The organism is Micromonospora sp. DT201 (assembly GCF_049841575.1).
Taxonomy (GTDB): domain Bacteria; phylum Actinomycetota; class Actinomycetes; order Mycobacteriales; family Micromonosporaceae; genus Micromonospora.
In genome coordinates, this window is sequence record NZ_JBNCKP010000021.1 from 175 (window position 1) to 57845 (window position 57671).

Genomic DNA, 57671 nt, shown 5'->3' on the forward strand with positions numbered 1-57671 from the left:
CGGACGTCCCACGGGGCGCGGACGTCCCACGGGGCGCGGACGTCCCACGGGGCGCGGACGTCCCACGGGGCGCGGACGTCCCACGGGGCGCGGACGCCCCACAGGGCGCGGACGCCCCACGGGCTGCGTACGCCCCATGGGCCGCGGACGTCCCGCAGGGCGCGGGGGCGCGGGTGCTCTACAGGGCGTGAGGATGCGCGGGCGGCCCCACGGAGGGTGAGGGCGTGTCCCGTGGGGCCGGTGGGAAGGGCGGCAGTTAGGGTGTCGAACACACGTACTGCTGGCGGTGGGGGAGGGGGCGGCGTGCGGGTGCTGGGGGTTGACCCGGGGTTGACTCGGTGTGGGGTGGGCGTGGTCGAGGGTGTGCCCGGCCGTCCCTGCACGCTGATCGCCTACTACGTGGTCTACACCGACCCGGCCGACGACCTGCCGCTGCGTCTGCTGCACCTGGATCGGTCGCTGACCGAGTTGGTCGCCGAGCACCAGCCGGAGAGCGTCGCCGTCGAGCGGGTGTTCAGCCAGCACAACGTTCGCACGGTGATGGGCACCGCGCAGGCCAGCGGCATCGCCGTGCTGGCCGGGGCGCGCGCCGGTCTGCCGGTGCAGACGTACACCCCGAGTGAGGTGAAGGCGGCCGTGACCGGGTCCGGTCAGGCCGACAAGGCGCAGGTGACCACCATGGTGACCAGGCTGTTGCGGCTGGCCGAGCCACCGAAGCCGGCTGACGCCGCCGATGCGCTCGCCCTGGCCATCTGCCATGTGTGGCGCGGCGGGACCCGCTCCAAGCTGGCCGCGGCAGCCGACCGGGCACGACGAGGAGGAGCACGATGATCGCCAGCGTGCGCGGCACGGTGACCGCGACGGGTCCGGATCAGGCCGTGATCGAGGTTGGCGGTGTCGGCCTGGCCGTGCACTGTGCCCCCGGGACCCTCGCGGAGCTGCGGGTCGGTCAGGTCGCCCGGCTCGCCACCAGCCTGATCGTGCGGGAAGATTCGCTGACTCTCTACGGCTTCCCCGACGACGACGCCAAGTCACTGTTCGAGCTGCTCCAGACCGCCAGTGGGGTGGGTCCGCGGCTGGCCCAGGCGGTGCTGGCCGTGCACACCCCGGACGCGGTGCGTAAGGCGATCGCCAACGCCGACACGGCTGCGCTGACCCGGGTGCCCGGGATCGGTAAGAAGGGCGCCGAACGCCTGGTGTTGGAGCTTCGCGACCGGATCGGCCCGGTGCCGATCGGCGCCGACGGCGCGGCCGGGGTGACCCGTGGCAGCTGGCCTGACCAGGTTCGGCAGGCACTGGTCGGGCTGGGCTGGACAACCGGTCAGGCCGATCAGGCGGTGGCCGCGGTGGCGGAGACGATCGAGGGCGAGACGCCGCCGGTGCCGGTCCTGCTCAAGCAGGCCATCCGCCTGCTTGGTCGGACCCGATGAGCGCCCGGCCGAGGCGGGAGGCGGCACGGTGAGCGAGACCGACGGGCTTGTCTCGGCGTACGTCAGCGACGCGGATCGGGACGCGGAGGCCACGGTACGGCCGAAGCGGCTGGCCGAGTTCATCGCCCAGGACCGGGTGCGCGACCAGCTCGACCTGTTGTTGCAGGGCGCGATGCGGCGGGGGTCGCCGCCGGATCACATCCTGCTCTCCGGCCCGCCCGGGTTGGGCAAGACGAGTCTGGCCAACATCGTCGCCGCCGAGTTGGGCGCGGGCATCCGGGTGACCAGTGGCCCGGCGATCGAGCGTTCCGGGGATCTGGCGGCGATCCTGACGAGCCTCGCCGAGGGCGATGTGCTCTTCATCGACGAGATCCACCGCATCGCGCGGCCGGCCGAGGAGCTGCTCTACAGCGCGATGGAGGACTTCCGGGTCGACGTGGTGGTCGGTAAGGGGCCGGGGGCGACGGCGATCCCGCTGGACGTCGAGCCGTTCACCCTGGTCGGCGCGACGACCCGTTCGGGCCTGTTGACCGGGCCGATGCGGGACCGGTTCGGCTTCGTCGCGCACCTCGACTTCTACGCCCCTGCGGATCTGGAGACGCTGCTGCACCGCTCGGCGCGGATTCTCGGCGTGCCGATCACCGGGGAGGGCGCGACCGAGATCGCCGGTCGGTCCCGGGGCACGCCGCGGATCGCCAACCGGCTGTTGCGCCGGGTCCGCGACTACGCGGAGGTCCGAGCCGACGGGGTGGTCGATCTCGACACCGCCCGTTCCGCGTTGATCGTGTACGACGTGGACGCGCTTGGTCTGGACCGGCTGGACCGGGCGGTGCTGACCGCGCTGGTCGACTCGTTCCGGGGTGGCCCGGTGGGTCTGTCCACCCTTGCCGTGGCGGTGGGGGAGCAGCCGGACACGGTCGAGGAGGTGTGCGAGCCGTTCCTGGTCCGCGCGGGCCTGTTGGCGCGTACGCCCCGTGGTCGGGTGGCTACCGAGGCGGCCTGGCGGCATCTGGGACGCACTCCGCCAAATGGTATCTTTGGTGCGGATAGTCCTGCTGCGCCCGATCTGTTCTCCTTGGACACCGATCAGCCGTGATGTGAACGTGATCTGTGCCGCATTCGGTGTTCTCAGGTGCAGGGTTTAGACTTCGCCGCGGTCTGTACAGGACGTGAGATTCCGCCTCCGCTCCGGCACCCCTCGTGCCGGGCAGGTGGCCAATGGGAAGGTCAGTAACCGTGCATAACCTAGCAGCGGGCAGCGGAGCCGGCAGTTTCACGCCGATTCTGATGATCGCCCTGCTCTTCGGTGTCATGTACTTCATGATGATCCGGCCCCAGCAGAAGCGCCGCCGCGAGGCGGAGTCGATGCAGTCCAACCTCGGCCCCGGCGACGAGGTCGTGACCATCGGCGGGCTCTACGGCACGGTCACCGGCATCGAGGACGACACCGTCCTGATCGAGGTCGCACCGGGCGTGCAGACCCGCTACGCCCGCCCGGCCATCGCGCGCGTGGTCACCCGCGCCGAGCTGCCGAGTGAGCCGGTCAGCGAGGACGCCGACACCGTCAAGGATTGACCCCTTCTCCCGGAGGTGGCGAGTCCGGCGTACGGCCGGTCGACCGGCTTCCGGGCCACCGCACCCGACGGGGCAGCGGACGAGACGTGAAAACTGGATAGTTGGGTCGACGCCGGACATCGGCACGATCCCGTGACCGTCGGCGTTCCGCGCCGGCGTGTCCGGTCCTCGTGTCGGCATTTCGTCGGCTCAGGTCAGACCCGTCGGCCGGGACCCCCGGCCCGACACCGCCGCCGCTGCGCACAGCGGCGCGACCGTACAGGGAGACAGGACAGCCGTGGCACCACCTCAGGGACAGATGCGCCCCGGGCGGCAGCTCGCCGTGCTCGGGTTCATCTTCGTGGTCCTCTATCTTTTGGTGTTCTTCTCTGGTGCCAGCGGCAGCTTGAAGGACCGGCTCGAGCCCAAGCTCGGCCTGGACCTCATCGGCGGCACCCGGATGACACTGGAGGCGACCAACAGCGTCGACGGCAAGCCTCCGACGGCGGAGAACCTCGAGGAGGCCCGCCAGATCATCGAGAGCCGGGTCAACGCGTTCGGCGTGGCCGAGGCCGAGGTGGTCACCGAGGGCAACCGGAACATCGTCATCTCCCTGCCCGGTGAGAACCGGGACCTCACCGATGTGGGCAGCGCCGCCGAGCTGCGCTTCCGCAAGGTGCTCAAGGGCGCCGACGGCAGCGGAACGGCCGCCGTGCCGCCGCCGGCCGCGACGCCGGCCCCGTCGGGCAGCCCGGCCCCGTCCGGCAGCGCCACCCCGGCCCCGTCCGGCAGCGCCACCCCGACCCCGTCGGGCAGCGCCGCGCCGAAGGTGACCTCGTCGCCGAGCGGCGGTCAGGGCGGGATGGCCCCGGCGTCGCCCAGCGCCACGCCGACTCCCTCCGTGTCCGCGTCCGCGAGTGCCGCCGCGCCCACCCCGAGCGCCAGCGCCGAGCCGGTGCCGGCCAGCATCGAGGAGCAGCGCAAGGCCGTCGAGCAGAAGGTCGGCGCCCCCGCCTGGCAGGCCGCGACCGGGCTCCAGGCCCCCGCCGACCTGACCGCCGACCCGTCGCTGGCCGACAAGCTCAAGCCGTTCGGCACGCTGTCGCCGCAAGAGGTCGCCGTGCTGCCGGCGCAGATGCAGTTCAACGTGCCGACGATCGGGTGTGGGCAGCTCGACAAGCGTCCGCCGGCGTCGATCTCCGACCCGAAGCAGCAGGTCGTCTCCTGCGAGGACGGCGTGTCGAAGTACCTGCTCGACCAGGCCAAGGTGTTGGGCACCGACGTGGACGACGCCGACGCGGTGCTCGACCAGACCAGCGCCTGGGTGGTCAGCCTGGACTTCTCCGGCGACGGCCAGGGCAAGTGGACCGACCTCACCCGCGAGGCGTTCACCAACGAGGGCCAGGCCTGCGACGCGACCGCACTCGGCCAGGACGGCAAGTGCCGCGTCGCCGTCGTGCTGGACAACAAGATCGTCTCCTCGCCGGAGATCCAGGGCGTGCTGACCGGCAACTCCCAGATCACCGGCAACTTCAACCAGAAGGACGCCAGCGCGCTCGCCAGCCAGCTGCGCTACGGCGCGCTGCCGGTGACCTTCGAGCCGCAGGAGTCGCAGAACGTCACGGCCACCCTGGGCGCCAGCCACCTGCGGGCTGGTCTGCTCGCGGCCGGCATCGGCATGCTGCTGGTCATCATCTACGCGTTCTTCTACTACCGGCTGCTCGGCTCAGTGATCTTCCTGAGCCTGATCCTCTCCGCGCTGCTGGTCTTCGGCGCGCTGGTGGTGCTCGGCCGGCAGATCGGCTTCACGCTCACCCTCGCCGGCATCGCCGGCATGATCGTCTCGCTAGGTGTGGCGGCGGACTCGTTCGTCATCTACTTCGAACGGTTGAAGGACGAGATCCGAGAGGGGCGCAGCCCGCGTAGCGCGGTGCCTCGCGCCTGGGTCCGTGCCCGCCGGACGATCATTTCGGCCAACGCGATCACCCTGCTCTCCGCGGTGGTGCTCTACGTGGTCTCGGTCGGCACGGTCAAGGGCTTCGCCTTCGCCCTGGGCCTGGCCACCGTGCTGGACCTGGTGGTGGTCTTCCTCTTCCGGCACCCGATCATGACCATGTTCGCCCGGACCCGGGCGTTCCTGTCCCCGCGGGTCAGCGGTCTGGGTCGGGCGCTTCCGGCCCGTAACCAGCAGCAGACTCAGCCCCGTAACCCGCGCGCCAAGGAGGCCTGAGATGGCTCAAAACGGTCTGGCGAGCCGCCTCTACAACGGCGAAGCCGGTCTCAACGTCGTCGGCCGCCGCAAGCTCTGGTTCAGCGTCGCCGGCGTCCTGATCCTGATCGCGCTCCTCAGCTTCGGGCTGCGCGGCTTCAGCCTCGGCATCGAGTTCGCCGGTGGCAACTCGTTCCAGGTGCCGGCCAGCGTCGGCACCCTGGAGGACGCCGAGCGGGAGGTCAACTCGGCCCTCGCCGCCCAGAACACCGGCATTGAGGTGGCCACCGCACAGAAGGTCGGCGGCACCGGCGGCGACACCTACGAGCTGCGCACTCCGCAGCTCAGCGTCGAGCAGACCACCGCGGTCAAGGGGCAGATCGCCGAGGACCTCGGCATCAACGCGGACCAGATCAGCGGCAACCAGGTCAGCGAGGCGTGGGGCAGCCAGGTCACCTCGCGGGCCGTGCTCGGTCTGGTCATCTTCATCGCGCTGGTGATGGTCTACCTGATCCTGCGCTTCGAGTGGCGGATGGCGGTCGCCGCGGTCGCGTCGCTGTTCACGAACCTGATCCTCACCGCCGGCATCTACTCGCTTGTCGGCTTCGAGGTCACCCCGTCGACGATCATCGGTTTCCTCACGATCCTGGGCTTCGCGCTCTACGACGTGGTGGTGGTCTTCGACAAGGTCCAGGAGAACACCCGGGGCATCACCGCCAACAACAACCAGACGTACGGCGAGGCGGCCAACCTGGCCGTCAACCAGAGCCTGATGCGATCGCTGAACACCTCGGTGGTCGCCCTGCTGCCGGTCGGCGGTCTGCTCTTCATCGGTGCCGGCCTGCTCGGGGCTGGCACGCTGAAGGACCTCGGCCTGGTGTTGTTCGTCGGTATGGCGGTCGCGTTCCTCACCTCCATCCTGGTGGCCACGCCGCTGCTGGCGCTGCTGAAGAACTACGACCCGCGGATCCAGGCGCACAACAAGCGCGTCCTGACCCGTCGGGGTGCGCTCGCCCGCGGCGAGGTCACCGGCAAGGGCTCCGTGAGCCCGGCCCCGGCCGACGCGACCGATGAGCCGCTCGACCCGGACGCCGCCGCGTTGGCCGGTGCCGCCCCCAAGGTGGGCGCTCGGCCGGCAGGCAAGCGGCCGACCGGTGCCCGGGGCGGTCGCCCGGGTGGCGGCGGCAACCGGCCGGGTGGCGCCAAGCGGCGCTGACCCGCCAGGAAACACCCGAACGGCGTCCGGCATGCTGTGCGTGCCGGACGCCGTCGTCGTTGAAGGGAAACGAAACAGCCGTGACGGAGACCCACAGCACCGCGGCGCGCGGGGACAGCGGCCCGGAGGCCGCCCGACTGGTCGCCAGCCGGGTGCTGGACGTGCCGGACTTCCCCAAGCCCGGCGTCATGTTCAAGGACCTGATGCCGTTGTTCGCCGACGGGAAGGCCTTCCGTGAGGTGACCGACGGGATCGTCGCGTACCACGGGCGGGACAGCTTCGACGTGGTGGTCGGCATCGAGGCGCGCGGGTTCGTCGTCGCTGCGGCCGTCGCGTACGCGGCCGGGGTGGGCGTGGTGCCGGTTCGCAAGGCCGGCAAGCTGCCCCGCCCGGCGCACTCGGTCTCCTACGCCCTGGAATACGGCGAGGCCACCCTGGAGGTGCACGAGGACGCGTTCACCGCCGGGCACCGGGTGCTGGTGGTCGATGACGTGCTGGCGACCGGTGGCACCGCCGAGGCGACTCTGGACCTGGTCGAGCGGGCCGGGGGGACCGTCACCGGGTTCACCGTGCTGCTGGAACTCGGCTTCCTGGGTGGGCGGAAGCGGCTGGCACCGCGTCCCGTCCATGCTCTGCTGACCGTTTGAGCTGGCCGGTGCTCCGGCGGCCCGTTTGAACTGTCGGTGCCGTGCTGACCGATTGATCCCAGACCCGTCGGGCGGAGCCGGCACCGACCGTCCGGCGGAGCGGCAGGGGGCCGTCCGTGCGGGTAGCATTGCCCTTTGCTGACGCCGGCGGTACACCGTCCGGTGGAGCGAGACCAGGCCGGCCGATGTTCGGCCGGTGTTTTTCCGGCGAGCGGTGAGGAGGCCGGTGTCCCACGATGTCGTCCCTCCGGCGGAGGGCACGGTGCACCCGACAGGCGACGCTGACGGCTCGGTGACCGACCGGACAGGCGACGTGCCGGCCCGGGTGACGGGCAACGGCTCCGGCAGGGCTGCGGGCGAGGGCGCGGTGCGTCCGACCAGTGGCCCGCCGAGCGCTGAGGCGTCCCCCGGCGCCGATGGGGTGGTGGTGCCGTTCCCGAGCGACGCCGGCGTCGATCCGTCGCCGAGCGGTGGCTTCGGGCTGTCCAACGCGCCCACCGGCCGGCGGGTCCGGGCGCGGCTGGCCCGGTTCAACGCGCCCTGGCAGACCTCGCAGGTCAGCGAGGTGCTGGAGCCGCTCATCGCGAGCCACCGGGACAACCACCCCAAGGCTGACGCCCGCCTGCTCCAGCGCGCCTTCGACACGGCCGCGCGGTGGCACTCCGGGCAGTACCGAAAGTCCGGTGACCCGTACATCACCCACCCGCTCGCGGTGGCGACCATCCTCGGCAACCTGGGGATGGACACCACCACGCTGGTCGCCGCGCTGCTGCACGACACCATCGAGGACACCGAATACACCCTCGACGCGATGCGCGCCGACTTCGGTGGCGAGGTCGCCCTGCTGGTCGACGGCGTCACGAAGCTTGACAAGGTCAAGTTGGGCGACGCGGCCAAGGCCGAGACGATCCGCAAGATGGTCGTGGCGATGGCCAAGGACCCGCGGGTTCTGGTGATCAAGCTGGCCGACCGGTTGCACAACATGCGCACCCTGACGTTCCTGCCTCGCCCCAAGCAGGAGCAGAAGGCCAAGGAGACGCTGGAGATCCTGGCCCCGCTCGCGCACCGGCTCGGTATGAACACGATCAAGTGGGAGCTGGAGGATCTCTCCTTCGGCACGTTGTTCCCGAAGCGCTACGAGGAGATCAACCGGCTGATCGGGGAGCACCAGCCGCAGCGCGAGGCGCTGCTGCGGCAGGTGACGCAGAAGGTGCAGACCGACCTGAAGGCCGCCAAGATCAAGGCGGAGACCACCGGGCGGCCGAAGCACCTCTACTCGATCTACCAGAAGATGATCGTGCGGGGTCGGGACTTCAACGACATCTACGACCTGGTGGGCGTGCGGATCCTGGTCGACACGGTTCGTGACTGCTACGCGGCGCTGGGCGTGATCCACGCCAACTGGCAGCCGGTGCCGGGCCGGTTCAAGGACTACATCGCGATGCCCAAGTTCAACATGTACCAGTCGTTGCACACGACTGTCATCGGGCCCACCGGCAAGCCGGTGGAGATGCAGATTCGCACGTACGCGATGCACCGCACCGCGGAGTTCGGCATCGCCGCGCACTGGAAGTACAAGGAGCACAAGGGCACCCAGATCGTCGGCCCGCCCGCGCACATCGACGAGATGACCTGGCTGCGGCAACTGCTCGACTGGCAGCGCGAGGCTGCCGACCCGAGCGAATTCCTGGACGCGTTGCGCTTCGACCTGTCCAGCCAGGAGGTGTACGTCTTCACCCCGAAGGGTGACGTCATCCCGCTGCCGACCGGTTCGACGCCTGTCGACTTCGCGTACGCGGTGCACACCGAGGTGGGGCACAAGTGCATCGGGGCGCGGGTCAACGGCAAGTTGGTGCCGTTGGAGTCGACGCTGTCCAACGGCGACGTGATCGAGATCTTCACCTCGAAGTCCGAGACGGCCGGCCCGACACAGGACTGGCTGGGCTTCGTCAAGAGCCCCCGCGCACGGACGAAGATCCGCCAGTACTTCAACAAGGAGCGGCGCGAGGAGGCGATCGAGGCCGGCAAGGACGCGATCGTCAAGGCGATGCGTAAGCAGGGCATGCCGTTGCAGCGGATGCTCACCTCCGACGCGCTGATGTCGATCGCCCGGGACCTGCACCTGGCCGACGTGGCCTCGCTCTACGCGGCGGTGGGTGACAGCCAGGTCTCCGCGCAGTCCGTGGTGCAGAAGCTGATGGCGGCGTACGGCGGCGAGGAGGGCGCGGCGGAGGACATCGCCGAGACCGCCGTCGCCACCCGGCCACCGCGTAGCCGGCAGAGCAGCAGCGACCCCGGTGTCGTCGTCCGCGGCGTCAGCGACGTCTGGATCAAGCTGGCCCGCTGCTGCACCCCGGTCCCACCGGATTCGGTGTTCGGCTTCGTCACCCGCTCCGGCGGCGTGAGCGTGCACCGCGACGACTGCGCCAACGCCGAGGACCTGCGGGCGCAGAGCGAGCGGGTGGTCGAGGTGAGTTGGAAGCTCACCTCCGCCTCGACGTTCCTGGTCGCCATCCAGGTCGAGGCTCTGGACCGGCACAAGCTGCTGGCCGACGTCACCCGGGTGCTCTCCGACGAGCGGGTCAACATCCTCTCCGCCACCGTCACCACGACCCGCGACCGGGTGGCGGTGAGCCGGTTCAGCTTCGAGATGGCCGACCCGAAGCACCTGGGCCACCTGCTGGCCACGGTCCGCAAGGTGGACGGCGTCTTCGACGCGTACCGGGTCACCTCCGGCGCCTGACCCCGCCCCCCGCTCTTCGGACACGGAAACGCCCGCCGGCTCAGCCGGCGGGCGTTTCGTCGTCTGCGTGGGCGTCAGCTCTGCGGCGCACTCATCGTGAGGTCCTTGATGACGACCTCCTTCTTCGGGTGGCCACCACCGGCCTGCGCGGCGAACGCCCCGTCGTCGCCGGCCTTGGCGACGTCCTTGACGATGTCCAGGCCACCGGTGACGGTGCCCAGGACCGTGTACGCGGGGTCCAGCGGCGAGTCGCCGTAGACGATGAAGAACTGGCTGCCGGTGCTGCCCGGCTGGCCGGAGTTGGCCATCGCGATGACACCCTCCGGGTACGGCGGGCGCTTGTCGGTGGGCAGGTTCTCCTCGGGCAGGCGGTAGCTCGGGCCGCCCTGGCCGTCGGTGTCCCGCCAGCCGTTGCCGGTGGCGCTGGGGTCACCGCACTGCAGCACCTTGATGCCCTCGGTCACGAGACGGTGGCACTTGGTGTTGTCGAAGAAGTTCTTCTCCGCGAGGTAGCTGAAGCTGCCCGCCGTGCACGGCACCAGCGACCGGTCGACCTTGGCGGTGATCGGGCCCAGGTTGGTGTCGATCGTCATGGTCTGCACGCCGGTGCCGGACTGCTGGTTGCTCGGCACCCCCACGTCCTTGATCGTCGGGGGCCGCTGGTCCGTGGGCAGCGCGTTGTACACGCACTCGCTGGCGCCGGCCGCCGCGGTGTTGGTGGCGGGCTTGTCGTCGTCGCCGCCGAGGGTCACCGCCAGCCAGACGGTGCCGGCGACCACGAGCACCAGAACGGCGCCCGCGCTGATGATCGCCTGCGTCTGCCGGCGCTTGCGGGCCTTGCCCGCGCGCTCGGCCATATCCTTCTCGAGCCGGGCGCGTGCCGCCGCGCGCTGCCGCTCTCTGGTGGACGTCACGCCTGGATCCTCCTGGCTGTCTGCTGCTGGGTGCCGCTTGGGTGGGTGGTGGCGGCCGGTCAGCCGGCGCTCGGGCTGCTGGCCGGGACGCCGGAGGCCGACGGTGCCGGTGCCGCACCGGTGACCGGCTCACCGACGGTGAGGGTCTGAATGGTCACGTCGGTGCTGGGCTTGACCTTGGCCCCCGTCCCATTGTCCACGGTCGGGAGGGCACCGATCTTTTCCACCACGTCCAGCCCGCCGGTCACCCGGCCGATCACCGGGTACTTCGGGTCGGTGGTGGTGAAGTCCTTGAAGAAGATCAGAAACTGGCTGCCGTTGTTGCCCGGCGGGTTGGAGATCATCGCCAGGGTGCCCTTGGGGTACGTCGGCGGCTGGCCGGGGGCCGGGCTGGCCGACGGTGACGCCGACGGCACGGTCGGCAACTCCTCGTCGTAGAACGAGTAGGTCGGCCCACCAAGGCCGGTGCCGCTCGGGTCGCCGCAGCGCAACGCACCGTCGGCGATGATCTCGTGGCACTTGGTGTTGTCGTAGAACGACCGGCTCGCCAGGTGGGCGATGCTCGCCGCCGCGCAAGGCGAGTTGGTCAGGTTCAGCTCCGCGGTGATCGGCGCGCCCTGGTTGGTGGTCACGGTCATCGCCCGCGTGCCCTCGGTGGGCAGATCCTTGGTCGCCGGCGTGCCGACGTCCTTGAGGTTGGTGTTGGCCGTCGCGTCCTGCGGCGTCCAGAGGCAGATGTCCGCCACGGCCGTGTTCTGCTCCGAGTCGGAGTCGAACGCCCCGAGGGCCCACGCCGAGCCTGCCACGACCACCACGAGGATCAGGACGGCGCCGACACCAGCCTGGATCTGCCGACGGCGCCGCGTGGCGGCGGCCCGGCGAGCCAACTGCCGGTCGAGCTTGGCACGCGCCAGTTTGCGCTGCCGGTCCCTGCTGGAAGCCACCCGTGCTCCCCTTTCCTCTACCTGGTCGTCGCCGGCGGCCGGGCGTCCCGGCCCGTCCGGGCGTCGCGTGTGCCGCGCCACACGCCCGCCAGAGTGTACGGCTAGCGACTGAGAAAGTGGTGTACGAGGTCCACCCCGTCCCGAGCAGCGCTTATTGGGCGTTGTCACTGTGCTGTGCGGGGCGCGAGGGACGGACGCGGCAAACTCCCTCGGCAGGCCCGTTAGGCTGCGGGGAGGACGACAGCTGCTCGACGGAAAGGACAGCGACCGTGCTCGTGGCCGGCTTTCCCGCGGACGCCTTCGGCACCAACTGTTACGTGGTTGCCACCGCGCCGGGGGAGCAGTGCGTGGTGGTCGACCCTGGCATCGGGGTGCTCGACCAGCTCGACGCGCTGCTCGCCGAGCACCGCCTGCATCCGGCCGCCGTGCTGCTCACCCACGGCCACCTCGACCACACCTTCTCGGTCGCGCCGGTCTGCGGTGCGCGTGGCATCACCGCCTACGTGCACCCGGGTGACCGGGAGATGCTGGCTGACCCGTCCAAGGGCCTCTCGGCGGACCTGACGTCGCTCTTCGGCGGTCGGCTGAGCTACAGCGAGCCGGATGACGTGGCGGAGCTGACCGACGGCGCCACCCTCACGCTCGCCGGTCTGGAGATCGCCGTCGACCACGCCCCGGGCCATACCGGCGGGTCGGTGCTGTTCCGCCTGCCGGGTGCCGGGTCGGGCTGGGATGCTGACGAGCTGTGCCTCTCCGGCGACGTTCTCTTCGCCGGGTCGATCGGCCGCACCGACCTGCCGGGCGGGAGCATGCCGGCCATGCTCACCAGCCTGCGCGACAAGATCCTCCCGCTGGCCGACGACACGGTCGTGCTGCCCGGCCACGGCCCCAGCACCACCATCGGCCGCGAGCGCGCCAGCAACCCGTACCTCATCGAGGTGGCGCAGGTCGGCGGCGGCCGACCAGCGGCGCCCACCCGGGGCCTCTAGACCTTCTCCGCGCCGCGCGCGGACCCACGACACCACCGCGCCGTGGGCGCGGAACCGCAAGGAGTACGCCGATGAGCAAGCCCACGCCCATCTCCGGTTTCCCGGAGTGGACCCCCGGCCAGCGGATGATCGAGCAGTTCGTGCTCGAGAAGATCCGGGCCACCTTCGAGTTGTACGGCTTCGCGCCGCTGGAGACCCGCGCGGTGGAGCCGCTGGACCAGCTGCTGCGCAAGGGCGAGACCTCGAAGGAGGTCTACGTGATCCGGCGGCTGCACGCCGACGCCGAGGGTGCGGGCGGTGACGACCAGCTGGGCCTGCACTTCGACCTGACCGTGCCGTTCGCCCGGTACGTGCTGGAGAACGCCGGCAAGCTGACCTTCCCGTTCCGCCGCTACCAGATCCAGAAGGTGTGGCGGGGGGAGCGCCCGCAGGAGGGGCGCTACCGGGAGTTCGTCCAGGCCGACATCGACATCGTCGACCGGGACACCCTCGCTCCCCACCACGAGGCGGAGATGCCGCTGGTCATCGGGGACGCCCTACGGTCGCTGCCGATCCCACCGGTGACCATCCAGGTCAACAACCGCAAGATCTCCGAGGGCTTCTACCGGGGCATCGGGTTGACCGACCCGGAGTCGGCGCTGCGGGCGATCGACAAGCTCGACAAGATCGGCCCAACGAAGGTGGCCGACCTGCTGGGCCAGACCGCCGGGGCGAGCGAGGCCCAGGCCAAGGCGTGCCTCGCGCTGGCCGAGATCTCCGCTTCGGATGCCTCGTTCGCCGACGCCGTCCGCGCGCTTGGGGTGAGCAATCCGCTGCTCGACGAGGGCCTTGAGGAGTTGGTCCGGGTGGTGGAGACCGCCGCCGAGCACTCGCCGGGTCTCTGCGTGGCGGACCTGCGCATCGCCCGCGGCCTGGATTACTACACGGGCACCGTCTACGAGACCCAACTGCGCGGCTACGAGCGGTTCGGCTCGATCTGCTCCGGCGGCCGCTACGACAACCTGGCCAGCGCCGGCACCACCTCGTTCCCCGGGGTGGGGATCTCGATCGGGGTGACCCGCCTGCTCGGGTTGCTCTTCGGCGCGGGTGAGTTGTCGGTCTCCCGCTCGGTGCCCACGTGTGTTCTGGTGGCGTTGGCCGACGAGGAGCACCGCCCGGCCAGTGACCGGATCGCTGCGGCGCTGCGGCGGCGCGGAATCGCCACCGAGGTCTCGCCGAGCGCGGCGAAGTTCGGCAAGCAGATCCGTTATGCCGAACGGCGCGGCATTCCGTACGTCTGGTTCCCGGGCGCCGACGGAGCGGCGGACGAGGTGAAGGACATTCGGTCTGGTGCGCAGGTCACGGCCGGTGCCCAGGAGTGGATGCCACCGGTGGAGGACCTCAAGCCTGCGGTCAGCTGAGTCTCACCACTGGCGCTCATGGCCGCGGGGACCTACGGTAGCGTAAGTTACGCCACCGTAGGGAGTTTCTCGTGACCATGAGCACCACACTGAGCCAGACCGCACTCCTCGTCGAGTTGGAGCCGGTGGTTGCCCGCAACCTCGACCGCCACCTCTCGCTGGCCAAGGAATGGTTCCCGCACGAGTACGTGCCGTGGAGCGAAGGGCGTACCTTCGACGGGCCGCTCGGCGGCGAGGCGTGGTCGCCGACGGACTCCACCATCCCCGACGTGGCCCGCACCGCGCTGATCGTCAACCTGCTGACCGAGGACAACCTGCCCTCGTACCACCACGAGATCGCCACCCTGTTCGGCCGGGACGGCGCGTGGGGCACCTGGGTGCACCGGTGGACCGCGGAGGAGGGGCGGCACGGTGTCGCGATCCGCGACTACCTGACCGTCACCCGGGCGGTCGACCCGGTGGCCTTGGAGCGGGCCCGGATGACGCACATGTCCGAGGGCTACGCCAACGCCCATGGCGACGAGGTGCTGCACTCGCTGGCGTACGTCTCGTTCCAGGAGCTGGCCACCCGGATCTCGCACCGAAACACGGGCAAGGCCACCGGCGACCCGGCCTGCGAGGCGCTGCTGGCCCGCGTGGCCGCCGACGAGAACCTGCACATGGTCTTCTACCGCAACCTGCTCGCCGCCGCGTTCGAGTTGGCCCCGAGTCAGGCCATGCGGGCTGTCGCCGACGTGGTGGCCGACTTCCAGATGCCGGGCAGCGGCATCGACGGTTTCGCCCGCAAGTCGGTGGCGATCGCCCTGGCCGGCATCTACGACCTGCGCCAGCACCGCGACGAGGTGCTGCAGCCGGTGCTGCGCCAGTGGGACGTCTTCAACGTGACCGGCCTCAACGCCGACGGTGAAGCCGCCCGCGAGCAGTTGGCCGCCCAGCTGGAAACCCTGGACCGCGCCGCGAGTCGCTTCGAAGAGAAGCGCGACGCCCGAGCAAACCGCCTAGCCCTCCGCTAAACCCCCACCCCCCTGCCCCGCCCCACCCCCCTGTCCTGTCCTGCCCCCTGTCCTGCCCCACCCCGCCCTGCCCCGCCCCGCCCCAACTCCCGCGATCTTGCACTTTCTGCGGGGGCATATTCGCGCATACCCCGCAATCCGACGACACTAAGTGCAAGATCGCGTGGGCGTGGGCGGGGGCGGGGGCGGGGGTGGGGGTTGGGTCAGGGTTGGGGTTGGGGTTGGGGTTCTTGAGGGAGTAGGAGGCAGGTGCTGGTTGCGTGGGCGATCAGGCGGGAGCTGGCGTCGGTGATCCGAGCCTCGGCCAGGGCTGTGCGCCGGCCGCGTTGCAGCACCGTGCCCTCGCAGCGCAGCGTGCCGCTGTCGACCGTGACCGGGCGGAGGAACTTCACGTTGAGGTCCAGCGAGGTGTAGCCGACGCCGGCCGGCAGGGTGGTGTGCACAGCGCATGCCGCGGCGGTGTCCAGCAGCGTCGAGAGGACGCCACCGTGGACGCTGCCGAGCGGGTTGTAGTGGAACTCCTGCGGGGTCAGCTCGACGACGACCCGACCCTCGTCGGCCTCCATCCGGGCCATGTCGATGAGGTGCATCACCGGTGGTGCGGCCAGCTCGCCGGCGATCATCGCCCGGAGCATCTCGATGCCGCTGCGCCGGCCGACCTGGGCGGCGTTGGCTGCCGGGTCCGCCCAGGTGAAGGTACGGCTGCGCGCCGGTTCCTGCGTCTGCGTCATGGACCCAGCCTGGCAGTAGGTTGCTGAGTCTGTCAACGAGATCTAGCCTGGTTGGATGCGACCCGAGGCACTGGACTGGTCGGTGGACAACTGCACCATCGCCCGCACGATGGAGATCCTCGGTGAGCGGTGGACGCTGGTGGTGCTGCGCGAGGTGTTCACCGGCGTGCGCCGCTTCGACGACATGCGGGTGCGCACCGGCATTCCGCGTCAGGTGCTGACCAATCGACTGGCCACTCTGGTGCAGCAGGGCGTGTTGAGTCGCGAGCCGTACCGGGAGCCTGGCAGTCGGCTGCGCCACGAGTACCGGCTGACGGAGAAGGGCCTGGACCTGTGGCCGGTGCTGGTCGCCGTGCTCGGGTGGGGCGACCGGTACCTCGCCGACGCGGAGGGCTCGCCCCTGAGTGTGGGGCATCGTGACTGCGGCGCCCAGGTGCGCGTCGAGCTGCGATGTGCCGACGGGCACGACGTGGGGCAGGTGCGCGACGTGGTGCCTCGGCCGGGTCCGGGCGCGCGCCGCCGTACCCCCTGACGCGCGCGCACCCGCGTGACCCGCACCCATCCAGACATAGGTGATCGTGCGCGTCAAAGGGCGATTCGGTGTGACGGCGCTTGCTCGTCAGCGTGTCCGGGGTGTTGCGGGAATGTGGCCAGCCAAGATCGGTTAATCCGGGCGAAACCAAAGCTTGTGAATGATCTTAAGTATGTGAATACTTCACTTCATTCGGCCGGTTTTCGCAGATCGGCCGGGTTGCTATCGGGTCAGCCGGCCTCGGCGAGACCCGCTCCCCCGCCCAGGAGGTTGTTACATGCGACCCACGAGGTCCCCATTCCGTGTTGCGGCCACAGTCGCCGTTTCCGGGAGCCTGGTCGTCGGCGCGCTCATCGGCGCACCCGCCCAGGCCGCTCCCGCCGCCTCGCCCGACGCCGCCGCTCTCTCCGCGGAACTCGGCGACCGCTCCGCCGGCTCGTACATCGACGCCAGTGGCAAGTCGGTCGTCACGGTGACCGACGCGGCTGCCGCCAGCAAGGTGAGCAAGGCCGGCGCTGTCGCCCGCTACGTCACCCGCGGTGCCGCCGAACTCAACCGGGCCACTGCCGATCTGGAGCGCTCCGCCAAGATCCCGGGCACCGCCTGGTGGAGCGACCCGGTCACCAACCAGGTCGTCGTCTCCGTCGACAGCACCGTCACCGGCGCCAAGCTGGAACGGGTCAAGGCCGCCGCCGCGCGGGCCAACGGCGCGGTCCGGGTCGAGGCCGAGGCCGGTGTGCTCAGCACCCGGATCTCCGGCGGCCAGGCCATCTACGCCGGCGGCGGCGGGCGCTGCTCGCTCGGCTTCAACGTGCGCAGCGGCAGCACCTACTACTTCCTGACGGCCGGGCACTGCACCAACATCTCGGCCAGCTGGTACTCGAACTCCGCCCAGACCGCGCTGATCGGCACCCGTACCGGCACCAGCTTCCCGGGCAACGACTATGGCATCGTGCGGCACAACAACTCCGCCAATGCGGCCGGCAACGTCTACCTCTACAACGGCAGCTACCGGGACATCACCGGCTCCGGCAACGCCTCCGTCGGCCAGTCGGTGCAGCGCTCCGGCAGCACCACCGGCCTGCGCAGCGGCACGGTGAACGCGACAAACGCCACGGTTAACTACGCCGAGGGCTCGGTCTCCGGCCTGATCCGCACCAACGTCTGCGCCGAACCGGGCGACAGCGGCGGCTCGCTGTTCAGCGGCGGCACCGCCCTGGGCATGACCTCCGGTGGTAGCGGCAACTGCCGTACCGGTGGCACGACGTTCTTCCAGCCCGTCACCGAGGCACTGAGCCGCTACGGCGTCAGCGTCTTCTGATCGAAGCACCGCACGTGGGCCGCCGGAGCATTCCGGCGGCCCGTGTCGCGTGCGGGGAGGACCGCCTCACGCGAGCGGATCGGGCCCGTCCGCTGGTCGCAGGGGATCTGGGGGTACGACACCAGGCAGCGCCGGACCGACGGTTGTGACACCACCGGTGGCCCATACGATGTGCGCCCGGCGAGCCGAGAGGACCGCCAGCAGCGGCCAGAGCGACACGGCCACCGCCGTCACCCGCTCGGCCAACCCCGTGCGGGACCCGCTGGTCACCTCGTACGCGCTCCACCCGAAGAGGGCGAGCAGCACGAGCGTGGCACTCAGCCCCACGGCGCGGCGGAACGCCCACGGCGGCTGCGGAGCGTCCGGGTGCGCGGCGTCCGGGCCGCGTGGCAGCCGCAGCGCCGAGCCGGCCGGCCACAGCGCCAGGGCGAGGACGGCCACCGTCGCCGCGATGCCGTGGCTGAGCGAACCACCGACCGGCGGCCGGGGAAACGCGACAAGCGCGATGGTCGCCACCCCACCGACAGCCAGCAGGAAACGGCTGGGCAACCCGGCCGCGTGCAACACGGCGGCGACCGCCAGATAGCAGCAGCCGAGCAGCACCAGGGCCCCGACCATGATCCAGGCGTCGGTGGCGTCCTGCCCCGCCAGCTCGCTGATGGTGTCCCGGATCGGGTCGTACCCCGAGGGTTGCCGGGCCTGCGCAACCGTCCAGCCGGTCACCAGCAGCACGGGTGCGGCTGCCGCCGTGGCGACGGCCCAGTTCGGTACGGCGCGCATTTCGCCACGTTAACCGGCACGGCTGCCGCCTGAGTCGGATTCGCCGGTCCACCCCACCAGCGAATCGGGCCGGCCTGCCGGGTGCCCCGGAGGCAGGGCGGCCACCCCTGACAGAATGCGGGAGAGGACTGTTCCACGATGAGGAGTTGCCAGCCGTGATCCGTACCCACAATGCCGGAAGCCTGCGCGCCGCGGACGCCGGCTCGACGGTGACGCTCGCCGGGTGGGTGGCCCGCCGTCGCGACCACGGCGGGGTCATCTTCGTCGACCTGCGCGACGGCTCCGGCGTCGTCCAGGTGGTCTTCCGCGAGGAGGACGCGCACGCGCTGCGCAACGAGTTCTGCGTGAAGGTCATCGGCGAGGTGACCCGCCGGCCGGCCGGCAACGAGAACCCGGAGCTGCCCACCGGCGAGGTCGAGGTGACCGTCGTCGAGCTGGAGGTGCTCTCCGAAGCGGCGCCGCTGCCGCTGCCGGTGGACGACCAGATCGAGGCCGGTGACGACATCCGGCTCAAGTACCGCTACCTGGACCTGCGCCGCAGCGGCCCGGCGAACGCGCTGCGGCTGCGCTCGCGCGCCAGCCACCTCGCCCGGGGTGTGCTGCACGAGCGGGACTTCCTGGAGATCGAGACGCCGACGCTCACCCGCTCGACGCCCGAGGGTGCCCGCGACTTCCTGGTCCCGGTGCGGCTGCAGCCCGGCAGCTGGTACGCGCTGCCGCAGTCGCCGCAGTTGTTCAAGCAGCTGCTGATGGTGGGCGGCATGGAGCGGTATTACCAGATTGCCCGCTGCTACCGCGACGAGGACTTCCGCGCCGACCGGCAGCCCGAGTTCACCCAGCTCGACATCGAGATGTCCTTCGTCACCGAGGACGACGTGATCGACCTCGGCGAGGCGATCGTCTCGACGCTGTGGAAGGACCTGGCCGGGCACGAGATCTCCGGGCCGATCCCGCGGATCACCTGGCACGACGCCATGGCAGGGTACGGCTCCGACAAGCCGGACCTGCGCTACGGCGTCGAGCTGACCGAGCTGACCGACTACCTGCGCGGCACCGAGTTCCGGGTCTTCGCCGGGGCGATCGACGCGGGCGGTTACGTCGGCGCGGTCGTGATGCCGGGCGGCGCGGCGCAGAGCCGCAAGGAGCTGGACGGTTGGCAGGACTGGGCCAAGGCGCGTGGTGCGCGCGGCCTGGCGTACGTGGTCCTGGACGCCGAGACCGGCGATGCGCGCGGCCCGGTGGCCAAGAACCTCTCCGCCGAGCACCTGGGCGGGCTCGCCGACGCGGTCGGCGCCAAGCCGGGCGACGCGGTCTTCTTCGCCGCCAGCACCACCACCCGGGAGGCGCAGGAGCTGCTCGGCGCGGCCCGGGTCGAGATCGCCAAGCGGGCCGGGCTGATCGACGAGAGCGCCTGGGCGTTCTGCTGGGTGGTCGACGCGCCGATGTTCGAGCGCACGGACGACGGCGGCTGGACGGCCGTGCACCACCCGTTCACGTCGCCGAACGCCGAGTGGGTCGACCGGTTCGAGGAGGCCCCGGACCGGGCGCTGGCGTACGCGTACGACATTGTCTGCAACGGCAACGAAATCGGCGGTGGGTCGATCCGTATCCACCGGGGTGACGTGCAGAAGCGGGTGTTCGACCTGCTCGGCATCACTCCCGAGGAGGCACAGGACAAGTTCGGCTTCCTGCTGGAGGCGTTCAAGTACGGCGCACCGCCGCACGGCGGTATCGCCTTCGGCTGGGACCGGGTGTGCATGCTGCTCGCTGGCGCCGACTCGATCCGTGAGGTCATCGCCTTCCCGAAGACCCGGGGTGGCTTCGACCCGCTGACCAGCGCGCCAACGCCGATCACCGCCCAGCAGCGTACCGAGGCCGGCGTAGACGCCAAGCCCAAGCCCCCGGCGACGGCCCACACGGGAACCGCAGGCCCAGCAGCCCCGGTAGCCGACCCGGTCTAACCGCACCCCCTGTCCTGCTTGGTTGATCAAGAGGTTTGCGTCATCATCGCCCCGCGAGGTGACGCAAACCTCTTGATCATTAGTAGGGGAGTGGGTTCGGGTGCGGTTGCTTGTTGTGGGGGGTAGCGGGTTTCTCGGTGGGGCGGTTTGTCGGCGGGCCTTGGGTGTTGGGTGGTCTGTCGTTGGGACGTTCCACTCTGGTGAGATCGTCTTGCCGGGGGTTGCGGGGCGTCGGCTGGACGTGACCGACCGGGCCGCCGTGCGCAGGCTGGTCGCCGAGGTGCGCCCGGACGCCGTGGTCGCGACCCCCTATCGGTACGACGACTGGGCGGTCACCGCCGACGGGGCCGCGCACGTCGCGGTCGCCGCCGCCGAGGTGGGTGCCCGGTTGGTGCACGTGTCCAGCGACGCGCTGCACGCCGGCCGGCCCACGCTGTATACCGACGACGAGCCGCCCACCCCGGTGCACGCGTACGGCGCTGCGAAGGCAGCTGCGGAGACTGCCGTGCGCGCGATTGATCCGGGTGCGGCGCTGGTGCGTACCTCGCTGATCCTGGGGGAGGGCAGCAAGCAGATCCAGCTCTGCCGGGACGCCCTCGCCGGCCGGGCTGCCCTGTTCAGCGACGAGTTCCGCTGCCCGGTCGACGTCACCGACCTGGCCGACGCCGTGCTGGAGTTGGTCGCCTCGTCGTACGCGGGTCTGCTCAACGTGGCCGGCGCCGATGCCGTGAGCCGGGCCGATCTGGGCCTGCTGGTCGCCGAGCGGTTCGGCCTGGACGCGTCCGCGCTCAAGACCACCACCGGCGCCGCGACGGGCCTGTCCCGCCCCCTCGACGTACGCCTCGACTGCTCCCGTGCCGCCGACCTGCTCCAGACCCGGCTGCGGGGAGTCCGCGAACTTCTCGCCCCGCCGCCCCGCGATCTTGCACTTCCTGTTGTGACAGAACGGGTTTAACCCGGCAAAAGGTAAGCCGAAACTGCAAGATCGCGGGTGGAGTGGGGGCACAACACCGTTGCGCTAGGGCGCGGGTCGGCATGGCAACCCGTGAAGACTCGTCTCGGCACCCGGCCAGACGCCGATCGTCGCGCGCAGTGCAGCCTTCGATGCCCGACGAGGGGGGCACCACCCACGCCTCGCCGCCTTTGCTCTGCTTCAACGGAGGCGACACCTACGCGGCAGGAGTGTTGCCTCCATTGAAGCAGAGCAAAGGGAAACCCAAGCACCCCTGCCACCCCTGCCACCCCGCCAGCGACGCACACACGCACACGGGTCATCACCCCGCCGCGCTAGCCGCAGGATCGCCACACCGACCGCCGCCCTCAACGCAACAGTGTTGAGTGGGGGCACACATTCTATGCACAAGTCTTGTGCATAGAATGTGTGCATAGTTATTGTGCAGCTGTGAACCCCTCACTTGACGGCCCAGCCGAGCCTCGCCGCGTCCAACTGAATGGCCAGCATGTCCGCACGTTGGCTCACCCGCTGCGGATGCGGCTCCTCGGCTCGCTGCGGGTGGACGGTCCGGCAACCGCGACGGCCCTGGCCCAGAAGCTGGGCACCAACACCGGTGCGACCAGTTATCACCTGCGCCAACTCGCCGAGGTGGGGCTGGTCACCGAGGACCCCGATCGGGGCAGCAGCCGGCAGCGCTGGTGGCAGGCCGCGCACGACGTGAGCGACTTCGAGCCCACCGATTTCGACAACGACCCGGACGCCCGCGCCGCCGTCCAGTGGATCCAGGCCGACCAGGTACGCGTGATGGCCGAGCTGGCCGAGCGGTGGATGGCCGTCGAGCACCACCAGTCCCGGTCGTGGCGCGACGCCGCCGGCATGAGTGACCTGGTGCTGCCGCTCGACCCGGCTCGACTGCGTGCTCTCAGTGACGACCTGTGGTCGGTGCTGATGCGCTACCGCGACGAAGCCGTCGCCGATGCCGCGGACGTCAAACCCGTGCACGTGTTCCTGGCTGGCTTCCCGCGTCTGGACGAGCGATGGTGAGCGCGAGGAGTGAGCGGGGTTTGCGAGCCCCGCAGTCGCGAACTGAGGTGGCGTGGTGAGCGCGAGGAGTGAGCGGGGTTTGCGAGCCCCGCAGTCGCGAACTGGGGTGGCGTGGTGAGTGCGAGGAGTGAGCGGGGTTTGCGAGCCCCGCAGTCGCGAACTGAGGTGGCGTGGTGAGGGGGCTGACCGTGCGCCAGGTCCGGGCTCGCTACCTCACGCTCTACGGCCTGCGCTGGCTGCCCACGGGTCTCATGATCCCGGTGATGATCCTGTTGATGCAGGAGCGTGGTCTGTCGCTGCCGCAGATCGGCCTGGTCGGCACCGCGCAGGGGCTGCTCGTGCTGGCGCTGGAGTTGCCGACCGGCGGCCTCGCCGACGCCCTTGGCCGCCGACCGGTGCTGCTGGCCGCCGGAGCGCTCAACCTCGCCTCGCTGGCGCTGTTCGCGGTGGCCGACTCGTTCTGGGTGTTCTTCCTGGTCTGGGCGTTGCAGGGGATCTACCGGGCGTTGGACAGCGGCCCGCTGGAGTCCTGGTACGTCGATGCCACCCTGGCCGCCGACCCGGAGGCCGAATACGAGCGGGGTCTCGGTTACGCGGGCACTGTCGTCGGCGGTGCCATCGGTGCCGGCGCGTTGCTCAGCGGTGGCCTGATCGCACTCGGTCCGATCGGGCCGGTCAGCGCGCTCACGGTGCCGGTGCTGGCCGCCATCCTCGCGCAGGCGGTCGCCTTGATCGCGCTGGTCGTCCTGCTGGTCGAGCAGCGGCCGGCCACCGGATTCGCGGCCATGCGGGCCTCGGTGGTCCAGGCTCCCCGGATGATCGGCGAGGCGGTCGGGTTGCTGCGCCGCTCCCGGGTGCTGCTGGCCCTGGTCGCGGTGGAGCTGTTCTGGGGCTTCGGCATGATCACCTTCGAGTCGCTGCTGCCGGTACGGCTCGCCGAGGTGATTGGCAACCCGGAACGTGCCGCCGCGCTGCTCGGGCCAGCCAACTCTGCCGCCTGGATTGCCTCGGCTGCCGGGGCGGCGCTGACCCCGCTGCTGCTGCGCTGGCTCGGTGCCGCGCCGGGTGCGGCCCTGCTGCGCATCCTGCAGGGGGCGACGGTGGTCGGGATGGGACTGTTCGCCGGGCCGGTCGGCGTGCTCGTGGCCTACCTGGCCTGCTATGCCGTGCACGGCGCGTCCAACCCGCTGCACAGTGGCCTGTTGCATCGGCAGGTCGACGGCCCGTACCGGACCAGCGTCCTCTCCCTGAACTCGATGATGGCGCAGCCGGCCGGCGCGCTCGGCGGGGTGGTCCTGACGGCGCTCGCCGCCGCCACCAGCGTCGGCACCGCCATGGTGGTCGGCGCGGTGGTGCTGGCCGCGGCCGCACCGCTCTACCTTCCCGCCTGGCGGGCCGGCCGACGGGTCGCCGTGGCCCCGACCGAGCCGCTTGCAGACCCGACCGACCCGGCCGCGGGCCCCGCACCTGCCGAGCAGCACGCGAGCCGTTAGCCCGCCGAGCAGCACGCGAGCCGTTAGCCCGCCGAGCAGCACGCGAGCCGTCGGGAAGGGCCGAGCCGTTAGCCCGCCGTGCACCAGGCGAGCCGTTGGGAAGGGCCGATCAGGCGAGGCGGATCGAGGTGAGGTGGTGGGTGTTGGTGAAACCGAGCCGCCGGTAGAGGCGTATCGCCCCGACGTTGTCCGGGTAGACGCCGAGCCCGACGGTGTCATAGCGGGTCAGCAGCGCCCGGGTCATTGCGGCGGTGAGCGCCGCTCCCAACCCGCCCCCTCGCTGGTCGGGAGCGACGGTCAGGCCGGCGAGGAAGCCGATGTCGCCCCGACTGCGGTCCGCCCCGCAGGCCACGAGTCGGCCGCCAGCCCGGATGCCGTACCAGTCCACCACCCGCGGGTCGCCCGGGCGGGAGGTGGAGGTCGGGAACGCCTCGTCGATCAGCGCCTCCAGCGCCGGGTTGTCGGCCTCGGTGAGCCGTACGACCCGCTGCTCGTCCGGCTGCTCCGGCGGGGGCGTACCGGTCCAGAGGAAGTCCCAGTCGTCGTGCCGGCTCACCACCAGCCGATCTGACAACAGGTCACGACCGTGCCGGGGAAGGTGCAGCGACTGCCCCGGGCGCAACACCCCGGCGGCGGCAAGCGCGACACAGATCTCGATCGTCGGCTCGGCCGGGCCGATCGCGTCGCCTCCGTTGCTGTGGCCGGGCGGGAACACCCAGAGCACCGCACCGTCGCGCTGGTAGCCGTGCGCCTCCAGGCCGCGCCAGAGCACCGCCCTGGCGTACGGGTGGTGGTTGGCGGCGGCCAGGACGGCGTCCCGGCCGTGGAGCGCCCGGTCGTCGATGATCATGGCGTCGAGCTTAGGAGCCGGGCCCGGGGCGACCGTGACGGGCCACCCGACATACCCAATCCACCATGGAGATTGGCGAGCCGACCGATTGGGTACATCACGCGCCGACCCACTGGGAACCCCCACCGGAGGACCGACATGCTCGCCATTCTCGCCGCCATCGTCTTTGGCTTCGCCCTGCTGATCGACCTGCTCGACACAGACTTCGGAGCGCCCGACCTGTTCAACTGGCAGACCCTCGTGCTCATCGGGCTGCTCCTGCTCTCGCTCTACCTGGGTGGCGTGGGCAACGGCCCGCGCGGCGGTGGCGGCGGCCGCTGGTACCGAGGCCGCCGCCCCGGTCGTGGCTGACCGGAACCGATCACCGGTGGCGGGCCTACGGCGCGATTCCGGCGTCGTGGGCCCGGCCCGGTACTGTCTTCGTGATGGAGTCCGACGCCCTCTTCTCCCTCGGTGAACCCGCCGGGTCGCGCAGCGCGCCCGCCGGTCCCGCCGGTGTCGACGGCTTCACTGCCGTGGCCGACGATTCGCCCCTGCCCGTCCGGATGCGCCCGGTCACCCTCGACGAGTTGATCGGGCAGGACCACCTGCTCGCCCCCGGTGCCCCACTGCGGCAACTGGTCTCCGGGGGTGCCCCGATGTCGGTGATCCTCTGGGGCCCGCCGGGCAGCGGCAAGACCACCATCGCGCACCTGGTGGCCGGGGCGACCGACCGCCGCTTCGTCGCCATGTCGGCGCTCTCCGCCGGCGTCAAGGACGTGCGGGCGGTGATCGAGACGGCCCGCCGCCAGCGCCGTTCGGGCGGCCCGCAGACCGTGCTCTTCATCGACGAGGTGCACCGGTTCAGCAAGACCCAGCAGGATTCGCTGCTCGCCGCAGTCGAGGACCGTACGGTCACGTTGCTGGCGGCGACCACCGAGAATCCGTACTTCTCGGTCATCTCTCCGCTGCTGTCGCGGTGCGTGCTGCTCACCCTGCAACCGCTGGACGACGAGGCGGTACGGGGCCTGCTGCGCCGCGCGGTCGCCGACAAGCGTGGCCTGGACGGCGTGCTCACCCTGACCCCCGAGGCCGAGGATCACCTGGTCCGGCTCGCCGCCGGTGACGTCCGCAAGGCACTCACCGCGCTGGAGGCGGCGGCAGCCTCCGCCACGGCGCTCGGCAGCGGGCGGATCGACCTCGCCACCGCCGAGCAGGCGGTCGACGTGGCGGCGGTGCGTTACGACCGCGACGGCGACGCCCACTACGACGTGGTCAGCGCGTTCATCAAGAGCATGCGCGGCTCGGATGTGGACGCTGCGGTGCACTGGCTGGCCCGCATGCTGGTCGCTGGCGAGGACGCCCGGTTCATCGCCCGCCGACTCGTCATCTTCGCCAGCGAGGACGTGGGCATGGCCGACCCCAGTGCCTTGAGCGTCGCCACCGCCGCCGCGCACGCCGTCGAGTACGTGGGGCTGCCCGAAGCGCAGCTCAACCTGGCCCAAGCGGTCATCCACCTGGCCACGGCGCCCAAGTCGAACTCGGCCACCACCGCCATCGGCGCCGCGATCGCCGACGTCCGGGCGGGTCGCGGTGGCCCGGTGCCGCGAGGGCTGCGCGACGCGCACTACGCCGGGGCGCGAGGGCTGGGCCACGGTACGGGCTACCGCTACCCGCACGACGACCAGCGCGGCGTGGTCACCCAGCAGTACGTCCCGGACGACCTGGTGGGCACCGACTACTACCAGCCCAGCCCGCACGGCGCGGAACGTTCGGTGGCCACCCGGCTGCCGCTGCTGCGCCGGATCGTGCGTGGCCTGCCGGCCCCGGCCGCCCGTCCGGAGACTCCGACGGCCGAGTCGCAGGTAACGGCACAGACCGCGCCTGCGCTTCCTGGCGAGACCGGTCGCTCGAAGACGGGCACGAGTGCCCCCGGCACGACGCAGGACAGCGGCGCTGACGCCGCAGGAGAGGGTCAACAGTGAGATCGCGTGGTGGGGACCGCCCGGACGAGGGCCCGGACGAGCGGCGCGACCCCCGCGCCAAGACGCGCCGCTGGGGTCGAGGGCGAGCGGCCGAGGCTGAGCCGGAGGAGCCGGTCGCCGGGGAGGAGCTCGGCTGGATCGACGACCTCCGCTCGGCCAAGCAGCAACGTGGCGAGCTGGGTCCGGACGGAGCCCCGGCAGAACCCGCCGGGCCGCGTACGGGTGCGCCGGCAGAACCCGTCGGGCCGCGTACGGGTGCGCCGGCAGAGCCGGCCGGCGCGCGCGGAGGTGCGCCGGTGCCGCCGGAGGCCTCGGCGCCCCCTGCCCCCCGCCAAAGCGAGCCGAGCGGTGCCGCCGCGCGTCGACCAGCCGACGGCCCGTGGCCGGGGGAGGCGCCGCCAGCGGGCCGCCGCCCGGACGACCGTTCACCCGCAGCCGGCCCCGTTGCCCCCACCCAGGGTCAGCCGGCGCGTCGTGGCGTGCAGCCGGCGCCCGGTGCCCGCGCCGCCGTACCGCCGTCGGCCCCCGCCGCCCGCCCGGTTGGCGGCGACCCGGCCAGCCCTCCGGGACCTCGTCCGACTCCCGACGCGCCCGGCGGCCCGGCCCGGCCCCGCCCGGCAACGGCTCCCCCCGGCCCACCCGTGGGCCCACCGACCTCGGAAACCCCGCCCGGTCGTCGTCCGGACGCCGCTGTTCCGCCCGGTCGACGTCCAGACGCTGCCGCCCAACCCGGTCGACGTCCAGACGCTGCTGTTCCGCCCGGTCGACGTCCGGAGGCTGCTGTTCCGCCCGGTCGTCGTCCGGAGGCTGGCGTACCCGGTGGGCATCCGGACGCGACGCCACCGCTGCGCCGCCCGGACGCTGGCGCTGCGGGCCGTCGACCCGGCCCGGAGCCCACCGAGCCCGGCCGGCCACTACCGCCCGCCGATGGCACGCCCGCTGGTCGACGTGCCGCCGGACCGGCAACCGATCCGGCACGGGTTGCCGGGTCCCCTGCCGCCTCCGGCCCGGCCCGCTTCGACGGCGCGCCGGCTGGCGCCGTAACGCCGGACGCGGGCGGCCTGCGGCCTGACCCCGCCATCGACCGTGACCCGCGTACCGCGCGGCGTCGCCCAGGCCCGGTCGACCCGGGGGCACCGGAGCCTGCCGGCAGCCGTGACCCCGAGCGTTCCCGTCCGGCCGCCGCCGGCCGTCGCCGTGCCGCGGAGTCCGACGAGCCCGCTGTTCCCCGCTCAGGAAACGCGCCGCCGGTGCCGGAGGCCGCCGGAGGTCACAGCGGCGCCACGCCCACTGTCGGCCAGGCCGACAGCACCGGTCGTCGCCGTGCCGTCTCCGCCGAGCCGGAGCGACGTACGCCGGCCGGCGGCGAAGCACGGGCGGACCGCCCGGAGCGGCCCGCCGACTGGCTACGCCAAGCCGGCCGCCTGCCGCACACCGACCCCGGCCTGCCGGTGGTCAACCGCCGAGGAGGCACCCCGCCGGCCGCGGGTCGCCGTCCGGCGCCGGCCGCCGACACGGGGGAGCTCGTCGACCAGGCGTCCGGTCGCCTCGGCGTGCCCGACCCGGCTGCGGATCGCACCGCCGGCCGCCGGCCCGCCGGCCCGCCGGCTGATCCGGGCGCGGACGCACCGACCGGTCGTCGTGCCGCCCGACCGGACGCACCAGGATCCACCGGAGAACAGACTCCGCCCTATTCGCCGACGTCCGGCGATCGCGCCACCCGTGGCCGGGGCGCTGCGGCGCCCGTTCCGGACCCCACCGGCCGGCGCGGCCGTCCGGTGGCCGCGCCGGGCACGGACGGAACTCCCGCGTCGGAGCCGACCGGCCGACGACGTCACCCGACGGCCGAGCCTGGCCCGGACGGCCAGGGTCGACCCGCACCCGGCGCCGGTCCCGCCGCACCGGCTCGCGGCGCCGCCCGCTCCGCCCCGCCGGGCCGGGCCCGGCCCATCCCGGGTGACGCACCGGTCCCGGGCACCGGGCGCCGTGGTGCCGACGGCCTGCCCCGCCCCGGCTCGGGTGCCGAGGCGGCCCCCCGGGACGCCGCGCGTCCGGACGGCCCGGCTCGTGCTGCTGTGCCGGGTGTGGATGGTCCGCCGCGTTCGCGTCCGGACGGTCCGGCTCGTGCTGCTGTGCCGGGTGTGGATGGTCCGCCGCGTTCGCGTCCGGACGGTCCGGCTCGTGCTGCCGCCCGCCCACCCGGTGGTGGGCAGCCGCCCCACGCCGACGAGCGGTCGCACGGTGAGCCGAATGCCGGTCCCGGGTCCCCGGCGTCGGCCCGTGGTGGTGCCCCGGCCGGTCGGCCCGCGCCGTCCGACCGTGCGGCAGGGCGTGCCCTGCCTCCGCATCGGGAGCCCGGCCGTTCCGAGCCGAGTGGTGTCACCCCTGTGCCACCGCCGGGTCGCTCCGGCGAGCCCGTCGGTGTGGCCCGTGCTGCCGTCGTGGTGCCGTCCCCGTCCGGTCCGGTGGACCGGCCGGCACCGGAGCCGTCCGGCGGGCCCGCGCTGCGTTCGGCCGGCCAGGACGCGCCCGACGAGGGTGCCGCACCGGGTGCCCGATCCGAGATGCGCCGGCAGTCGCGTGAACGGCGTCGCCTGCGTGTGGCGGTGCTGGTGCTGGTCAGCGTCGTGCTGCTCGGTGCGGTGCCGCTGTTCTTCGGCATCCGGACGCTGAGCCGTGACCCGGTCTTCGACAACCTGGATCAGCTCAACGTGCCCGGCTGGGCCGCCGCGAAGACGGTCGACGACGTCAGCGGCAGCCGGTGGTGTCTGCTCGACTGCCGGCTGCGTGAGCGCACCGTGACCTCGGAGAAGCCGCCGACGGATACGGCGCAGGTCTACGAGGACGCGCTGCGCCAGGACGGCTGGCAGCCGTGGAAGGTGAGCCGCTGCCCGGAGCAGAAGACGAAGGGCAGTTACACCTGCTGGCGCCGCGACGAGTTGACCCTCGACCTGTGGGTACGCGAGCCGACCTGCGTACCGCCGCCGGTCGACGGCGAGCCGGCCGTCGTGCCGTCTACCGATCCGTCGGCCGCTGCGACGGAGTGCACCGGCTCGTTGGTGTCGGTGAAGGTACGCAACGCGATCGACGACGAGCGGACCAGACCGCAGCCGACGACCGACCCGTCACTGACCGGAGAGGACCCGTTCCCCACGGTCAGCGGGGATCCGCTGGGTGAGCTGACACCCTCACCGTCGTGAGCCGGTTTCCACCACGGACGGTAGGGTCTGGGGCTGGCGGGCACGCCCGCTACCGGTGACCGCGATCGCGTGGCGGCCGGTACGGGTACCACGGTTGTGTGTTCCGGGGACGTCGGGTCCTACGGAACTCTGCTTGAGGAGGACAGGCGTGGGCGACATTGGAGCGATTGCGGCGCTGGTCGCGGCGTGCGCGTTCGCGGTGCTGGTGCTCATCCTGACGTTGCCCATCCTGCGGCTGCGGCACACGGTTGACGCCACGACCCGGATGATCAACGACCTCAACGATCGGACCGGCCCGCTGCTCGGTGACGTGAACACCACGGTGAAGAACGTCAACACCGCGTTGGAGCAGGTGCAGACCTCGCTCGACGGCGTGAACCTCCAGCTGGCGAAGGTCGACACCATGACCAGCCACGCGCAGAACGTCACCGCCAACATCGCCAACCTGGCTACCGTCGTCTCCGCCGCGGCGGCCAATCCGCTGGTCAAGGTGGCCGCGTTCGGTTACAGCGTGCGCAAGGCCGCTGCCGGCCGCCGGCACGCCGAGACCGAGCGCGAGGTGCGCGACACCATCAAGCAGCAGCGACGGGCCGCGCGGCGCGGCAACAACTGACCGGCCGGCGCACCAGGAGGTAACGAGACATGAGGCGCTTGTTCTGGCTCGGTATCGGGGTGGCCGTCGGTGTGATCGTGGTCCGCAAGGCGACCCGGACGGCCCAGGCGTACACGCCGGCCGGCATCGCCAGCACGGTGACACAATCCGCTGGCGGGCTCGTTGAGTCGTTGCGTAGCTTCGTGGAGGACGTCCGGGTTGGGATGGCCGAACGCGAGCAGGAGATCCACCAGGCGTTCGCCCAGGGCGAGATGTTCGACGATCAGTTCGCTGACCTGCGGGAAGACCCGCGGATCGGCGATCGAGACATATTTCCGGAGGAACACCAGCGATGAAGACGGCGGAGATCAAGCGGCGGTATCTCGCCCATTTCGAGGCGAATGGCCACACTGTGGTGCCGTCCGCTCCGCTGCCCGCCATCAGCGACCCGAACCTGCTCTTCGTCAACGCCGGCATGGTGCAGTTCGTGCCGTACTTCCTGGGTCAGCAGACCCCCGCGTATCAGCGGGCGGTCAGCGTGCAGAAGTGCATCCGCACCCCGGACATCGACGAGGTCGGTAAGACCAGCCGGCACGGCACGTTCTTCCAGATGAACGGCAACTTCTCCTTCGGCGACTACTTCAAGTCCGGCGCGATTCCGCTCGCGTGGGACCTGGTCACCAAGTCGCAGGCCGATGGTGGGTTCGGGCTGGACCCGGAACGCGTCTGGCCGACGGTCTACCTCGACGACGATGAGGCGTACGAGATCTGGCGGTCGGTGGGGGTGCCGGCCGAGCGGATCGTTCGCCGGGGCAAGGCGGACAACTTCTGGTCGATGGGTATTCCCGGGCCGTGTGGTCCGTGCTCCGAGCTGTTCTACGACCGGGGCCCGGAGTACGGCCGCGAGGGCGGTCCGGCGGTCGACGAGGACCGCTACATGGAGTTCTGGAATCTCGTCTTCATGCAGTTCGAGCGGGGTCCGGGCACCACCAAGGACGACTACCCGATCCTGGGTGACCTGCCGGCGAAGAACATCGACACCGGCATGGGCCTGGAGCGGATGGCCTCGATCCTGCAGGGCGTCGACAACCTCTACGAGATCGACGAGGTTCGGCCGATCCTGGCGCGGGCGGCTGAGCTGACCGGCAAGCGGTACGGCGTGCACTCCGGTCATGTGGCGAGCGAGTCGCACCCGGACGACGTCCGGCTGCGGGTGATCGCCGATCACGTGCGGACGGCGCTGATGTTGATCGGCGACGGCGTTACCCCGAGCAACGAGGGTCGCGGCTACGTGCTGCGTCGGATCATGCGCCGGGCGATCCGGTCGATCCGGCTGCTGGGCTGGCAGGATCGGGCGTTGCCCGAGTTGCTGCCGGTGGCCCGGGACTGCATGGCCCCGTCGTACCCGGAGCTGGCGACCGACTTCGACCGGATCGCGGATTACGCGTACGCGGAGGAGGAGGCGTTCCTGTCGACTCTGCGTGCCGGCACCACGATCCTGGACACCGCGATCGCGGAGACCCGCACCGCGGGTGGCTCGGCGCTGTCCGGGGCGAAGGCCTTCCAGCTGCACGACACGTACGGCTTCCCGATCGATCTGACCCTGGAGATCGCCGCGGAGCAGGGGCTCGCGGTCGACGACGAGGGTTTCCGTCGGCTGATGGCCGACCAGCGGACCCGGGCGAAGGCGGACGCGCAGGCCCGCAAGACGGGGCACGTCGACCTGTCGGCGTACCGGTCGGTGCTCGACTCGGGTGGCCCGGTGACGTTCACCGGGTACAGCGAGGTGTCCCGCGAGTCGACGGTGCGGGCGCTGCTCGGCGCCGACGGCCCGCGTCAGGCGGCGACCGAGGGCGACACGATCGAGCTGGTCCTGGACACCACCCCGTTCTACGCCGAGGGCGGTGGCCAACAGCCCGACCAGGGCATGATCACGGTTGGTGGCGGGCAGGTCGAGGTGCTCGACGTGCAGCAGCCGGTGCCCGGCCTGATCGTGCACCGCGCCCGGGTGATCCGGGGCGAGGTGCGCGCTGGTGAGGCCGGCTTCGCCGAGATCGACACGACTCGGCGCCGGGCGATCTCCCGGTCGCACACCGCCACGCACCTGGTGCACCAGACCATGCGGAACTTCCTCGGCGAGTCGGCCACGCAGGCGGGTTCGCTGAACGCGCCCGGCCGGCTCCGGTTCGACTTCAACACCCCGACCGGGGTGTCGCCGAGCGTCCTGCGGGATGTGGAGCAGCAGGTCAACGAGGTGCTGTTGGCCGACCTGGAGGTGCACGCCTTCATCACCTCGCTGGACGAGGCGCGGCGGATCGGGGCGATGGCCCTCTTCGGCGAGAAGTACGGCGAGGAGGTGCGGGTCGTCGAGGTGGGTGACTACGCCCGGGAGCTGTGCGGCGGCACGCACGTGGCCCGGTCGGCCCAGCTCGGCCTCGTGAAGATCCTCTCCGAGTCGTCGATCGGGTCCGGCGTCCGCCGGGTCGAGGCGCTGGTCGGCATGGATGCCTTCGGCTTCCTGGCCAAGGAGCACCTGCTGGTCTCCCGGCTGGCCGAGCTGTACCGGGTGCCCAACGATCAGGTCGCCGACCGGGTGGAGCAGACCGTCACCCAGCTCCGGGACGCGGAGAAGGAGCTGGAGAAGCTGCGCGCCCAGCTGGTGCTGGGCGGTGCGTCCGCGCTCGCGGCGCAGGCCAAGGACGTGCGCGGGGTCGCGTACGTGGGCACCGAGGCACCCGAGGGTGCGGCCGGCAACGATGTGCGGACCCTGGCCCAGGAGATCCGCGGCAAGATCGACCCGGCGCGGCCGGCGGTGGTCGCGGTGGCGGCTCGGTCGAACGGCAAGGCGTCCCTGGTGGTGGCGGTCAATGCGGCCGCGCGCAGCCGGGGTCTGGCCGCCTCGGAGCTGGTGAAGGCGGCGTTCTCCGGGCGCGGTGGTGGCAGCCCCGACCTGGCCCAGGGTGGCGGCCTGCCCGCGGCCGAGGCCCCGAACCTGCTGCTCACCGTCGAGAAGGCGATCACTGAGGCGTGATGGGCGATCACTGTCAGCCAGGGCGGACCGCTTGGTCCGCCCTGGCGCGTTCCACGTCGGTGGTGACCGTCGGTGGCTGAACTGACACGTGGTGTGCGGATCGGGGTGGACGTCGGTCAGGTACGGGTGGGGATCTCCCGCTCGGACCCGGACGGGATCTTGGCAACACCGCTGGTCACGCTGGCCCGGGATCTGACGGCGGCGCCCGACGCGGTGCCGAGTGACCTCGCCGAGTTGGCCGCGCTTGTCGCCGAGCACGAAGCCGTGGGGGTTGTCGTCGGCCTTCCGGTCAATCTCGCCGGCAAGCACGGCCCTGCGGCCGTCCATGTGAAGGCGTACGCTGACCGACTGGTCGATGTGATAGCGCCCGTCCCGGTAACCCTCACTGACGAGAGAATGTCGACCGTGGTCGCTTCTCGTAGGCTTGCCGAGCGTGGCGTCCGAGGTAAACGTCAACGTGCGGTTGTCGACCAGGCAGCCGCAGTCGAGATCCTGCAGAGCTGGCTGGACGCGCAGCGGAGGCGGACGTAATGATCGACGATCTGGACCTTGGGTTCGATGAGCCGGAGCGGGGGGAGAAGGGCCGGCACCGGCGCAGCTTCGTCCGCAAGCGCAACGGCCGGTCCGGTGGCGGCCGGGGCAAGACGATCCTGGCCTTGCTGATGGCCCTGATCCTGTTGGGCGGCATCGGCGGCGGCGCGTTCTACGGCTTCGACCGCATCCAGAACTACTTCGTCACCCCCGACTACGACGGCGCCGGGTCCGGTGAGATCACCGTCGAGATCAAGAGCGGTGCGCTGCTGGCCGACATGGCAGACGCCCTCGTGGCGGCCGATGTGGTCAAGAGCCAGAAGGCGTTCGTCGAGGCGGCTGAGGCCAACTCGCGCAGCAAGAACATCCAGCCGGGCACGTACAAGCTGCGCAAGCAGATGAGCGGCGTGAACGCCGTCACCGCGATGCTCGACCTGAAGAACAAGATCGTCAACGGGCTGACGATCCCCGAGGGTCGTACGAGCTTCAACATTTACAAGCTGCTCTCCGACAAGACCAAGATCCCGGTCAAGGACTTCCAGGCCGCCGCGAAGGACCCGGAGGGGCTCGGCATCCCGGATTGGTGGTTCAAGCGCGACGACGGCAAGAAGGTCGTCAAGTCCGTCGAGGGCTTCCTCTTCCCGGACACGTACGAGATCCCGCCGAAGTCCACGGCCGAGAGCATCCTCAAGCTGATGGTGAACCGTTTCCTCTCGGTGAGCGGAGAGATGAAGTTCGCCGACCGGGTGCAGGAGGAGCGCAAGGTCAGCCCGTACGAGGCGCTGATCGTGGCCTCACTGGCCCAGGCCGAGGCCGGCAACAAGGACGACCTCGGCAAGGTCGCCCGGGTGGCCTACAACCGGGCGTACGGCGAGTTCCCGTGCAACTGCCTGGAGATGGACGTCACGGTCAACTACTACCTGGAGTCGATCGGCAAGCCGACCAAGTCGTCCAAGCAGATGACCGAGTCCGAGCTGAACGACCCGAAGAACCCGTACAACCGCAAGCTGCCCGGCATGATCCCCACCCCGATCAACAACCCGGGCAAGCAGGCCCTGGAGGGGGCGATGGACCCGCCGCCCGGCAAGTGGCTCTACTTCGTGGCGATCGACAAGCAGGGCCACTCGGAGTTCGCCGAGACGTACGAGCAGCAGAAGCGCAACGAGAACAAGGCTCGGGAGGCCGGCATCATCTGACGGCATGTCCGGCGGGTGCGGGAGAGCGGGGGAGTGTTGCGGAGCGTGGCGAAGGCGGCCGGCGGTGATCGTGTCGACCCGTAGGGCTGCGGTGCTGGGCAAGCCGATCGCGCACTCCCTCTCCCCGGTGATCCACAACGCTGGGTACGCCGCCGCCGGGTTGACCGGCTGGTCGTACACCCGGATCGAGTGCGCGGCGGCGGAGCTGTCGGATCTGGTCGCCGGCCTGGGCCCGGAGTGGGCCGGGTTGTCGGTGACCATGCCGGGCAAGGAGGCGGCGCTCGCCGTGGCCGACGCCGCGTCGCCGGTCGCCGTCGCTGTCGGCGCGGCCAACACGTTGGTACGCCGTCCCGACGGCTCCTGGTACGCGGACAACACCGACGTCGCCGGCATGGTGCAGGTGCTGACCGATGCCGGGGTGGTGGCCGGTGCTGCCGTGACGGTGCTCGGTGCGGGCGGTACGGCCCGCGCCGCGCTCGCCGCCGCCGCGCAGTTGGCCTGCCCGTCGGTGACGGTGGTGGCCCGCCGTGCGGCGGCGATCGACGAGTTGCGACCGGTGGCGGGCGCCTTGGGTGTCACGCTGACCTCCGCCGGCTGGGCCGACGCGCACCGGCACCTCTCCGCCGCCGAGGTGGCTGTCTCCACCGTGCCGAAGGGGGTTGCCGACCCGCTGGCCGGCGCGGTGGCCTGGCGGCCGGGCGCGGTGTTCTTCGACGCGCTCTACGATCCGTGGCCCACGCCGCTGGCTGCTTCCGCTGTCGCGGCCGGCCTGTGCGTGGTGTCCGGTCTGGACCTGCTGCTGGCTCAGGCGGTTGGGCAGTTCGAGCAGTTCACCGGCGTGGCCGCCCCGGTCGAGGCGATGCGGGCAGCGCTGGTAGCCGTGGGGTTGACGCCGGGGCGCCTTAGCTGAGAGTTAAGACGCGCTTACGGGAAACTGTCCTGCGTACGACATTGCGTGGTCATCGATACGCTGCTCACCGTTACGGAAGCAGATACAGGGAGTTTCCTTGACCAGGCATGGACTGCATCGTGTCACTCGGCACCGCACCGCACCTCGGCGCAGGGCGATCGCCATCGGGGTGGTCGGCGGCGCGGTGGTCGCTGGCATCGTGGCGACCATGATGCCGCTGCTGGCCAGTGACGATTTGTCGATCCGGGCGGCGGCGGACACCACCGCGACCGCGGTGTCGCAAGACGGTGACAATGCGGCCAAGGCGACGCTGGCCACCTGCTCGACGCGTTGCGACGGCAACCCGAGCGGTGGCCGCGAGGCGGTCATCGAGTTCGTCGTGACCACCGTGCCGGCCACCGCGGTCAACGTCCGGGCGACGCTGCGGGTGCACGCCTGGCAGCAGTTCGCCGCCACGGTGACGGCGCACGCCTCCCCGCTGAGCGCGCGCGAGGCGCGGCCGGCCCTGGCGTCGGCTGGTGACGAGTTGGACAGCGTGACGGCTGTGTCCAGCGGCTTCAACGAGTGGGACATCTCCAAGCTGGTCACCGGCAACGGCACCTGGACGGTCTCGCTGGTGCAGAGTGGCCTGGAGAGCCGGATCTACTGGGCTTCGGTCGACAACCGCAACCCGGTCCTGCGCCCCAGCCTCGTCGTCAGCTACGACATGGGGGCCCGACCGTCGTCGTCGCCGACCACCCGGCTGACGCCGAGCGCGCCGCGTACCACCACCGTCTCGAAGCCATCGCCGACGGTCGCGCCGACCCGGACACCCTCCGCTGCGGCAACCCCCACCAGGCCCACCGGTGGGTGCGGCTCGGTGTCGGACAAGCTCGTCCCCTCCTGTGGCGCCTGGTGGGGCATGTACTCACCCGCCGGGGCGGCCGGCGGCTGGGACCATGGCAAGGCTGTCACCGATGTGGAGACGCAGGTCGGGCGCAAGTTCGACATCGTGCACCGCTACCACGACTTCTCCAACGCCGGCAGCAACGGTGCCTTCCCCGACGTCTACGAGTTGCAGCAGATGCGCGAGGGCCGGCTGATGTTCTTCGCCTGGGAGTCCCGCGACTTCTCCGCCGGCACCGTCCTGACCTGGTCCGATGTTTACAGCGGCAGGCAGGACGAGACCATCGACGCGGTCGCGGGTCGCATCCGCGCCGCTGGCGTGCCGGTCTTCATGGGTTTCGACCACGAGCCGGAGGACGAGCCGGCCAAGGGCAGCGACGCCGACTTCGTCCGCGCCTGGCGCTACGTCCACGAGCGGTTCGCGAAGGCGGGTACGACGAACGCGGTCTGGGTCTGGACAATGATGGGCTGGTCCGGTCACTATTCCCGGTACGCCGGCCTGTACCCCGGTGACCACTACGTCGACTGGGTGGCCTACGACCCGTACAACTTCCACGTCTGCAACGGCAGCACGGTGTGGAAGAGCCCGAGCACGACCGTGGGCGGTTTCTACGACTGGTTGAACGGCAACGGCATCGGCACCGGCAAGCCCCGGATGCTCGCCGAGTTCGGCACCAACTTCAACGCTGCCGACCCGGGCGCCAAGCAGCGGTGGTTCCAGCAGCTTCCGGCGGCATTGAAGGCACACCCGAAGATCAAGGCCGCTATCTACTTCAACTCGGCGGGCATGACCAGCCGTACGGCAAACTGCGACATGACGATGAACCACGATGTCTCGGCGGTGGCGGGCTTTGCGCAGGCCGGACAGGATCCGTACCTGCGGCAGGCCACCGGAGGCAGTCGCTGACGTTCACTCGGGCGGTGGAGGAGGACTGATGGCGGTGGCGGATGCCAGGTGGCCGCGTGCCATGGACGTGCTGAGCCCAGTCGCCGGTCCAGTGGACGGCGGTGTCGGCCGGTGGTGCTGATCTACGCTCTGGGGGCAGCGTCGGTGCTGCTGCCGGCCGTCCTGATCCCCGTGGTGGCGACCCGTTGGGGTCCGGCCGCACTGGAGAGCCGAACGGCAGACCGACTGCGCGCCGCAGTGGTCGGGCTCACCGAGGCTCTCGGCCGACTCGGGGCCGCGCTCGTCGTCCTGCTCGCCGGGTCGGCGGCGGTGGTGACGATCTGCTGGCCCTTCGGTGAGGCGCTGTCCAGGTTGGAGCCGTCGGTCGACAACCCGGTCTTCGACTACGTCCATGCCCGCCGTGTCGAGGTATGGGCCGACATCAACTCGTTCGTCACCGCGCTCGGGGACCGGTACCCGCTCAAGTGGGTGACGGTGGTCGCGGCGGTCGGCTTCGCCATCGCCTGGCGACGTCGTCGTTGGTGGATCCCGCTGCTCGTGATGCCGTTGCAGTTCGTCCTCGAGCAGTACACCCAGCAGGTCCTGGCGCTGACCGTCAACCGGGGCCACCCACCCACGGACCTCGGCACCTATCCCTCTGGCGGCTGCGCCCGGGTCATGCTCACCTTCGGCACCATCGCGGTGCTGGCGGGGCTGACCTGGAACGTCCCGCGACGGGGTCGAATCGCCATCGCGACCGCGCTGGCCGTGCTGGTCTCCGTGGAGGGTTACACCCGGATCTATGCCGAGAAGCACTGGCTCACGGATGTGATCGGTGGCTGGGTCTTCGGTGTTCTGCTGGTCAGCGTGATGGTTCTGACGGTCCTCGTCGCCGAGGGTCGGGTGCGTCCACCCCTACGGTCCGCGAGCGCGGCACCCGTCGAGGTCGCGACCGCCGCCTGACCCGTTCTGCGTTGCCGCTCGGCCACGGGGATGCACGAGGTGTCTGACACCCGACAGCGAAACGGCTCCGCCGTCGTCACGTTGGGCTAGCGACCGTCCAATCGGCGGATATCGCCAAGCGTGATCGACAGGGCACGCTACGCAGGTTCTCGTCCAACTTGGAGGCGCAGCGTGCCCGAAATTCCGCTCTCTCGGCGATCTGTACGATTCCGTCTCCGCGCGGCGGCAGTCGGTCTGGTGACCCTGGCCGCGGTGTTGACGGTCCCCTCCGCCGCCTCGGCGGCCGTGGTGCCGGCTCCCGAGACGGCGACCCTGGTGTCGACAAATCCCGCCGACAACACCCCGCATGGCCGCGATGGTGAGAGCCGCGCCTTCGCGCAGGTCGGCTCGCAGGTGTACGTGGGGGGTAGCTTCACCCAGATTCGGCAGAATGCCAGCGCCGCGTGGCTTACGCGCAGTTACCTGTTCGCGTACGACCGGACCAGCGGAACCATCTCGACCACGTTCCTGCCGGCTCTCGACGGCCCGGTCAACAGTCTGCTCGCCGGCCCGAACGGCACGCTCATCGTCGGCGGCGGGTTCAAGACCGTCAACGGCGTCTCCCGCAAGAACCTGGTCGCGCTGAACCCGACGACCGGGGCGACCATCGACAGTTGGGTCGGTCGCTCCGACGGCGGCATGATCCGGGACATGGTGCTGCGCGGCAACTGGCTCTACGTGGCCGGCGCCTTCAACTGGTTGAACGGCGCTGCGCACTCCGGGCTGGGTCGGCTCAACGCCACCACCGGCGCGATCGACCCGACCTTCAACATCAACGCCACGGTCGGGCGGCACGGCACCGGCTCGTACGGCTGGACGATCGATGTCACGCCGGACGGGCGGACCATGATCGCCGGCGGCAACTTCACCCTCGTGAACGGACTGTCCCGGAACCAGATGGCGATGATCGACCTCTCGGGCACGCCGACGCTGCTGGACTGGAGCACCGAGAAGTTCGTCGCGCCGTGCGCGTCACCGGAGACCTTCGTGCACTACGTCCAGGATCTGAAGTTCGGTGCGGACGGCAGTTGGTTCGTCGTCGGCACCAACGGCGGTGGCGGCTGGCCGGCGGCGTACTGCGACGCGCTGATCCGGTTCGAGACCGCGAACCGGGGTAGCGGTCAGCTTGGCACCTGGGTCGACTACACCGGCAACGACACCATCACCTCCGTGGAGGTGGCCGACAACGTCATCTACCTGGGCGGGCACTTCCGCTGGTTGAACAACCCGAACGCCACTGACGCCGCCGGCGACGGCGCGATCGACCGACTCGGCATCGCCGCCGTCACTCCGGCGACCGGCTTGCCGGTCGCCTGGAATCCCGGGCGCCGTGGCAGCGCGTCCATGCCGGCTGGCACGAGCACCTGGGGCTCGCAGGTCCCCGTGCTCTGGCGAGGTAGTGACGGGCTCTACTTCGGGCACAACTCCGACGGGATGGGCAGCGAGTACCACGGCAGGCTCGGTATGTTCCCGCTCACCGGCGGTCGCACCTTCGCCCCGAAGAACCCGCCGACGGCGACCACCGGCAATCTCTACCTCGGCACCGGTGAGGGTCAACTCGCCAAGGCTTCGTTCAACGGCGCGAGTGTCGGTGCCCCCACCACGGTCAGCCAGCCCAACTACACAAGTGCCGGTGCGACCTGGCGGGTGAGCGACCGCATCTATTGGGCGCACACGGTGGCCGGTGCCCCCACCGGCAGCCGGATCGACGTCTCGATGTTCAGCGGCGGCGCCATCGGTGTCCCCTGGGAATCGTCGGGGTTCAACGACTGGTTCAACGCCGCCGGCCTGACCGGCGCGTTCTACCTCAACGGCCGGTTGTACTACACGCGCAGCGGTGCCAACGCGCTCTACTACCGCTATTTCGAGATCGACGGCAACTATCTGGGTGCCACCGAGTTCAGCCTTCCCACCACGGGTGTCACCTGGTCGTCGGTGCGAGGCATGGCCTGGGTCGGCGGCCGGATCGTGTACGGCGGGAGTGACGGCACGCTGCGGAGCGTGTCGTTCGATCCCACGGCTGGTGTGGCCGTCGACGCCGCGACCAGCAGGGTGATCGCACCGGCGAGCGGAGTGCTGACCTGGTCCACGCCCCGGATTTTCTTCTCCGTGCAGTGACGACGAGCCCTACCGTCACGGAGAATCGATAGATCACGGTCGGGCCGGCGGTGGACCACGTCGCTGGCCCGAAGCGTCACGAGGGGTGTACGGCGCCTGCCGCAGACGTCGATACGTCCGAGCGACTCACGACAGACGGTGAAGTTTGATGGCTGATGCACCGCCCGGTTCCTGGTCCGCCGACGCGGTCGGTGGTGGGGGCACGCCGGCCCGGACAGTCACCCTGACGGACCTGTTCCGCGTCCCGGCGCACCGGATCCGGCTGGTGGGGGCGGTCGCCGCCGTTGGCCTCCTCGCCGCCCTCGGGTATGTCCTCGTCATGCCCAGCGCGGTCACTGCGAGCGCCGTGGTGGCCGTACGCCCGGTCGTCACCGACGCGTTCACCCCGAGCGGCGCCGCAGCGGACCGGGCGGTGAACATGAACGTGGAGAGCGGCATCGCCACCGGTACCGAGGTTGTGCAGCGGCTCGCTTCCGAGGGCGGGGACCAGCGGGAGGTGCGGGACGCCCTTGAGGTGGAGGTGCCGACCGGCGGGCAGATCCTCCGCTTCTCGTACACCGGTCGCTCCGCCGACGACGCCGTACGCAACGTCAACCTTGCCGCGCAGACCTACCTCGACGTACGACGGACGATGTACGAGAAGCAGCGGGCCGAGATGCTGAAGCGGTACGACGAGAGCATCGTGGAGGTGGACAAGCAGCGGCAGATTCTGCAGCGGCGAATCGTGAGTGCGCGGGATGGTTCGCTGGACGCCGCCATCGCCGAACTGGGCGGAAGCAACAATCAGCTCACCCAGTTGCGGTCGGCGCGGACCGAAATTGCGGCGGTCGATGTCAATCCGGGGTGGATCACGCAGAGCGCGGAAAATGTTCTGGTCTCCTCCGGCCGGCACATCATGCTCTACGTGCTGGCCGGGCTTCTCGGCGGCGCACTGCTGGGGGTGGTGCTGGCGTTCGCCTGGGAGTCGGCGGACCGCCGGGTCCGATCGGTCCACGACGGACGTGACGTCACCGGCCTGCCGCTGCTCGGCACCGTACGCGGCCGGCTGTCCGGCGGCGGGGTGCCCAGCGGCGGGCTGTTCGGCGGCGGGGTGCCCAGCGGCGGGGTGCCCGGCGGCGGGGTGTTCGGCGGCCGGCTGTCCGGCGGCGGGCTGTTCGGCGGCCGGCGGAAGGTGGTGGACGCCGACATCCGGTACGTGGCGATGGCGATCGCCGAGCGGGTTCGCGAGCCGGCCCGGGTGGCGTTGCTGACCACGCGTGAGGACCCGAGCGCCATCACCGCCTCCCTGGCGGTCGCGCTCGCCGCGACCGGCCGGGACGTCTATGTGGCCGACGACAGCGGTCGCCTGGAGAGGCTGCGTGCCGCGGTGCTGGCGGACCGGGAACACCTGCCCGCAGCGGCCAACCCGGCCCGTCCGATCGTCCCGAAACCCCGGGGTGCCGATTCGGTCAGCGACACGGGGGTCATTGGCCAGGTCCCCACCCGCCGTCCGTCTCCCTACCCGTTCGGCAGCCATCCGTCGAAGGACCCGGACGCCACCCTGACCCTGCCACGAACGAGTCTGAACACGACCGCGAGCGGCATGGGTACGGTCGGGAACAACGCGGACGAGGTGCCCGTGGGCGCCGGCGGAGTGCGTTTCGGCACGTGGCGTCAGCGCGTCACCACCGGGGTCGTGCTCTTCAACGCGCCACCCTCCGAGGCCGACGAGCGTGGCGTCGCGGTGGCCCGCCAGGGCTCCGCAGTCATCGTTGTCGAACAGGACAGGACCCGCCAGAGCGACCTGCGCCGGCTCGCGGAGCGTCTTCGTGCGGCTGGCGTCACCCCGTTGGGTTTCGTGCTCACCGGCAGCGGACGGGGCTGACGGTGGCCGTCACCCTCGCCCTGGCGGCCAGCGAGCCCGAGGGGGAGGGTCCGTCGGTCAGCGTGGCGCCGCTGCCACCGCGGCTGCCCCGTTGGCCGCTGCTGATCATGTTTGGGCTGGTTCCGCTGTGGTGGTTGGCTGGCGCGTTCTACCTGATCTGGCCTCTGTCCGGGGCGGTGCTGCTGGCGTTGCTGGTCGTCCGAGGGCGGGTGCCGCTGCTTCCGGCCACCGGCGTCTGGCTGCTGTTTCTGGCCCTGGTGCTCCTCAGCGCCACCCAACTGCCCTCGCCGGTCTCGCTGCTCCCCTTCGGTCTGCGGCTGGGCTTCTACGTCACCGCTCTCGTGGTGGGCGTGTACGTGTACGTGTATGCCCGGGAGCGAGCTGACCCGGCGGCGGCGCTCGTGCCGATCTGCGCGTTCTGGTGTGGTCTGGTCCTGTTGGGTTGGCTCGGTGTGCTGGCGCCGCGATTCGCGTTGACCACCCCGATGGAAATGCTGCTGCCCGCTGGCGTGGCCAGCCACCCGTACGTGCAGGATCTGGTCCACATCAACGCGGCCGAGTACAGCGAACTGTCGCTCGACCCGATCTACCGTCCGACGGCGCCGTTCCCGTACACCAACAACTACGGCAGCGCGTACGCGATGACGCTGCCCTGCGTCGTGGCGTACACCATGTTGCGTCGCCGCGGTCTCCTCCGGTGGGCACTGCTCGTGTCGTTGCCGTTGTCGCTGGCGCCGGCCTTCCTCACCCTGAACCGGGTCATGTTCGTGAGCCTCGGGGTGGGCCTGGGCGTGCTCGGCGTGCGGGCCGCGCTGCGGGGAAACGTCCGGGTGGGTGCCTCCGTCGTCGGGGTCCTGGTCATCGGCGGGCTCACCGCCCTGTTGATTCCGGTCGCCGAGTTGATCAGCAATCGGGTCGAGTCGAGCGACACGAACTCCGACCGGCTCTCCCTCTACGTCGAGGTCATCCGCCGTATCGGGGATTCACCGTTGCTCGGTTACGGCGCGCCCATCACCGTGGACACGGTCACGGCGGAGGTGCCCGTCGGCACCCAGGGGCAGCTCTGGATGGTGCTGTTCAGCCACGGCATACCGGCGTTGCTCTGCTTCCTTGCCTGGTTCGTGATCGTCGCGGTGAAGAGCGCGCGGGCCCGCTCGGCACCCGGGCAGTGGCTGGCGGTGGTCCCGGTGATCTGCCTGGTGCAGATCCCGTTCTACGGCATGGCCGACCCCAGCATCACGATCGCGTTCTTCGGAGTCGCCGTCGCGATGGCGCTCGCCGAGCGGGAGGTGAGCACCCGGCGCGTTGACCGGGCGCGCCCCACCCGCTTCCGTTGGGCCGTAGCGGGATGACAGCCGGCACCCCCTCGGCGGTCGACGCGGGCCACGACGAGCCCTCGACCGACGCCACGACCGAGACCCGGCGCAGCGCCCGTACGAGTCTCGTGGGTCTGGCCGGAGCCGCCACCAACGGTCTTTTCGGCTTTCTGCTGGTGGTCGTCATCACCCGCGGCTACGGCACGGTCGGCGCGGGCGCGTTCTTCACCGCTGTCGGCATCGTCACGGTCACCGCCGCCATGTGCACCCTGGGCGCGGAGACCGGCCTCATCTGGGCACTGCCACGCCGGCGTCTCGGAGGGCGAGGCGATGCGGCCAGGGTGCTTCCGGTGGCGCTCCTACCGCCGCTTGTGGCGGCGGTCGTCGTCGGCCTCATCGGGGTCTTCGCGGCGGACGCGCTCGGGCCCCGCCTGCTGAGCGGGGGTGCTGGCGGTACGCCCCTGATCGCGGCCAGCTTCGCGGCGGTTCCGCTGGTGGTGGCGATGACGCTCCTGCTCGCCGTGGTGCGCTGCGTCCGTCCGATCCTGGCGTACGTCGGCGTGCAGTCCGTCCTGGTGCCGGTCGCCCGACCGGCGTTGGTCGGTGTCGCGGCAGTTGCCGGCGGGGGCGTGTTGGTGGGGCTGACCGGTTGGTTGGTCCCGGCGGCGTTCGCCGTCCTCATCTGCCTGGCGCTGGCGGCGGGTCCGCTCGGCATCGGCCGGGGTGCGGCGCTGCGCCCCGAGCGGGCCGACTGGTCGGCGTTCTGGAGTTTCGCGCTGCCCCGCGCCGCGTCCGCCGCGATCGACGCCAGCGCCGTCTGGGTGGGTGTCCTGCTCACCTCGGTGCTTGCCGGGCAGGCCGACGCTGGCGTGTTCGGCGCGGTCGGCCGCTACATCCTCGCCGGACAGTTGGCCATGCAGGGGCTGCGGGTCGCGGTGTCGCCGCAGCTGTCCCGGCTGCTGGGGCGCGGCGAGCGGGCTGCCGCCGCGGCGGTGCACCGGCAACTGACCACCTGGGCGCTGGTGCTGTCGTGGCCGGTCTACCTGCTGCTTGCGGTGTTCGGGCTGGCCTTCCTTGAGCTTTTCGGGCCCGAGTTCACCGCTGGCGCCACCGCCATGACCGTGCTCGCCCTGGCCATGCTGGTCAACACCGGGGTGGGAAACGTGCAGAGTCTGCTGCTCATGGGCGGTCGCAGCGGCCTGCACCTGACCGCGACGGTGACCGGGCTGCTGGTCACCGTCTCCCTCGGGCTGTGGCTGATCCCCGGGTACGGCGTGACCGGCGCGGCCGTCGCCTGGGCGGCCGGCATCGCCACCGAGAACCTGACCGCGTTCGGCTGCGCGCGCGCGGTGCTGGGCCAGCCTCTGGTCAATGCGGCGCTGCTGCGCGCGGCGACTGGGGTCGTCGTCGGGGTGGGAATCGCGGCCCTGGCCGGCGTGCTCGCGGGCGGCCGGGGGATCGCTGGCCTGGTGGTGGCGTTGAGTGTGCTGGCTGCCGGCTGCGTCGGCATGGTGAGGGTGCCCCGCGTGCGACGGTTCATCCGGGTGAGCATGAGGCAACTCCGTGGCGACGCGGGGGCGGCATCGGGTGTCGCCGGTGCCACCGTGATGTCACTGAAGGGCAGGTGAGCAACGGTGTCGTCCATCCGCGACCGGGTGAGGCAGATCGTGCCGAGCCAGCTGACCAACCGGGTGAAGGACACCCTGGTCGGCTACGGCATGCGCACCAGCGATCGGCGGCCGTTGCCGGACTTCCTGATCATCGGCACCAAACGGGGTGGCACCACCTCACTGTGGAACTACCTGATCCAGCACCCGCTGGTGCCACGCCTCTTCCCTGCCTGGAACACCAAGGCATCGCACTACTTCGAGGAGAACTGGCACCGGGGCGAGGCCTGGTACCGCTCGCACTTCCCGACGTCGCGGCAGCGGGCGACGCTGCAGAGCCGGCACGGCGGCCCCGTACGGGTTGGTGAGGCCGCACCGCTCTACATGTTCCACCCCCTCGCCGCGCAGCGGGTCGCCGCGCTGATGCCCACGGTGAGGCTGATCGTGCTGCTGCGTGACCCGGTGGAGCGGGCGTACTCGCACTGGAAGGAGCGGCGGACGCACGGCATCGAGCCGCTCGACTTCGCCGACGCGCTGGCCGCCGAGGAGGAGCGGACGGCGGGGGAACGGGAGCGACTGATCGCCGAGCCGGAGTCCTTCAGCGCGCCCTACGATTGGTATACGTACCGGGCCCGGGGGCGCTACCTGGAGCACCTGGAGCCGTGGCTGGACCGGTTCGACCGTGGGCAGATCCTGTTCATTCCCAGCGAGGACCTCTACCGCGACGCACGCGGCACCTACCGCAGGACGTTGGACTTCCTCGGGTTGCCCGCGCACGACCTGCCGACCTTCAAGGTCTACAACGATCGCCGCTCGGCGCCGCTGGAGCCGACAGTGCGAGCGGAGTTGACCGCATACTTCCGACCCCACAACGAGGCCCTACGGCGGCGGCTGGGGTTGGACCTCGACTGGCCGGACCGGGCACCATGACGGCGAGAGCCACAGTCGTGAGCGATCCTCGTTCGCGAAGCGACGGACTGGGCTGGGTGACCCGGGCGGTGTTCGGCGACGAGCGCATCGCCCTCACCGTGAGCGGCCCACCGCCGCCCGGGCACCGCGCCGTCGCCCGGTACGCGGTCGTCCCCTCGCTGGCTCGGGCACGGTTCCTGCTGCCGCTCGGCGCGCCGCGTGCCACGGCCGCCTCGCTGCTGGCGTACAACGCGCTGCGCCCGCGGACCGTGCGGGCGGTGCGGGCCGTGCTGGGCGTGCTGGCTCGGGTCGGCGCGATCGACCTGGCACCGTTCCCCCGGCTTACCGTGTCGCTACCCGTGGCGGTCGCGGTCGACGAGGTGCTACTGACCGGGCGGCTGGCCGCCGCGCTCGGCGGGCCGACGGTGTACGCGGCCTGCGGGGTTCGCCCGCCGGACCCGAACCACAAGCCGACCCTGCAACTGTTTGCCCCAGACGGTCGCGCTCTCGGCTACGCGAAGGTCGGCTGGAACGCTGCCACCCGGGCACTGGTGACCGCCGAGGCGGCGGCCCTGCGCGAACTGGCTACGGCGGCCCGAGCACCCGATCATCCGGCGGCACCCCGGTTGCTCGCCGAGACGACGGCTTGCGGGCAGGTGGTCGCGCTTGTCGAGCCGCTGCCGCCGGCCGTACGGGGGGTGGCGGCCGGTGCACCACCGCGAGTAGCCGCGTTGTTGGCGGTAGCCCGTCGGGGTAGCCCTCCGGCACCACCGCGGCAGTTGGCCGGGTCGCCGTTCCTGGCCCGGCTCACCGTCGAGGCGGAGCGTTCCGCTGCCGCCACACCGGCGGGTGCCAGGGCGGTCACCGCCGTGGCGGCGTTGGCGCGTCGGCACGGCGGCACGGCCGTCGAGTTCGGGCACTGGCACGGCGACTGGGTGCCCTGGAACCTGGGGGTGCACGCTGGCCGCCTCGTGGCCTGGGACTGGGAGCACAGCGGGCCGAGCGTTCCACTGGGCTTCGATCTGGCACACGACGCGTTCCAGCGGGCCCTGGTGCTCCGGGACGAGCCAGCGGCAGCGGCGGCTCTGGCCGTCGACGCCCACCTCGACCGGTACGGGGCCGAGCTGGGGCTTGGGCCGGCGGCCCGAGGGTTGGTGGCTGACGCCTACCTTCTGGAGATGTGGCTGCGCGGCTGGCGGCTCGCCGACGCCGGCGCGGGCTGGAACGCCGCACTGCACCCCGCCCTGCTGGACGTCGTCGCGAAAAGATATGTCGACTGATCCGTCGAGATCAGCAATGCCCCGCTCCATCATCAACTTTCGACGGTGCGCAACAAATCCATGCCATGGCGATCGTGAATGTGAGTGATCGGGTTCAGGTGCCCTGTTCGCCCACCTGGAGATCCACATGTCGCTGATTGCTCTATTCACCGACTGGGGACGTGTGATCTGCTGTTGCATGGCTGCCACCGAAAATCCAAGCGAACCTGTGGGGAGTCGCGTGGACACGACAATCAAGGATGCCAACGATCCCGGAGTCTTGCTCCTGGTGAGCTCCAGTGGCGGTCATCTGGCCCAACTGCTCGCTCTGCGTCCGTGGTACGAACGCTGGCGACGATGTTGGATCACCTTCGACACACCTGAGGTGGTCTCGCTGCTCGACGGCGAGGAAGTGGTCCCGGCGTACCATCCAACCACCCGCAACGTGCCGAACCTGATGCGAAACACCGTCCTCGCCTGGCGGGTGCTGCGGTCGCGCCGCGTCGCCGCGGTGGTCACCACCGGAGCCGGAGTGGCCTTTCCGTTCGTGCTGCTGGCCTGGCTCTGGCGCGTCCCCACCGTCTACATCGAGGTGTACGACCGCATCGACACCGCGACCGTGACCGCCCGACTCTGCCGGCCGTTTCTCTCCGCGATGCTCGTGCAGTGGGATGAGCAGCGGCGGCAGTACCCGGAGGCCACCGTCGTGGGGACCCTGTTGTGAGCGGCGAGAGCATCGGTAACGTCCCCGCGCACCGGGTCGCCTCGGGTCGGGCCCGATCGGCGCCCATCACCGGGCTGCCCCGACCGCGCGGCGCCGGTGACCTCGCCCGGGCCCGGGTGCTGGTCGCCGTCGGCACCGACACACACCCGTTCGACCGCCTGGTCCGTTGGCTGGAGGATTGGCACTGCGGCGTGGACGAGGACGTCGGTTTGACGGTTCAGCACGGACACACCCGGGCTCCTGCGGTCCCCGGGGCGGTGACCTTCCTCGGCCACGGCGAGCTCCAGACCGCGATGGCCGAGGTGGACCTGGTGGTCTGCCACGCCGGGCCGGCCACCATTCTGGAGGCCCGCAGGCACGGGCATCTGCCGATCGTCGTCCCCCGTGACCCTGCCCGAGGCGAGCACGTCGACGACCACCAGCAGCTTTTTGCCCGTCGCTTGGGAGCGGCCGGCATGGTGACGCTGGCCGAGACCCGGGAGGCGTTGATCGAGGCGCTCAACGCCGGGCTCGCCGACCCGCTCCGGTTCGCCGTCGCGGCCGATCCGAACGCGTCCGAGGCACGCCGGGCGGCGGTGGAGCAGGTCGGGCGAATCGTGGAGGAACTGGTGGTCGCGTCGGCCGGACAACGGCAGCGCGCGAGGTGGTGGCCGTGGGCACGGCCGGACCGGAACGGCGAGCGGCGGTGACCGGGCACCCGAGCGTGAGCACGGTGGTGCCCACCCGGGACCGTCCGGAACTGCTCCGGGTCGCGGTGCGCGCCATCCTCGACCAGGACTACCCCGGCCCCGTCGAGGTGGTGGTGGTCCACGATCAGTCGGAACCGGATCAATCGCTGAGGGAACTGTCTCGCCTGGACCGCCAGGTCCGAGTGATCCCCAACGAGCGGACCCCCGGCCTGGCGGGTGCGCGCAACTCTGGCGCCCTCGCCGCCGTCGGGGAGTTCGTCGCGTTCTGTGACGACGACGACGAGTGGCTGCCGGGCAAGTTGCGGGCCCAGATCGAGGCCCTCACCGCTGCCCCTGACGCGGCGTTCATCAGCTGCGGCATCCGTGTCAGCTACGACGGCAGGACCGTCGACCGGGTGCTGGCCAGGGACTCGGTTACCCTCACCGACCTGCTCCGGGACAGGATGACCGAGCTGCACCCGTCCACGTTCCTGATCCGTGCCGCCGCGCTGCGCGCCGGGTTCGGGCTGGTCGACGAGGAGATTCCCGGCAGCTACGCGGAGGACTACGATTTCCTGCTCCGCGCGGCGCGCAGTGCGCCGCTGATCAACCTGCGCACGCCGTACGTGCTGGTGCGCTGGCACCAACGGTCCTACTTCGCGCAGCGCTGGGACACCATCTCCGAGGCGTTGCAGTGGCTTCTGGAGCGCTACCCCGAGTTCGGCACGCAGCCAGTCGGCGCGGCGCGGGTCTCGGGGCAGATCGCGTTCGCCCGCGCCGCTTCCGGCGACCGGCGAGGGGCGGTGCGTTGGGCCCGGTACGCCCTCCGGCGCAACCCGCGCGAGCCGCGCGCGTACCTGGCGCTCGCGGTGGCCGGGAGGGTGATCCGCGCCGAAATGGTGCTGCGCACACTCCACAGGCGTGGCCGGGGCATCTGACCGAGCAAACTCGTCCGCTATCGACGCCATCAGCAGATCGAAGGGCAAGCTTCCATGAGGCTCCATGCGCTCCGGTTCCGTCTCGTCGACTCACCGACCTCACTTGGCGCGAAACGGCGGGCGCTGCGCGCGGCCTGGTTGTCGGACACCTTCCCGAACCTGGCGGACATGACCGTCCTCGACCTGGGTGGCCGGGTGCAAAGCTGGGCGCAAGTCCCCGTCCGGCCGGCACACGTGCACGTGGTCAACTTGGAGCCGCTGCCCGCGGATCTGCCGGGCTGGGCCGAGGCTGACCACGCCGATGCCTGCGAGCTGCCCAAGCGCATCCTGAGCCGCAGGTATGACCTCGTCTTCAGCAACAGCGTCCTGGAACACGTGGGTGGCCACGAGCGTCGTCGTCGGATGGCGGAGGCGGTCCGTGAGTTGGGGCGCGCGTACTGGGTGCAGACGCCGTACCGCTACTTCCCGGTCGAGCCACACTGGGTGGCACCGGGAATGCAGTTCCTGCCGGTAGCGGCGCGGGTGGTGCTGGCGCGTAGGTGGCCGCTCGCGTATTCCCCCGGCAAGTCCTACGAGGCGGCAATGAGGCAGGTGCTGACGACCGAGTTGATCGGTCGCGCCGAACTCCGGTATCTGTTCCCTGACGCGAGCATCCGCAACGAGCGATTGTTGGGCATGACCAAATCGATCATCGCCATCCGGCGCCTCTGACTGAGCGTGTTGCCGGGTGCCCGGCAGGCGTTGGGTCGGCCGGCTGCGTCAGCCCGGCCTGCCGCCGGGCCGGTCAACCGGCGGAGGCGGCGCTCGGCCGTGGTGCCACATCGCTGGGGTCCTGCGGCGGTCGGGGCTCGTCGATCGACGGCCAGCCGGCCGACCAGACGTGGCGCTGCCGCCAGATCGAGACCCAGTCGACGCCACGGGACCGGTCCGCGGCGAGCAGCGTCTTGCCGACGGCTCGCAGCCCGACACCAACGGCCAGTAGGCCGATGCCGAGCCGGGCCCGTGGCGGTGACCAGTGCCGGCGGACGTAGGTCACCTTGCCGCGGAGGATCTTCACCCGCTGCCCCTCCGAACTCGACGAGGCGCCACCGACATGGATCACGGCGGCGTCAGGGTTGAGGATCGGCCGAGCTCCGAGGGTGGCGGCCCGAGCCGCCAGATCGATGTCGTCGCTGTACAGGAAGAACTGCGGGTCGAAGCCGCCAAGCTGACAGAACAGGTCGCGCTCGATGAGCATGAGGCAGCCGGAGACCGCAGGCACTTCGCGTACTGACTGCCGGTCGTAGCGAGGTAGGCCCTCCGGGTTGGCCCAGTGGTAGCGCGAGAAGACGGTCGACAGGCCGGTGGCGAAGGTGAAGTGGCTCCACAGGCTCGGCAGGCCCCAGCAGGAATACCCGTCGTCCGTGCCGTCGGCGTGCAACGTCCGTCCGGTGTAGATCCGATGCCCCGGCTGCCGCCGAGCGAACGTGAGGAGGTCGGCGACCGGGTTTCCGACCGGAACGGTGTCCGGGTTGAGCAGCAGGAGATATTCTCCGTCACTTGCGACCGCGCCCCGGTTGACGCCACGGCCCCAGCCCACGTTCTCGGGCAGTCGGATCAGCCGCACCTCGGGGAAGCGCTCGGCGACCGCGTCGGCGGAGCTGTCGATTGATGCGTTGTCCACGACGGTGATGTCGAACCGGACGTCCGGGGTGCGGCTGTCGGTGAGTTCCCGCAGACAGCGCAGGGTCAGATCCCGGGTGTTGTACGAGACGATGACGACGGAGACGTCGGGTCGACTCAAAGCGGTCCTCCGGACTGGATCGGCCGCGGGTGTCCCGACCCGTCGGTGGGGATTGGGTCTGCCGGCGCCGCGGCGCCGGTCCCGGTCTCCGGTGTTGTCCGGCCAGTCGGCAGTGCCGCTGTCGGATCAGAGTCTGTCGGCGCATCCCGCCCAGCCGCGACCCGGTCCGCGAGGGCTTCGGGCCGGAGGTGAAGCCGCTGCCGGGCGCTCACTGCCAGCAGTTCCAGTGCGAACGGAAGGTCGTGTACGAGGTACCGGCGCATCAGCCGCGCCGGCTCGCTGGCCAAGCGATGCGCCCACTCGAGCCCATACGTCTGCATCCACCCTGGCGCCCGTCGGTGAACGCCGGCCACGAAGCCGATGGCCGCGCCACAACCCAGGAACCAGGAATTGGGCAACAGAGGGCGGAGCCGGGCGATCACCCGCTCCTGCTTGGGAAAGCCGAGCCCGACGAACACCAGGTCCGGTTGAGCTGCGGCCACGGTGGCGCAGACCTCCTCGAGCTGGTCGGGCCGGGTGTCGAAGCCCATCGGCGGGCTGAGGTGCCCGGCGATCCGCAGCCGCGGGATCCGGGTCCGCATGACCTGCTCCGCGCGGCCCGGGGTGCTCGGCGCCCCGCCCATCAGGTAGACGGAGCGGTCCTGCTCGGCCAGCGCCGCCGAGAGGCTCCAGATCAGGTCCGAGCCGGGAACCCGGGCCGGCAGTGGTTGTCCGGCGATTTGGCTGGCCCAGATCAGCGGCTTGCCGTCGGCCACGACGAGGCTCGCTGATTCGACGTGCGCCCGCGATTCCCGATCTCGCCGAGTAAGGCGAAGAATGTCCACATTGGGGGTTACGATCTGTCCGCCCCGACCTGCGGCAAGCTCGGTGACGACATGCCGAATAACGTCTTTCTCGTGTAGCGGGTCGAAGTCGACTCCGTAGACGTTGACCCGGCTTCCGACACGAGAACCGTGCACATGGGAGGGCATAGAAAAGTAATCTACCGACGCTGTGCGCGGGGGCAAGGCATCGAACGGGCAGCATCTGTGGGCTTCCGCGTGAGACAACCCTCGGCCATTCGACCGGTTGTTTACTCGCCCCCTAGCTGGCAGCATCGATGCGTGCGAATCAGTGTCATCATGCCTGCGTTCAATGAAGCGGCCGGGATCGGTGGTGTCCTGCGGCACCTGCTGGAATCTCCGCAATTCGGCGCGGATATGGAGGTCGTCGTCGCCGCGAATGGATGCACCGACGACACTGCCGCTATCGCTCGTTCTCTTGGCGTACACGTCTTGGAAATATCGACGCCTTCCAAAGCTGCCGCAATGAACGCCGCTGACCAGGCGACAAGCGGCGACGTTCGAATTTACGTGGACGCGGATATGCCCGTCACGGCCGAATTGTTACGCCAGCTTGCCGACACCGTCAGTCGGCCCGGAATCGTCGCGGCGGTTCCCCGGCCACTGGTCGACACTTCGGGAAGCGCGTGGCCCGTCCGCGCCTACTACGCAATGAACGCCCGGCTGCCGGTTTTCCGCAACCGCCTCTTCGGGCGCGGGATCATTGCGCTTTCCGCCGAGGCGAGGTCCCGCTTCGATCGGATTCCCGACATCACGGCCGACGACATGTTCCTCGACGCGATAGTCGGCGCGGACGAGAAGGCGGAGATCGAGGCGGTGGTACGGGTACGCGCGCCGCAGCGCACGGGGGATCTCATCCGCCGGGTGGCCCGTGCACGGGAGGGCAACGCGCAGTTCTGGCGCTTCGTCCGGTCCGCGCCACCGGCATACGGCCTTCCGGTCGACCCGGTGCCCGGTCCGAGTTCCTGGTCCTGGCTTCGGGACGTGCTGCTCCGGTCCCCTCGGCTGCTGCCGGCGGCGGCCTGCTACGTCGCGATCATCCTGCTGGCCGAGGCGAAGCGGCGCTCTCCTGGGTGGAGCGTGCGCTCCGGTTGGGGACGGCGGGAGTTTCCCCAGCTCAGGCGGTAGGCGTCGGCGGTTGATGTCGTTTTTGCCGGTACGAGCATCGGAAGGGCATTCCGGGCGATTGGTGTGCCTATTCTCAAGTAACCATTAAGTCTCGCGGAGGGCCGTACCCGATCGGCTCCTGCTCCTCGTTAGCCCGGGCAACGGCGACTGGCCGGAACAGCGGTAGCTGTCCGCGTCAGACAATCGCACTGGGGAGGCGTGTCCATCTCGAACAAACGGGGTGGCGGCGATAAGAGATCCAACCCGAAAGGTGCCAAGTCTCGTGGAAAGCCAGCATCCCTCCGTTCCTCCGGCCCCCCGCTCGCATGCCGGGGCCGCCTCGCAGCCACCTGGGTTGCGCCCGCGTCGCGGGCGCTTGATCTTCACCGTCGGTGCGGCCCTGGCCATCGTGGCCTCTGCAACGGTCATCGCCGCCGGGGCCACGACCACCCGAGCCGCGACCAACTCCTTCTTCACCGGGGCGGACGTCTCCGGCGTGCCGACCGATCCCGATACCCAGCCGGTCGAGCTTGGTCTGCGCTTCACGTCGAGCAGCAACGGGACGCTGTCCGCCGTCCGGTTTCTCAAGGCGAACGGTTCCACAAGCTCGCATCCGGTCAACGTCTGGTCCGCGAGCGGCCAGAAGCTCGCCGCCGCGACCTCGACCAACGAGTCGTCCTCGGGCTGGCAGGAGGTGACGCTCCCGACGCCGGTTCGGATCGAGGCCGGCCAGGTGTACGTCGTCTCGTACCACACCTCCCGGTACCGGGCGACGCAGAACTTCTTCAATCGGACGGTGACATCCGGCCCACTGAGCACCTCGGGCGTCGCGGGTGTCTTCGCGTACGGCACCGGCGGCTTCCCCACGTCGACCTACGAGGCCAGCAACTACTGGGTCGACGTCGTCTTCGCTCCTGCCGCGGGTGGCACGTCCACCCCAACCGTCTCCGCCAGTCCGAGCACTTCGCCGACCCGTACCCCGTCGACGTCCCCGTCGCCGACGCGGACCCCGACGCCCAGCCCGACACCGACGGCGGCCAACCCGCTGGCCCTGCCCCGCATTGCCTGGGAGGGCGGCCCCGCCTACTACGGGGCGTACCCGGTCGCCCAGGGAGCGGGCTGGACCAACCCGGCCTTCTTCCCGATCGGGGTGTGGCAGGAGAGCGTGATCGAGACGAGGGACACGGCCCTGGACAAGAGCGCGGGCATCAACACGTACGTGGCGCCGACCGACAACAGCAACCTGCGGCTCATCCAGAGCGCCGGGATGAGCGTGATCGGGGGCAACAGTCAGCAGGTCGGGCCATCGACAGTCGCCTGGTCACTGTCCGACGAGGTTGACATGTGGGGCGGCCCGGGCAGCTCCGCCTGGACCGGCAACTATCCCGGCCAGGGAGCGGTCTGCCAGCCTGCCAACGGCCGCTGTGGATACACGATCCAGGAGACGATGCTTAGGCGGCTCCCGGCCGACGGGCGAATGCGGTATTCCAACTATGGCAAGGGCGTCATGTTCTGGGAGACCGACGCCGAGGCGGGTCGCTTCGTCAACAGCTACACCAACGTGGTGTCCAACGACATCTACTGGTACACCGACCCCGGCGTCTGCGAGTCCCCGTCCGAGGGGCCCGGCATTGGCGTCCGGCCGGAAAACTGCCGACGCGCCGCGAACTATGGCCGGACCTTGGACCGGATGCGTCACCTCGACGGTGCCGACGGCAAGCGCCAGCCGATCTTCGCCTTCGTAGAGGTGGGGCACCCGTTCACCGAGAGCGACGCACCGACCATCACGGGCGACCAGATCGCCGGCGCGGTGATGAACTCGCTGATCCACGAGGCACGGGGCATCCAGTACTTCAACCACAACTTCGGCGGATCCTGCCTCTCGCAGCACGTGCTGCGCGATCGGTGTGGCGCTGCGGTCCGACCGGTGGTGACCGAACTGAACCGGCGGGTGACGTCCCTGGCACCCGTGCTGAACACCCAGTCGTACGAGTGGCGGTTCAACCAGAGCCTCGACACGATGCTCAAGGCGTACGGAAACTCGTACTACGTCTTCGCGATGCCGGGCCGGACCGGTGGCACCGGCACCCAGACGCTGACTCTTCCGCCCGGAATGAAGGGGGCGCAGGCCGAGGTGCTGTTCGAGAACCGAACGGTGCCGATCAGCGGGGGCGCATTGCAGGACACGTTCGCCCGGGAGTCCGCGTACCACATCTACAAGATCACACCGTGACGCTCTGACGTTGAGCGGCCCGGGGTGTCTGGCCACCGCCACTGGCAAGGTCAGTGGCGGTGGCCGATCTCCTTGAAGAACGCCAGGATGCTGGCGCTCTCCCGTTCGGCCGAATACTCAGCCCGCACGTGCCGCGCCGCCTCTACGCCCCGCGACCAGCACCAGCCGGGCTGCTCGGCTTCCCGGGTCAGGCATTCCTGCAGCGCGCGACTCATCGCCAGCAGGTCGCCGGTGGGGGTCGGCTGGCTGAACGCGGGATCGAAGAACTCCCGGCCGCCGAATCCGTGGAAACCGATGACGTAGTTCCCGGACGCCATCGCCTCGGCCGCCGGCAGCCCGAAACCCTCCTGGTAGCAGGAGCTCAGGAAGATCGTCGAGGCGCGCAGCCTGCGGGCGACCTCCTCCTGCGAGACGCCGTCCACCGCATCGATGGTCCACCCGGCCAGCGCGCCGCGAGCCCGCAGCATGTGCAGGACGTTCTCGGCGTCCGCCCGGCCACGCCGCGGCATGTAGCTGAGCACACGTCCGTTGGGCCGGTCGGGGGGATTGAACAGCGCCGCGTCGACGCTCAACCGGACCCGGTGGATCGGCCTGCGGAACGCGTATTCGAGGAGGTCCTGGCTGTGCTCCGAGACCACCATGACGCCGAGCAGACCGGGGCTGTCGAGATAGTGCCGCGTGACCAGCTCCGCGTCGACGTTCCAGGTGAGGTGCCCACTCTGGTTGAACACGACGTGCCGCACGCTCGCCGGCAGCCGGGGCAGCAGCCGGGCGTCGGTCTCTGGCACCACGAGGAGATCGTCGGGTCCGAGTGGGCTCGACTGCACGTCGGTGACCCGGGTGCGATGAGGAAACCAACTGCACCGGAAGCCGCGACGCTCGTGCAGCACCGCGGCGGCGACCCCGGCCTCGTTGAGCACGTCGACGTGTCGGTAGAGGGTGCGGATGCCGCCCGAGGGCTCGTTGTAGTCACGGGCCAGGTAGTAGATGGTCGGCGCCCCGGAGGACGTCCCTCGTAACCGGATCTTGGGCGGACCATGCTGCCGGTACCGCTGATAGACCCGGTACGCCCGCCGTGCCTGCTCCTCAAGGCCCATCGTCGCCTCGCCGTCAGATGCTCAGGATGCCGAGCTTGCGGGCGAGCCGGAGAGAGCGGTCGAAGACGGTCAGGCCGATCGCGAACATGATCACACTGAACCCGGTCAGGATCGCCAGCGACATCAGCGGGGACAACCCCTCGGCCGGCGGGTCACTCATCAGCAACTGCCGCTCGGCGGCGATGACGTAGGAGTGCGGCACGAGGTAGCTGACCCAGCGGATCCATTCCGGGAGCACGCTGATCGGGAAGAGGGTGCCGCCGAGCACCCCTGCGGCCAGGCT

50 protein-coding genes and 1 pseudogene (1 of these 51 running past the window's edge) are annotated in these 57671 nt (G+C 70.6%); 42 read left to right on the forward strand and 9 right to left on the reverse strand.

The window, feature by feature from the left end; genetic code table 11:
* The 9 genes and pseudogenes from ACLQ28_RS27400 to ACLQ28_RS27440 form a co-directional block, all read left to right on the forward strand.
* A pseudogene (locus ACLQ28_RS27400) lies at positions 1 to 191 on the forward strand (hypothetical protein); the annotation flags it as partial.
* Positions 192 to 303: 112 nt separating this feature from the next.
* Positions 304 to 831 carry a crossover junction endodeoxyribonuclease RuvC gene (gene ruvC, locus ACLQ28_RS27405; RefSeq protein ID WP_425689137.1) on the forward strand — a complete coding sequence of 176 codons (528 nt, stop codon included), beginning with the start codon at positions 304 to 306 and terminating at the stop codon, positions 829 to 831.
* Positions 828 to 1430: a Holliday junction branch migration protein RuvA gene (gene ruvA / locus ACLQ28_RS27410; protein WP_425689138.1), complete on the forward strand. Its 603-nt coding sequence runs from the start codon at positions 828 to 830 to the stop codon at positions 1428 to 1430. The genes ruvC and ruvA overlap by 4 nt, the downstream gene beginning before the upstream one ends.
* A gap of 28 nt (positions 1431 to 1458) precedes the next feature.
* Positions 1459 to 2526 (forward strand): Holliday junction branch migration DNA helicase RuvB, encoded by a 1068-nt coding sequence (gene ruvB / locus ACLQ28_RS27415; protein WP_425689139.1) that lies wholly within the window; start codon positions 1459 to 1461, stop codon positions 2524 to 2526.
* Between the two features lie 122 nt (positions 2527 to 2648).
* Complete coding sequence (yajC, locus tag ACLQ28_RS27420; RefSeq protein ID WP_425689140.1) at positions 2649 to 3005, forward strand: preprotein translocase subunit YajC; 357 nt, start codon at positions 2649 to 2651, stop codon at positions 3003 to 3005.
* A gap of 277 nt (positions 3006 to 3282) precedes the next feature.
* Complete coding sequence (gene secD, locus ACLQ28_RS27425; RefSeq protein ID WP_425689141.1) at positions 3283 to 5214, forward strand: protein translocase subunit SecD; 1932 nt, start codon at positions 3283 to 3285, stop codon at positions 5212 to 5214.
* A gap of 1 nt (position 5215) precedes the next feature.
* Positions 5216 to 6409 carry a protein translocase subunit SecF gene (gene secF, locus ACLQ28_RS27430; protein ID WP_425689142.1) on the forward strand — a complete coding sequence of 398 codons (1194 nt, stop codon included), beginning with the start codon at positions 5216 to 5218 and terminating at the stop codon, positions 6407 to 6409.
* Between the two features lie 80 nt (positions 6410 to 6489).
* Entirely contained in the window at positions 6490 to 7056 is a 567-nt protein-coding gene (locus ACLQ28_RS27435) for an adenine phosphoribosyltransferase (RefSeq protein WP_425689143.1), read from the forward strand.
* 226 nt (positions 7057 to 7282) lie between these two features.
* A complete protein-coding gene (locus ACLQ28_RS27440) occupies positions 7283 to 9799 on the forward strand; it encodes a RelA/SpoT family protein (RefSeq protein WP_425689144.1) in 2517 nt (838 codons plus the stop codon).
* A 74-nt stretch (positions 9800 to 9873) separates the two neighbouring features.
* On the opposite strand, the gene ACLQ28_RS27445 is transcribed toward ACLQ28_RS27440, so the two are convergent.
* Together ACLQ28_RS27445 and ACLQ28_RS27450 are read right to left on the reverse strand one after the other, a co-directional pair.
* Positions 9874 to 10713, reverse strand: a complete 840-nt coding sequence (locus tag ACLQ28_RS27445; RefSeq protein ID WP_425689145.1) for a peptidylprolyl isomerase — start codon at positions 10711 to 10713, stop codon at positions 9874 to 9876.
* Between the two features lie 59 nt (positions 10714 to 10772).
* Positions 10773 to 11657 carry a peptidylprolyl isomerase gene (locus ACLQ28_RS27450; protein ID WP_425689146.1) on the reverse strand — a complete coding sequence of 295 codons (885 nt, stop codon included), beginning with the start codon at positions 11655 to 11657 and terminating at the stop codon, positions 10773 to 10775.
* A 269-nt stretch (positions 11658 to 11926) separates the two neighbouring features.
* Here ACLQ28_RS27450 and ACLQ28_RS27455 point away from each other — a divergent pair, with 269 nt between their 5' ends.
* From ACLQ28_RS27455 to ACLQ28_RS27465, 3 genes are all read left to right on the forward strand, one after another.
* Positions 11927 to 12646 carry an MBL fold metallo-hydrolase gene (locus tag ACLQ28_RS27455; RefSeq protein ID WP_425689147.1) on the forward strand — a complete coding sequence of 240 codons (720 nt, stop codon included), beginning with the start codon at positions 11927 to 11929 and terminating at the stop codon, positions 12644 to 12646.
* A gap of 71 nt (positions 12647 to 12717) precedes the next feature.
* Positions 12718 to 14046, forward strand: a complete 1329-nt coding sequence (gene hisS / locus ACLQ28_RS27460; protein ID WP_425689148.1) for a histidine--tRNA ligase — start codon at positions 12718 to 12720, stop codon at positions 14044 to 14046.
* Positions 14047 to 14123: 77 nt separating this feature from the next.
* Positions 14124 to 15059 carry an acyl-ACP desaturase gene (locus ACLQ28_RS27465; protein WP_425689257.1) on the forward strand — a complete coding sequence of 312 codons (936 nt, stop codon included), beginning with the start codon at positions 14124 to 14126 and terminating at the stop codon, positions 15057 to 15059.
* 203 nt (positions 15060 to 15262) lie between these two features.
* Here the strand turns inward: ACLQ28_RS27465 and ACLQ28_RS27470 are convergent, their stop codons facing one another.
* Complete coding sequence (locus tag ACLQ28_RS27470; protein ID WP_425689149.1) at positions 15263 to 15790, reverse strand: PaaI family thioesterase; 528 nt, start codon at positions 15788 to 15790, stop codon at positions 15263 to 15265.
* Between the two features lie 55 nt (positions 15791 to 15845).
* Here ACLQ28_RS27470 and ACLQ28_RS27475 point away from each other — a divergent pair, with 55 nt between their 5' ends.
* A complete protein-coding gene (locus ACLQ28_RS27475; protein WP_425689150.1) occupies positions 15846 to 16322 on the forward strand; it encodes a winged helix-turn-helix transcriptional regulator in 477 nt (158 codons plus the stop codon).
* A gap of 277 nt (positions 16323 to 16599) precedes the next feature.
* Positions 16600 to 17643 carry a S1 family peptidase gene (locus tag ACLQ28_RS27480; RefSeq protein ID WP_425689151.1) on the forward strand — a complete coding sequence of 348 codons (1044 nt, stop codon included), beginning with the start codon at positions 16600 to 16602 and terminating at the stop codon, positions 17641 to 17643.
* A gap of 66 nt (positions 17644 to 17709) precedes the next feature.
* On the opposite strand, the gene ACLQ28_RS27485 is transcribed toward ACLQ28_RS27480, so the two are convergent.
* Positions 17710 to 18423: a DUF998 domain-containing protein gene (locus ACLQ28_RS27485; RefSeq protein ID WP_425689152.1), complete on the reverse strand. Its 714-nt coding sequence runs from the start codon at positions 18421 to 18423 to the stop codon at positions 17710 to 17712.
* 155 nt (positions 18424 to 18578) lie between these two features.
* Here ACLQ28_RS27485 and aspS point away from each other — a divergent pair, with 155 nt between their 5' ends.
* The 4 genes from aspS to ACLQ28_RS27505 all read left to right on the forward strand — a co-directional run bounded on the left by aspS (position 18579) and on the right by ACLQ28_RS27505 (position 23876).
* On the forward strand, positions 18579 to 20384 hold the full coding sequence (aspS, locus tag ACLQ28_RS27490; protein ID WP_425689153.1) for an aspartate--tRNA ligase: 1806 nt from the start codon (positions 18579 to 18581) through the stop codon (positions 20382 to 20384).
* Between the two features lie 100 nt (positions 20385 to 20484).
* A complete protein-coding gene (locus tag ACLQ28_RS27495; protein ID WP_425689154.1) occupies positions 20485 to 21339 on the forward strand; it encodes an SDR family oxidoreductase in 855 nt (284 codons plus the stop codon).
* A 447-nt stretch (positions 21340 to 21786) separates the two neighbouring features.
* Positions 21787 to 22383: a helix-turn-helix domain-containing protein gene (locus ACLQ28_RS27500; protein ID WP_425689155.1), complete on the forward strand. Its 597-nt coding sequence runs from the start codon at positions 21787 to 21789 to the stop codon at positions 22381 to 22383.
* Between the two features lie 173 nt (positions 22384 to 22556).
* Positions 22557 to 23876, forward strand: coding sequence for an MFS transporter (locus ACLQ28_RS27505; RefSeq protein WP_425689156.1), 1320 nt, complete (start codon positions 22557 to 22559; stop codon positions 23874 to 23876).
* Between the two features lie 109 nt (positions 23877 to 23985).
* Here ACLQ28_RS27505 and ACLQ28_RS27510 read toward each other — a convergent pair whose 3' ends face one another.
* Positions 23986 to 24726, reverse strand: coding sequence for a GNAT family N-acetyltransferase (locus tag ACLQ28_RS27510; RefSeq protein WP_425689157.1), 741 nt, complete (start codon positions 24724 to 24726; stop codon positions 23986 to 23988).
* Positions 24727 to 24864: 138 nt separating this feature from the next.
* Between ACLQ28_RS27510 and ACLQ28_RS27515 the strand changes: the two genes are divergently transcribed.
* The 22 genes from ACLQ28_RS27515 (at position 24865) to ACLQ28_RS27620 (ending at position 51037) form a co-directional block, all read left to right on the forward strand.
* On the forward strand, positions 24865 to 25077 hold the full coding sequence (locus ACLQ28_RS27515) for a hypothetical protein (protein ID WP_425689158.1): 213 nt from the start codon (positions 24865 to 24867) through the stop codon (positions 25075 to 25077).
* Between the two features lie 74 nt (positions 25078 to 25151).
* The gene (locus tag ACLQ28_RS27520) at positions 25152 to 26690 is read left to right on the forward strand and encodes a replication-associated recombination protein A (protein ID WP_425689159.1); all 1539 of its coding nucleotides are present in this window, start codon (positions 25152 to 25154) and stop codon (positions 26688 to 26690) included.
* 495 nt (positions 26691 to 27185) lie between these two features.
* A complete protein-coding gene (locus tag ACLQ28_RS27525; protein ID WP_425689160.1) occupies positions 27186 to 27734 on the forward strand; it encodes a hypothetical protein in 549 nt (182 codons plus the stop codon).
* 1520 nt (positions 27735 to 29254) lie between these two features.
* Complete coding sequence (locus ACLQ28_RS27530; protein ID WP_425689258.1) at positions 29255 to 29890, forward strand: hypothetical protein; 636 nt, start codon at positions 29255 to 29257, stop codon at positions 29888 to 29890.
* A gap of 148 nt (positions 29891 to 30038) precedes the next feature.
* A complete protein-coding gene (locus ACLQ28_RS27535; protein ID WP_425689161.1) occupies positions 30039 to 30503 on the forward strand; it encodes a DUF948 domain-containing protein in 465 nt (154 codons plus the stop codon).
* A gap of 29 nt (positions 30504 to 30532) precedes the next feature.
* On the forward strand, positions 30533 to 30838 hold the full coding sequence (locus tag ACLQ28_RS27540) for a hypothetical protein (RefSeq protein WP_425689162.1): 306 nt from the start codon (positions 30533 to 30535) through the stop codon (positions 30836 to 30838).
* Entirely contained in the window at positions 30835 to 33513 is a 2679-nt protein-coding gene (gene alaS / locus ACLQ28_RS27545) for an alanine--tRNA ligase (RefSeq protein WP_425689163.1), read from the forward strand. The genes ACLQ28_RS27540 and alaS overlap by 4 nt, the downstream gene beginning before the upstream one ends.
* Before the next feature lie 72 nt (positions 33514 to 33585).
* Positions 33586 to 34044: a Holliday junction resolvase RuvX gene (ruvX, locus tag ACLQ28_RS27550; protein ID WP_184184558.1), complete on the forward strand. Its 459-nt coding sequence runs from the start codon at positions 33586 to 33588 to the stop codon at positions 34042 to 34044.
* On the forward strand, positions 34044 to 35240 hold the full coding sequence (mltG, locus tag ACLQ28_RS27555) for an endolytic transglycosylase MltG (protein WP_425689164.1): 1197 nt from the start codon (positions 34044 to 34046) through the stop codon (positions 35238 to 35240). Before ruvX ends, mltG begins: the two co-directional genes overlap by 1 nt.
* A 67-nt stretch (positions 35241 to 35307) precedes the next feature.
* Positions 35308 to 36150: a shikimate dehydrogenase gene (locus tag ACLQ28_RS27560; RefSeq protein WP_425689259.1), complete on the forward strand. Its 843-nt coding sequence runs from the start codon at positions 35308 to 35310 to the stop codon at positions 36148 to 36150.
* Between the two features lie 97 nt (positions 36151 to 36247).
* Positions 36248 to 37942 carry a glycoside hydrolase gene (locus tag ACLQ28_RS27565; RefSeq protein WP_425689165.1) on the forward strand — a complete coding sequence of 565 codons (1695 nt, stop codon included), beginning with the start codon at positions 36248 to 36250 and terminating at the stop codon, positions 37940 to 37942.
* A gap of 111 nt (positions 37943 to 38053) precedes the next feature.
* Entirely contained in the window at positions 38054 to 38884 is an 831-nt protein-coding gene (locus tag ACLQ28_RS27570; protein WP_425689166.1) for a phosphatase PAP2 family protein, read from the forward strand.
* A 180-nt stretch (positions 38885 to 39064) separates the two neighbouring features.
* Positions 39065 to 41041, forward strand: a complete 1977-nt coding sequence (locus ACLQ28_RS27575; protein WP_425689260.1) for a hypothetical protein — start codon at positions 39065 to 39067, stop codon at positions 41039 to 41041.
* Between the two features lie 148 nt (positions 41042 to 41189).
* Positions 41190 to 42905, forward strand: a complete 1716-nt coding sequence (locus tag ACLQ28_RS27580; RefSeq protein WP_425689167.1) for a lipopolysaccharide biosynthesis protein — start codon at positions 41190 to 41192, stop codon at positions 42903 to 42905.
* Between the two features lie 2 nt (positions 42906 to 42907).
* Positions 42908 to 44257 (forward strand): O-antigen ligase family protein, encoded by a 1350-nt coding sequence (locus ACLQ28_RS27585; RefSeq protein ID WP_425689168.1) that lies wholly within the window; start codon positions 42908 to 42910, stop codon positions 44255 to 44257.
* Positions 44254 to 45849: a lipopolysaccharide biosynthesis protein gene (locus tag ACLQ28_RS27590; protein WP_425689169.1), complete on the forward strand. Its 1596-nt coding sequence runs from the start codon at positions 44254 to 44256 to the stop codon at positions 45847 to 45849. The genes ACLQ28_RS27585 and ACLQ28_RS27590 overlap by 4 nt, the downstream gene beginning before the upstream one ends.
* Positions 45850 to 45855: 6 nt before the next feature.
* A complete protein-coding gene (locus ACLQ28_RS27595; protein WP_425689170.1) occupies positions 45856 to 46758 on the forward strand; it encodes a sulfotransferase family protein in 903 nt (300 codons plus the stop codon).
* On the forward strand, positions 46755 to 48017 hold the full coding sequence (locus ACLQ28_RS27600) for a hypothetical protein (RefSeq protein ID WP_425689171.1): 1263 nt from the start codon (positions 46755 to 46757) through the stop codon (positions 48015 to 48017). The genes ACLQ28_RS27595 and ACLQ28_RS27600 overlap by 4 nt, the downstream gene beginning before the upstream one ends.
* Before the next feature lie 220 nt (positions 48018 to 48237).
* Positions 48238 to 48720 (forward strand): UDP-N-acetylglucosamine--LPS N-acetylglucosamine transferase, encoded by a 483-nt coding sequence (locus ACLQ28_RS27605; RefSeq protein WP_425689172.1) that lies wholly within the window; start codon positions 48238 to 48240, stop codon positions 48718 to 48720.
* Positions 48721 to 48794: 74 nt separating this feature from the next.
* Positions 48795 to 49409, forward strand: a complete 615-nt coding sequence (locus tag ACLQ28_RS27610; protein ID WP_425689261.1) for a glycosyltransferase — start codon at positions 48795 to 48797, stop codon at positions 49407 to 49409.
* Entirely contained in the window at positions 49406 to 50326 is a 921-nt protein-coding gene (locus ACLQ28_RS27615) for a glycosyltransferase family 2 protein (protein WP_425689262.1), read from the forward strand. The genes ACLQ28_RS27610 and ACLQ28_RS27615 overlap by 4 nt, the downstream gene beginning before the upstream one ends.
* Positions 50327 to 50380: 54 nt before the next feature.
* Positions 50381 to 51037, forward strand: a complete 657-nt coding sequence (locus ACLQ28_RS27620; protein ID WP_425689173.1) for a class I SAM-dependent methyltransferase — start codon at positions 50381 to 50383, stop codon at positions 51035 to 51037.
* Between the two features lie 73 nt (positions 51038 to 51110).
* Here the strand turns inward: ACLQ28_RS27620 and ACLQ28_RS27625 are convergent, their stop codons facing one another.
* Both ACLQ28_RS27625 and ACLQ28_RS27630 read right to left on the reverse strand, forming a co-directional pair.
* Complete coding sequence (locus ACLQ28_RS27625; protein ID WP_425689174.1) at positions 51111 to 52109, reverse strand: glycosyltransferase family 2 protein; 999 nt, start codon at positions 52107 to 52109, stop codon at positions 51111 to 51113.
* Positions 52106 to 53380 carry a WecB/TagA/CpsF family glycosyltransferase gene (locus ACLQ28_RS27630; protein ID WP_425689175.1) on the reverse strand — a complete coding sequence of 425 codons (1275 nt, stop codon included), beginning with the start codon at positions 53378 to 53380 and terminating at the stop codon, positions 52106 to 52108. Before ACLQ28_RS27630 ends, ACLQ28_RS27625 begins: the two co-directional genes overlap by 4 nt.
* On the opposite strand from ACLQ28_RS27630, the gene ACLQ28_RS27635 reads away from it, so the two are divergent.
* Together ACLQ28_RS27635 and ACLQ28_RS27640 are read left to right on the forward strand one after the other, a co-directional pair.
* Positions 53279 to 54079, forward strand: coding sequence for a glycosyltransferase (locus ACLQ28_RS27635; RefSeq protein WP_425689263.1), 801 nt, complete (start codon positions 53279 to 53281; stop codon positions 54077 to 54079). The genes ACLQ28_RS27630 and ACLQ28_RS27635 overlap by 102 nt on opposite strands.
* 388 nt (positions 54080 to 54467) lie before the next feature.
* Positions 54468 to 56291, forward strand: coding sequence for a DUF4082 domain-containing protein (locus tag ACLQ28_RS27640; protein ID WP_425689176.1), 1824 nt, complete (start codon positions 54468 to 54470; stop codon positions 56289 to 56291).
* Positions 56292 to 56341: 50 nt separating this feature from the next.
* On the opposite strand, the gene ACLQ28_RS27645 is transcribed toward ACLQ28_RS27640, so the two are convergent.
* The gene (locus ACLQ28_RS27645; protein ID WP_425689177.1) at positions 56342 to 57388 is read right to left on the reverse strand and encodes a glycosyltransferase; all 1047 of its coding nucleotides are present in this window, start codon (positions 57386 to 57388) and stop codon (positions 56342 to 56344) included.
* A gap of 13 nt (positions 57389 to 57401) precedes the next feature.
* Positions 57402 to 57671 carry the 3' end of an ABC transporter permease gene (locus ACLQ28_RS27650; protein WP_425689178.1) on the reverse strand. It continues 558 nt past the right edge of the window, so 270 of the gene's 828 nt are visible here — the last part of the coding sequence; its start codon lies beyond the right edge, outside the window; it ends in the stop codon at positions 57402 to 57404.

Bases quoted from the DNA above. Each gene is read 5' to 3' on its own strand.
- ruvA (WP_425689138.1), top strand. From the start codon at position 828: ATGATCGCCAGCGTGCGCGGCACGGTGACCGCGACGGGTCCGGATCAG.
- yajC (WP_425689140.1), top strand. From the start codon at position 2,649: ATGGGAAGGTCAGTAACCGTGCATAACCTAGCAGCGGGCAGCGGAGCC.
- secF (WP_425689142.1), top strand. From the start codon at position 5,216: ATGGCTCAAAACGGTCTGGCGAGCCGCCTCTACAACGGCGAAGCCGGT.
- hisS (WP_425689148.1), top strand. From the start codon at position 12,718: ATGAGCAAGCCCACGCCCATCTCCGGTTTCCCGGAGTGGACCCCCGGC.
- ACLQ28_RS27465 (WP_425689257.1), top strand. From the start codon at position 14,124: ATGAGCACCACACTGAGCCAGACCGCACTCCTCGTCGAGTTGGAGCCG.
- ACLQ28_RS27470 (WP_425689149.1), bottom strand. From the start codon at position 15,790: ATGACGCAGACGCAGGAACCGGCGCGCAGCCGTACCTTCACCTGGGCG.
- ACLQ28_RS27475 (WP_425689150.1), top strand. From the start codon at position 15,846: ATGCGACCCGAGGCACTGGACTGGTCGGTGGACAACTGCACCATCGCC.
- ACLQ28_RS27480 (WP_425689151.1), top strand. From the start codon at position 16,600: ATGCGACCCACGAGGTCCCCATTCCGTGTTGCGGCCACAGTCGCCGTT.
- ACLQ28_RS27485 (WP_425689152.1), bottom strand. From the start codon at position 18,423: ATGCGCGCCGTACCGAACTGGGCCGTCGCCACGGCGGCAGCCGCACCC.
- ACLQ28_RS27510 (WP_425689157.1), bottom strand. From the start codon at position 24,726: ATGATCATCGACGACCGGGCGCTCCACGGCCGGGACGCCGTCCTGGCC.
- ACLQ28_RS27515 (WP_425689158.1), top strand. From the start codon at position 24,865: ATGCTCGCCATTCTCGCCGCCATCGTCTTTGGCTTCGCCCTGCTGATC.
- ACLQ28_RS27520 (WP_425689159.1), top strand. From the start codon at position 25,152: ATGGAGTCCGACGCCCTCTTCTCCCTCGGTGAACCCGCCGGGTCGCGC.
- ACLQ28_RS27530 (WP_425689258.1), top strand. From the start codon at position 29,255: ATGCGCCGGCAGTCGCGTGAACGGCGTCGCCTGCGTGTGGCGGTGCTG.
- ACLQ28_RS27540 (WP_425689162.1), top strand. From the start codon at position 30,533: ATGAGGCGCTTGTTCTGGCTCGGTATCGGGGTGGCCGTCGGTGTGATC.
- alaS (WP_425689163.1), top strand. From the start codon at position 30,835: ATGAAGACGGCGGAGATCAAGCGGCGGTATCTCGCCCATTTCGAGGCG.
- mltG (WP_425689164.1), top strand. From the start codon at position 34,044: ATGATCGACGATCTGGACCTTGGGTTCGATGAGCCGGAGCGGGGGGAG.
- ACLQ28_RS27580 (WP_425689167.1), top strand. From the start codon at position 41,190: ATGGCTGATGCACCGCCCGGTTCCTGGTCCGCCGACGCGGTCGGTGGT.
- ACLQ28_RS27590 (WP_425689169.1), top strand. From the start codon at position 44,254: ATGACAGCCGGCACCCCCTCGGCGGTCGACGCGGGCCACGACGAGCCC.
- ACLQ28_RS27600 (WP_425689171.1), top strand. From the start codon at position 46,755: ATGACGGCGAGAGCCACAGTCGTGAGCGATCCTCGTTCGCGAAGCGAC.
- ACLQ28_RS27620 (WP_425689173.1), top strand. From the start codon at position 50,381: ATGAGGCTCCATGCGCTCCGGTTCCGTCTCGTCGACTCACCGACCTCA.
- ACLQ28_RS27645 (WP_425689177.1), bottom strand. From the start codon at position 57,388: ATGGGCCTTGAGGAGCAGGCACGGCGGGCGTACCGGGTCTATCAGCGG.